General features: G+C 30.0%; 71 protein-coding genes, 1 rRNA gene and 1 riboswitch (1 of these 73 running past the window's edge). Of the genes, 8 read left to right on the plus strand and 64 right to left on the minus strand.

What is annotated here, in order from left to right; translation table 11 throughout:
• Together ACREVU_RS20440 and ACREVU_RS20445 are read right to left on the minus strand one after the other, a co-directional pair.
• A 16S ribosomal RNA gene (locus tag ACREVU_RS20440) occupies nt 1-336 on the minus strand; the annotation flags it as partial.
• Between the two features lie 527 nt (nt 337-863).
• Nucleotides 864-1,094: a glutaredoxin family protein gene (locus tag ACREVU_RS20445; RefSeq protein ID WP_431553445.1), complete on the minus strand. Its 231-nt coding sequence runs from the start codon at nt 1,092-1,094 to the stop codon at nt 864-866.
• Nucleotides 1,095-1,407: 313 nt separating this feature from the next.
• Between ACREVU_RS20445 and hydE the strand changes: the two genes are divergently transcribed.
• Complete coding sequence (gene hydE, locus ACREVU_RS20450; RefSeq protein ID WP_431553446.1) at nt 1,408-2,463, plus strand: [FeFe] hydrogenase H-cluster radical SAM maturase HydE; 1,056 nt, start codon at nt 1,408-1,410, stop codon at nt 2,461-2,463.
• A 54-nt stretch (nt 2,464-2,517) separates the two neighbouring features.
• Here hydE and ACREVU_RS20455 read toward each other — a convergent pair whose 3' ends face one another.
• Together ACREVU_RS20455 and ACREVU_RS20460 are read right to left on the minus strand one after the other, a co-directional pair.
• On the minus strand, nt 2,518-3,153 hold the full coding sequence (locus ACREVU_RS20455) for a flavodoxin family protein (protein ID WP_431553447.1): 636 nt from the start codon (nt 3,151-3,153) through the stop codon (nt 2,518-2,520).
• 67 nt (nt 3,154-3,220) lie between these two features.
• The gene (locus tag ACREVU_RS20460; RefSeq protein ID WP_431553448.1) at nt 3,221-3,505 is read right to left on the minus strand and encodes a putative quinol monooxygenase; all 285 of its coding nucleotides are present in this window, start codon (nt 3,503-3,505) and stop codon (nt 3,221-3,223) included.
• A 245-nt stretch (nt 3,506-3,750) separates the two neighbouring features.
• On the opposite strand from ACREVU_RS20460, the gene ACREVU_RS20465 reads away from it, so the two are divergent.
• Nucleotides 3,751-4,089 (plus strand): winged helix-turn-helix transcriptional regulator, encoded by a 339-nt coding sequence (locus ACREVU_RS20465; RefSeq protein WP_431553449.1) that lies wholly within the window; start codon nt 3,751-3,753, stop codon nt 4,087-4,089.
• Nucleotides 4,090-4,158: 69 nt separating this feature from the next.
• Here ACREVU_RS20465 and ACREVU_RS20470 read toward each other — a convergent pair whose 3' ends face one another.
• A complete protein-coding gene (locus ACREVU_RS20470) occupies nt 4,159-4,941 on the minus strand; it encodes a Cof-type HAD-IIB family hydrolase (RefSeq protein WP_431553450.1) in 783 nt (260 codons plus the stop codon).
• 184 nt (nt 4,942-5,125) lie between these two features.
• Nucleotides 5,126-7,006: a molecular chaperone HtpG gene (htpG, locus tag ACREVU_RS20475; RefSeq protein WP_431553451.1), complete on the minus strand. Its 1,881-nt coding sequence runs from the start codon at nt 7,004-7,006 to the stop codon at nt 5,126-5,128.
• A 245-nt stretch (nt 7,007-7,251) separates the two neighbouring features.
• On the opposite strand from htpG, the gene ACREVU_RS20480 reads away from it, so the two are divergent.
• Together ACREVU_RS20480 and ACREVU_RS20485 are read left to right on the plus strand one after the other, a co-directional pair.
• Entirely contained in the window at nt 7,252-7,782 is a 531-nt protein-coding gene (locus ACREVU_RS20480; protein ID WP_431553452.1) for an RNA polymerase sigma factor, read from the plus strand.
• A 42-nt stretch (nt 7,783-7,824) separates the two neighbouring features.
• Nucleotides 7,825-9,123 carry an anti-sigma factor gene (locus ACREVU_RS20485; protein ID WP_431553453.1) on the plus strand — a complete coding sequence of 433 codons (1,299 nt, stop codon included), beginning with the start codon at nt 7,825-7,827 and terminating at the stop codon, nt 9,121-9,123.
• Nucleotides 9,124-9,159: 36 nt separating this feature from the next.
• On the opposite strand, the gene hisE is transcribed toward ACREVU_RS20485, so the two are convergent.
• From hisE to ACREVU_RS20700, 43 genes are all read right to left on the minus strand, one after another.
• Nucleotides 9,160-9,495, minus strand: a complete 336-nt coding sequence (gene hisE / locus ACREVU_RS20490) for a phosphoribosyl-ATP diphosphatase (protein ID WP_431553454.1) — start codon at nt 9,493-9,495, stop codon at nt 9,160-9,162.
• 49 nt (nt 9,496-9,544) lie between these two features.
• Complete coding sequence (hisI, locus tag ACREVU_RS20495) at nt 9,545-9,904, minus strand: phosphoribosyl-AMP cyclohydrolase (protein WP_431553455.1); 360 nt, start codon at nt 9,902-9,904, stop codon at nt 9,545-9,547.
• Between the two features lie 28 nt (nt 9,905-9,932).
• Nucleotides 9,933-10,694, minus strand: coding sequence for an imidazole glycerol phosphate synthase subunit HisF (gene hisF, locus ACREVU_RS20500; RefSeq protein WP_431553456.1), 762 nt, complete (start codon nt 10,692-10,694; stop codon nt 9,933-9,935).
• The gene (hisA, locus tag ACREVU_RS20505; protein ID WP_431553457.1) at nt 10,684-11,415 is read right to left on the minus strand and encodes a 1-(5-phosphoribosyl)-5-[(5-phosphoribosylamino)methylideneamino]imidazole-4-carboxamide isomerase; all 732 of its coding nucleotides are present in this window, start codon (nt 11,413-11,415) and stop codon (nt 10,684-10,686) included. Before hisA ends, hisF begins: the two co-directional genes overlap by 11 nt.
• Nucleotides 11,415-12,017 (minus strand): imidazole glycerol phosphate synthase subunit HisH, encoded by a 603-nt coding sequence (hisH, locus tag ACREVU_RS20510; RefSeq protein ID WP_431553458.1) that lies wholly within the window; start codon nt 12,015-12,017, stop codon nt 11,415-11,417. Before hisH ends, hisA begins: the two co-directional genes overlap by 1 nt.
• 13 nt (nt 12,018-12,030) lie before the next feature.
• Nucleotides 12,031-12,615 (minus strand): imidazoleglycerol-phosphate dehydratase HisB, encoded by a 585-nt coding sequence (gene hisB / locus ACREVU_RS20515; RefSeq protein ID WP_503417264.1) that lies wholly within the window; start codon nt 12,613-12,615, stop codon nt 12,031-12,033.
• A 46-nt stretch (nt 12,616-12,661) separates the two neighbouring features.
• Nucleotides 12,662-13,723, minus strand: a complete 1,062-nt coding sequence (gene hisC / locus ACREVU_RS20520) for a histidinol-phosphate transaminase (protein WP_431553460.1) — start codon at nt 13,721-13,723, stop codon at nt 12,662-12,664.
• A complete protein-coding gene (hisD, locus tag ACREVU_RS20525; protein WP_431553461.1) occupies nt 13,723-15,015 on the minus strand; it encodes a histidinol dehydrogenase in 1,293 nt (430 codons plus the stop codon). Before hisD ends, hisC begins: the two co-directional genes overlap by 1 nt.
• Nucleotides 15,015-15,662 (minus strand): ATP phosphoribosyltransferase, encoded by a 648-nt coding sequence (gene hisG, locus ACREVU_RS20530; RefSeq protein ID WP_431553462.1) that lies wholly within the window; start codon nt 15,660-15,662, stop codon nt 15,015-15,017. The genes hisD and hisG overlap by 1 nt, the downstream gene beginning before the upstream one ends.
• Nucleotides 15,662-16,930 (minus strand): ATP phosphoribosyltransferase regulatory subunit, encoded by a 1,269-nt coding sequence (locus ACREVU_RS20535; RefSeq protein WP_431553463.1) that lies wholly within the window; start codon nt 16,928-16,930, stop codon nt 15,662-15,664. The genes hisG and ACREVU_RS20535 overlap by 1 nt, the downstream gene beginning before the upstream one ends.
• A 159-nt stretch (nt 16,931-17,089) precedes the next feature.
• Nucleotides 17,090-17,524: a DUF134 domain-containing protein gene (locus ACREVU_RS20540; protein WP_431553464.1), complete on the minus strand. Its 435-nt coding sequence runs from the start codon at nt 17,522-17,524 to the stop codon at nt 17,090-17,092.
• A 29-nt stretch (nt 17,525-17,553) separates the two neighbouring features.
• Nucleotides 17,554-18,393 carry an MBL fold metallo-hydrolase gene (locus tag ACREVU_RS20545; RefSeq protein ID WP_431553465.1) on the minus strand — a complete coding sequence of 280 codons (840 nt, stop codon included), beginning with the start codon at nt 18,391-18,393 and terminating at the stop codon, nt 17,554-17,556.
• Nucleotides 18,394-18,694: 301 nt separating this feature from the next.
• The gene (locus tag ACREVU_RS20550) at nt 18,695-19,030 is read right to left on the minus strand and encodes a NifB/NifX family molybdenum-iron cluster-binding protein (RefSeq protein ID WP_431553466.1); all 336 of its coding nucleotides are present in this window, start codon (nt 19,028-19,030) and stop codon (nt 18,695-18,697) included.
• Nucleotides 19,031-19,074: 44 nt separating this feature from the next.
• Nucleotides 19,075-19,926: an ATP-binding protein gene (locus tag ACREVU_RS20555; protein WP_431553467.1), complete on the minus strand. Its 852-nt coding sequence runs from the start codon at nt 19,924-19,926 to the stop codon at nt 19,075-19,077.
• Nucleotides 19,917-20,747 carry a P-loop NTPase gene (locus ACREVU_RS20560; RefSeq protein WP_431553514.1) on the minus strand — a complete coding sequence of 277 codons (831 nt, stop codon included), beginning with the start codon at nt 20,745-20,747 and terminating at the stop codon, nt 19,917-19,919. Before ACREVU_RS20560 ends, ACREVU_RS20555 begins: the two co-directional genes overlap by 10 nt.
• A gap of 7 nt (nt 20,748-20,754) precedes the next feature.
• Nucleotides 20,755-21,120: a NifB/NifX family molybdenum-iron cluster-binding protein gene (locus tag ACREVU_RS20565; protein ID WP_431553468.1), complete on the minus strand. Its 366-nt coding sequence runs from the start codon at nt 21,118-21,120 to the stop codon at nt 20,755-20,757.
• Between the two features lie 181 nt (nt 21,121-21,301).
• Nucleotides 21,302-22,189 carry a damage-control phosphatase ARMT1 family protein gene (locus ACREVU_RS20570; protein WP_431553469.1) on the minus strand — a complete coding sequence of 296 codons (888 nt, stop codon included), beginning with the start codon at nt 22,187-22,189 and terminating at the stop codon, nt 21,302-21,304.
• A gap of 2 nt (nt 22,190-22,191) precedes the next feature.
• Nucleotides 22,192-22,566 carry a DUF134 domain-containing protein gene (locus tag ACREVU_RS20575; RefSeq protein WP_431553470.1) on the minus strand — a complete coding sequence of 125 codons (375 nt, stop codon included), beginning with the start codon at nt 22,564-22,566 and terminating at the stop codon, nt 22,192-22,194.
• Nucleotides 22,567-22,703: 137 nt separating this feature from the next.
• Entirely contained in the window at nt 22,704-23,630 is a 927-nt protein-coding gene (locus tag ACREVU_RS20580; RefSeq protein WP_431553471.1) for a radical SAM protein, read from the minus strand.
• A gap of 144 nt (nt 23,631-23,774) precedes the next feature.
• Nucleotides 23,775-24,140, minus strand: coding sequence for a DUF5320 domain-containing protein (locus ACREVU_RS20585; protein WP_431553472.1), 366 nt, complete (start codon nt 24,138-24,140; stop codon nt 23,775-23,777).
• 20 nt (nt 24,141-24,160) lie between these two features.
• Entirely contained in the window at nt 24,161-24,628 is a 468-nt protein-coding gene (gene def, locus ACREVU_RS20590; protein ID WP_431553515.1) for a peptide deformylase, read from the minus strand.
• A gap of 138 nt (nt 24,629-24,766) precedes the next feature.
• Nucleotides 24,767-25,258 carry a flavin reductase family protein gene (locus ACREVU_RS20595; protein ID WP_431553473.1) on the minus strand — a complete coding sequence of 164 codons (492 nt, stop codon included), beginning with the start codon at nt 25,256-25,258 and terminating at the stop codon, nt 24,767-24,769.
• A gap of 66 nt (nt 25,259-25,324) precedes the next feature.
• Entirely contained in the window at nt 25,325-25,609 is a 285-nt protein-coding gene (locus ACREVU_RS20600) for a DUF5320 domain-containing protein (protein ID WP_431553474.1), read from the minus strand.
• A 212-nt stretch (nt 25,610-25,821) separates the two neighbouring features.
• Complete coding sequence (locus ACREVU_RS20605; protein WP_431553475.1) at nt 25,822-26,220, minus strand: CoA-binding protein; 399 nt, start codon at nt 26,218-26,220, stop codon at nt 25,822-25,824.
• A gap of 72 nt (nt 26,221-26,292) precedes the next feature.
• On the minus strand, nt 26,293-26,490 hold the full coding sequence (locus tag ACREVU_RS20610; protein WP_431553476.1) for a hypothetical protein: 198 nt from the start codon (nt 26,488-26,490) through the stop codon (nt 26,293-26,295).
• Between the two features lie 225 nt (nt 26,491-26,715).
• The gene (locus ACREVU_RS20615) at nt 26,716-27,072 is read right to left on the minus strand and encodes a hypothetical protein (RefSeq protein ID WP_431553477.1); all 357 of its coding nucleotides are present in this window, start codon (nt 27,070-27,072) and stop codon (nt 26,716-26,718) included.
• A 63-nt stretch (nt 27,073-27,135) separates the two neighbouring features.
• Nucleotides 27,136-28,482 carry an FAD-dependent oxidoreductase gene (locus ACREVU_RS20620; protein WP_431553478.1) on the minus strand — a complete coding sequence of 449 codons (1,347 nt, stop codon included), beginning with the start codon at nt 28,480-28,482 and terminating at the stop codon, nt 27,136-27,138.
• Nucleotides 28,483-28,837: 355 nt separating this feature from the next.
• A complete protein-coding gene (locus tag ACREVU_RS20625; protein ID WP_431553479.1) occupies nt 28,838-29,194 on the minus strand; it encodes a NifB/NifX family molybdenum-iron cluster-binding protein in 357 nt (118 codons plus the stop codon).
• Nucleotides 29,195-29,238: 44 nt separating this feature from the next.
• A complete protein-coding gene (locus tag ACREVU_RS20630; RefSeq protein WP_431553480.1) occupies nt 29,239-29,592 on the minus strand; it encodes a NifB/NifX family molybdenum-iron cluster-binding protein in 354 nt (117 codons plus the stop codon).
• Nucleotides 29,592-30,425 (minus strand): Mrp/NBP35 family ATP-binding protein, encoded by an 834-nt coding sequence (locus tag ACREVU_RS20635; RefSeq protein ID WP_431553481.1) that lies wholly within the window; start codon nt 30,423-30,425, stop codon nt 29,592-29,594. Before ACREVU_RS20635 ends, ACREVU_RS20630 begins: the two co-directional genes overlap by 1 nt.
• Nucleotides 30,426-30,534: 109 nt before the next feature.
• Nucleotides 30,535-31,008, minus strand: coding sequence for a Fur family transcriptional regulator (locus tag ACREVU_RS20640; RefSeq protein WP_431553482.1), 474 nt, complete (start codon nt 31,006-31,008; stop codon nt 30,535-30,537).
• Between the two features lie 35 nt (nt 31,009-31,043).
• Nucleotides 31,044-31,382, minus strand: a complete 339-nt coding sequence (locus tag ACREVU_RS20645; protein WP_431553483.1) for a NifB/NifX family molybdenum-iron cluster-binding protein — start codon at nt 31,380-31,382, stop codon at nt 31,044-31,046.
• Nucleotides 31,383-31,737: 355 nt separating this feature from the next.
• Nucleotides 31,738-32,052, minus strand: coding sequence for a thioredoxin (trxA, locus tag ACREVU_RS20650; protein WP_431553484.1), 315 nt, complete (start codon nt 32,050-32,052; stop codon nt 31,738-31,740).
• Between the two features lie 73 nt (nt 32,053-32,125).
• Nucleotides 32,126-32,314, minus strand: a complete 189-nt coding sequence (locus ACREVU_RS20655; RefSeq protein WP_431553485.1) for an ATP-binding protein — start codon at nt 32,312-32,314, stop codon at nt 32,126-32,128.
• Nucleotides 32,315-32,512: 198 nt separating this feature from the next.
• A complete protein-coding gene (locus ACREVU_RS20660; RefSeq protein WP_431553486.1) occupies nt 32,513-33,346 on the minus strand; it encodes a metal ABC transporter permease in 834 nt (277 codons plus the stop codon).
• Nucleotides 33,343-34,110, minus strand: coding sequence for a metal ABC transporter ATP-binding protein (locus ACREVU_RS20665; RefSeq protein WP_431553487.1), 768 nt, complete (start codon nt 34,108-34,110; stop codon nt 33,343-33,345). Before ACREVU_RS20665 ends, ACREVU_RS20660 begins: the two co-directional genes overlap by 4 nt.
• Before the next feature lies 1 nt (nt 34,111).
• The gene (locus tag ACREVU_RS20670) at nt 34,112-35,005 is read right to left on the minus strand and encodes a metal ABC transporter solute-binding protein, Zn/Mn family (protein ID WP_431553488.1); all 894 of its coding nucleotides are present in this window, start codon (nt 35,003-35,005) and stop codon (nt 34,112-34,114) included.
• A gap of 333 nt (nt 35,006-35,338) precedes the next feature.
• Nucleotides 35,339-35,605, minus strand: a complete 267-nt coding sequence (locus ACREVU_RS20675) for a DUF5320 domain-containing protein (RefSeq protein ID WP_431553489.1) — start codon at nt 35,603-35,605, stop codon at nt 35,339-35,341.
• Between the two features lie 148 nt (nt 35,606-35,753).
• Nucleotides 35,754-35,951 carry a DUF5320 domain-containing protein gene (locus ACREVU_RS20680; RefSeq protein ID WP_431553490.1) on the minus strand — a complete coding sequence of 66 codons (198 nt, stop codon included), beginning with the start codon at nt 35,949-35,951 and terminating at the stop codon, nt 35,754-35,756.
• Nucleotides 35,952-36,181: 230 nt separating this feature from the next.
• A complete protein-coding gene (gene scfB / locus ACREVU_RS20685; RefSeq protein ID WP_431553491.1) occupies nt 36,182-37,549 on the minus strand; it encodes a thioether cross-link-forming SCIFF peptide maturase in 1,368 nt (455 codons plus the stop codon).
• A gap of 128 nt (nt 37,550-37,677) precedes the next feature.
• The gene (locus ACREVU_RS20690; RefSeq protein WP_431553492.1) at nt 37,678-38,169 is read right to left on the minus strand and encodes a flavin reductase family protein; all 492 of its coding nucleotides are present in this window, start codon (nt 38,167-38,169) and stop codon (nt 37,678-37,680) included.
• A gap of 98 nt (nt 38,170-38,267) precedes the next feature.
• Nucleotides 38,268-38,714, minus strand: a complete 447-nt coding sequence (locus tag ACREVU_RS20695) for a CGGC domain-containing protein (protein ID WP_431553493.1) — start codon at nt 38,712-38,714, stop codon at nt 38,268-38,270.
• A 46-nt stretch (nt 38,715-38,760) separates the two neighbouring features.
• Entirely contained in the window at nt 38,761-39,126 is a 366-nt protein-coding gene (locus tag ACREVU_RS20700; RefSeq protein ID WP_431553494.1) for a NifB/NifX family molybdenum-iron cluster-binding protein, read from the minus strand.
• 255 nt (nt 39,127-39,381) lie between these two features.
• Between ACREVU_RS20700 and ACREVU_RS20705 the strand changes: the two genes are divergently transcribed.
• On the plus strand, nt 39,382-39,819 hold the full coding sequence (locus ACREVU_RS20705; RefSeq protein WP_431553495.1) for an MOSC domain-containing protein: 438 nt from the start codon (nt 39,382-39,384) through the stop codon (nt 39,817-39,819).
• A gap of 126 nt (nt 39,820-39,945) precedes the next feature.
• On the opposite strand, the gene ACREVU_RS20710 is transcribed toward ACREVU_RS20705, so the two are convergent.
• From ACREVU_RS20710 to cobU, 15 genes are all read right to left on the minus strand, one after another.
• Entirely contained in the window at nt 39,946-40,743 is a 798-nt protein-coding gene (locus ACREVU_RS20710) for an XdhC family protein (RefSeq protein WP_431553496.1), read from the minus strand.
• Nucleotides 40,744-40,758: 15 nt separating this feature from the next.
• Entirely contained in the window at nt 40,759-41,523 is a 765-nt protein-coding gene (locus ACREVU_RS20715) for an ABC transporter ATP-binding protein (protein ID WP_431553497.1), read from the minus strand.
• A gap of 12 nt (nt 41,524-41,535) precedes the next feature.
• Entirely contained in the window at nt 41,536-42,567 is a 1,032-nt protein-coding gene (locus tag ACREVU_RS20720; RefSeq protein WP_431553516.1) for a FecCD family ABC transporter permease, read from the minus strand.
• On the minus strand, nt 42,551-43,567 hold the full coding sequence (locus ACREVU_RS20725; protein ID WP_431553498.1) for an ABC transporter substrate-binding protein: 1,017 nt from the start codon (nt 43,565-43,567) through the stop codon (nt 42,551-42,553). The genes ACREVU_RS20720 and ACREVU_RS20725 overlap by 17 nt, the downstream gene beginning before the upstream one ends.
• Before the next feature lie 5 nt (nt 43,568-43,572).
• Nucleotides 43,573-44,115, minus strand: coding sequence for a nucleoside-triphosphatase (locus ACREVU_RS20730; protein ID WP_431553499.1), 543 nt, complete (start codon nt 44,113-44,115; stop codon nt 43,573-43,575).
• Between the two features lie 181 nt (nt 44,116-44,296).
• Nucleotides 44,297-44,704: a Fe-S cluster assembly scaffold protein NifU gene (nifU, locus tag ACREVU_RS20735; RefSeq protein ID WP_431553500.1), complete on the minus strand. Its 408-nt coding sequence runs from the start codon at nt 44,702-44,704 to the stop codon at nt 44,297-44,299.
• Between the two features lie 335 nt (nt 44,705-45,039).
• Nucleotides 45,040-45,432, minus strand: a complete 393-nt coding sequence (locus ACREVU_RS20740) for a bacteriohemerythrin (RefSeq protein WP_431553501.1) — start codon at nt 45,430-45,432, stop codon at nt 45,040-45,042.
• 116 nt (nt 45,433-45,548) lie between these two features.
• Nucleotides 45,549-46,529, minus strand: coding sequence for a Rieske 2Fe-2S domain-containing protein (locus ACREVU_RS20745; RefSeq protein ID WP_431553502.1), 981 nt, complete (start codon nt 46,527-46,529; stop codon nt 45,549-45,551).
• A gap of 38 nt (nt 46,530-46,567) precedes the next feature.
• Nucleotides 46,568-46,906 (minus strand): DUF1475 family protein, encoded by a 339-nt coding sequence (locus ACREVU_RS20750; RefSeq protein ID WP_431553503.1) that lies wholly within the window; start codon nt 46,904-46,906, stop codon nt 46,568-46,570.
• A gap of 93 nt (nt 46,907-46,999) precedes the next feature.
• Nucleotides 47,000-47,776: a DUF1295 domain-containing protein gene (locus tag ACREVU_RS20755; protein WP_431553504.1), complete on the minus strand. Its 777-nt coding sequence runs from the start codon at nt 47,774-47,776 to the stop codon at nt 47,000-47,002.
• A 90-nt stretch (nt 47,777-47,866) separates the two neighbouring features.
• Complete coding sequence (locus ACREVU_RS20760) at nt 47,867-49,648, minus strand: DAK2 domain-containing protein (RefSeq protein WP_431553505.1); 1,782 nt, start codon at nt 49,646-49,648, stop codon at nt 47,867-47,869.
• A 242-nt stretch (nt 49,649-49,890) separates the two neighbouring features.
• Nucleotides 49,891-50,655, minus strand: a complete 765-nt coding sequence (locus ACREVU_RS20765) for a heme ABC transporter ATP-binding protein (protein WP_431553506.1) — start codon at nt 50,653-50,655, stop codon at nt 49,891-49,893.
• On the minus strand, nt 50,656-51,708 hold the full coding sequence (locus tag ACREVU_RS20770; protein ID WP_431553507.1) for a FecCD family ABC transporter permease: 1,053 nt from the start codon (nt 51,706-51,708) through the stop codon (nt 50,656-50,658). It abuts the gene before it with no gap.
• A gap of 16 nt (nt 51,709-51,724) precedes the next feature.
• On the minus strand, nt 51,725-52,669 hold the full coding sequence (locus ACREVU_RS20775; RefSeq protein WP_431553508.1) for an ABC transporter substrate-binding protein: 945 nt from the start codon (nt 52,667-52,669) through the stop codon (nt 51,725-51,727).
• A gap of 79 nt (nt 52,670-52,748) precedes the next feature.
• Complete coding sequence (gene cobU / locus ACREVU_RS20780) at nt 52,749-53,309, minus strand: bifunctional adenosylcobinamide kinase/adenosylcobinamide-phosphate guanylyltransferase (protein WP_431553509.1); 561 nt, start codon at nt 53,307-53,309, stop codon at nt 52,749-52,751.
• A 162-nt stretch (nt 53,310-53,471) separates the two neighbouring features.
• Nucleotides 53,472-53,652: riboswitch (cobalamin riboswitch) on the minus strand.
• A 266-nt stretch (nt 53,653-53,918) separates the two neighbouring features.
• On the opposite strand from cobU, the gene ACREVU_RS20785 reads away from it, so the two are divergent.
• The 3 genes in view from ACREVU_RS20785 to ACREVU_RS20795 are tightly spaced (at most 13 nt apart) and all read left to right on the plus strand, a layout consistent with a single transcriptional unit that may run on beyond the window.
• Nucleotides 53,919-55,004: an ABC transporter ATP-binding protein gene (locus tag ACREVU_RS20785; protein WP_431553510.1), complete on the plus strand. Its 1,086-nt coding sequence runs from the start codon at nt 53,919-53,921 to the stop codon at nt 55,002-55,004.
• 13 nt (nt 55,005-55,017) lie between these two features.
• Nucleotides 55,018-55,887, plus strand: coding sequence for an ABC transporter permease (locus tag ACREVU_RS20790; RefSeq protein WP_431553511.1), 870 nt, complete (start codon nt 55,018-55,020; stop codon nt 55,885-55,887).
• 2 nt (nt 55,888-55,889) lie between these two features.
• Nucleotides 55,890-57,428, plus strand: partial view of an extracellular solute-binding protein gene (locus tag ACREVU_RS20795; protein WP_431553512.1) — the 5' portion only. It continues 297 nt past the right edge of the window; the window shows 1,539 of its 1,836 coding nt (coding positions 1-1,539); its start codon is at nt 55,890-55,892; its stop codon lies beyond the right edge, outside the window.

Genomic DNA, 57,428 nt, shown 5'->3' on the forward strand with positions numbered 1-57,428 from the left:
CGTGTCTCAGTTCCAATGTGGCCGATCACCCTCTCAGGTCGGCTACGCATCGTTGCCTTGGTGAGCCGTTACCTCACCAACTAGCTAATGCGCCGCGGGTCCATCTCAAAGTGGAATCTCCGAAGAAAATCCTTTGATATTCTGATCATGCGATCAAAACATATTATGCGGTATTAATCTCCCTTTCGGGAGGCTATTCCCCTCTTTGAGGCAGGTTACCCACGTGTTACTCACCCGTCCGCCGCTAATTGATCCCGAAGGATCGCATCGCTCGACTTGCATGTGTTAGGCACGCCGCCAGCGTTCGTCCTGAGCCAGGATCAAACTCTCAATTTAAAAGTTTACACTTTTTATTTGAAATGAATAATCTGAGACAACTATTAAGTTGTTACTCAAGCTCATTACATACTTTTTAGTCTTACAACTAAAATTTTACTTCTTTATCTAAAGTAATTAACTGGTCTAACGAAATATTATTTCGTTATTTTACCTATTTCTCTGTTTAATTTTCAAAGACCAATTTGAATTTATTAGTTCGCCATAAAATGACTACTTTTTTATTCTAACAGTAAACATTGTACATGTCAACGTTTTTATTGACTCTTATATAATTCTTTAGATAAATAATACCATTTAGAGACAAAGTTTCCATAGTTCTATTGTTAATTTATTGATTCACTTTTAAACAGATATTAACATATAACAATCTTACCATGTCTCAAGCCACAGGGGTGTGATGGAGACTTTTAATAGCTAAATATAAAATAGAAATATAGCTAATAGATATTTAAACTATCTATTAGCTATGTATCATACTATATTTAAAATATGATTTATTTTTGTAGCATTAATTCTTTGTAAATCTATAATTTTAATAGCGCTACTATTTTTTCTTTATCAAATCCAACCATTTCTTGCCCATTTATATCTATTACAGGCACTCCTCTATATCCTTTTTTTATAAGTGCTTTTTTTGCTTCTGGATCTTCTGAAATATTATGCTCTATGAATTCAACATTATTTTCTTTGAAAAACTCTTTAGCCATATGACAATATCCACAAGTGTTACTTGTATAAATCTCAACTTTATTCATAAATAATCTCTCCTTTATTTTTAGTCCTAAAATTTAAATCGTATGCAATTAAACTATATTTCAATCTTAGCATTTTTCTTTGCATAAGTCAATAATGATTGTCTGTTAATGTATCTTATTAATGTAATATATTAATGTTTCCATTAATATATTAATTATTTTATATTTACATATATTTTTTTAAACATTATGATAATATTAATACTATATCTTAGGGTAAAACAATTGTTAATTATTTTATACCCTAAAACAGTTTCTCTAAAATAAGAGATTATAACTCTTATTTTAGAGAACTACTAGGAGGTTCTAAACAATGAAATTATTAGAAATCATAGATAAAGCAAAAACAGAACATATACTAACCAAACAAGAAATTATATCTCTTTTGAATAGCAGTGATATAGACCAGCAATTATTTAGCGCGGCTGATGAAGTAAGAAACAAATATTTAGGTAACGAGGTTCATCTTAGAGGTCTTATTGAATTCACGAATATATGTAAAAGAAATTGTCTTTATTGCGGACTAAGGAAAGATAATAAAAATTTAGTTAAATATAGATTAACTGAGGAACAAATTTTAGACTTTGCCACTAAAGCCAAGTCCTTTGGCTATAAAACTATAGTCCTCCAGGGTGGCGAGGATGACTATTACACTAGTGATAAAATTGTGAGAATAATAAAAGGAATAAAAGCTTTAGATTTAGCTCTCACCTTAAGTATAGGCGAAAAAACTTACAATGAATATAAAACCTTTAAGAACGCCGGTGCTGATAGATATCTTTTAAGAATAGAAACAACAGACAAAAAACTATATGAAGATTTAGATCCGGGCATGAGTCACGAAAACAGACTAAATTGTTTGAAAGATTTAAAAGAATTAGGCTATGAAGTTGGTACCGGTGTTATGGTGGGCCTTCCAAACCAAACTATAGAATCTTATGCGGATGATATATTATTTTTCAAAGAAATTGATGCTGACATGTTAGGTATAGGTCCTTTTATTCCAAATGAAGATACCCCTCTTGCAAGTGCAAAGGGTAAAGAGTTAACTCTGGCCCTTAAAGTTATGGCTATAACCCGTTTACTCTTACCTGACATCAACATACCTGCAACAACGGCCATGGAGTCCTTAAATAAAAACGGAAGGCTCATGGCCCTACAAAGTGGGGCCAATGTAGTTATGCCTAATGTTACAGAAGGCGAATATAGGAAACAGTATGCACTATATCCAGGTAAAATATGTACTGGTGATACACCCGCTCATTGTCGTGGATGTATTACAGGTAAAATTACTGGTATTGGACGAAAAGTTTCAACTAATTATGGGTTTAGAGGAGATCGACCTATTAAACCAAATGAAAATGAATAATTTTATAATTGAAAAAAGAGCCCTAGGGCTCTTTTTTTAGTGGAAAGTTATATATTAACGAATAAAGTTCATCATTATTTTATCTTCTATTTCCGGTGCTTTAATATTTTCTTTGCCATTTTCAACTAATTTCATAAGCCATGCCATATTCTTTCCAAGCACTCTCATAATTTGAATACCCTCTTCATCTTGCAATGCTTCTCCTGGTGTTGTTCCATTAATAACATTCCAATAATTTGAAGTTGGCATTAACATTTCTGAATAATTAATAAAATGATTCAGCTGGTCGAATGTCGGAATACCACCTGCACGCCTTACAGCAACAACAGATGCACCAACCTTATGTCGTAGCAATGAACCGTTATTACCCGCAACATAAACAGCTCTATCTAAAAATGATTTCATTGTTCCTCCTATTGCTGAGTAATGAACAGGAGACCCTAAAATTATTCCATCTGCAGTTTTCATTTTTTGGATCCATTCATTAACTTCATCACCTGGAAGAACACATTTCTCATTTTTATTTTTCGCACATTGATTGCAGGCAATACAACCTCTAATTGACTTATTACCCACATGAATGATTTCCGTTTCGATTCCTTCTTTTTCAAGTTCATTTAAAACCAATTTTATTGCTTGATATGTATTTCCTTCTTTATTCGGACTTCCGTTAAATGCCACAACTTTCATAATTTTTACCTGCCTTCTAATTATATTTAAATAAACCACTTCTATGGACAAACTGACAAATATTGATTTATATCACTTTATACAAGTTAATCTCTGACTGACCATCTTTAAGTTCGCCAAATTTTGGAACAATGCTAGTGAAATGTTCTGAACTATTGTGAAGCTTAATGGCTTCTCCATTTTCCCATACTTCTATGAATGTTAGTATATTACAATTACTAGAATCTTCATATAAGTTGTAAGCTATACATCCACGTTCTTTTCTACTTTCATTTATAAGTTTTTCCGCTAAAACCTTAAATTCATCTGTTTTACCTTGTTTTATTAAATTTTTTGCAACTATAGTTATCATTTAAATTCACTCCTCATATTTTCTAAATTAAGCAACTTTCTATTTTAAAGTATACGCCTTTAAAAAATATAGAACAAGTACGCACCTTTTTGTAGGATACCTTACCAAAAGGTATGAATTGTTGTATATCCAGTGATTTCAGCCTGCTTTTTAAAAACTAAATTGATACTATAAGTTCAATAGTATATAATAATAGTTATTTACGATGTTTTTATTTAATAAATTTTTAATAGGTAGGTGTACAATTGATTACATATAATGGTAAAAAATACGTTTGTAATATTGATCTGGGAATGGAATTAATTCGCGGTAAATGGAAAGCTGTAATCTTATGCCATCTAAATGATGGTCCAAAGAGATTTTTGGAACTCCAAAGAATAACTTGTGGTGTTAGCCAAAAGGTTCTTAATGAGAAATTACATGAATTAGAACGGGATGGTTTAATATTAAAGATAGTTTATCCTGAAGTTCCACCAAAAGTAGAATTTCTACTAACAGAAATTGGCAAAGAACTTTTTCCAGCATTAGAAATGATACAAAATTGGTCAATTAAGAATTTTCCTAATACAAAAGAATTATTATAGTTAAATTTTATAAAAAAAGATATCCTCCCTATTACTAGGAAAGGCTATCTTTTATTATAAATCTAACTGTTACAAACAAGCTAATACGTTATATACTCCATCTTCATTATTGCTTTCTGCAATAAAGTTAGCATGCTTTTTCACATCTTCTGGAGCATTGCCCATTGCATAACTATAATGCGCCGCTTTAAACATGGTCAAATCATTATAATAATCTCCAAAGACCATGGTATTCTTTCGATTTATTTCAAATTTTTCTTGAAGTATATTTATAGCATTACCCTTGCTTATTCCTTTATTCATTATGTCTATCCACTTGTGTCCGGATACAACAAATTCTAGCTTATCACTTAAATTTTTCTTTAGATAATCCACTATAGATGAATTTATGCCCTCATCCATATAATACGTAATCTTATATATGGGATTTTTTATTTCACTAAAAGATTTTACCACTATTACAGGCACTTGAGAAAATGTGAATTGCTTTAACATATTATCTGATGGATTCATTGCATATGCATCATTTTCTGCTGCTAAAAATATTTCTTCTCCCATCATTGGGTTTAAATTTATTACGGACTCCATTTCTTTTTTATCAATATAATTTGAATATAGTGTCTTCCCCTTATTATTATACTTAACAAGTGCTCCATTATGAGCAATAAATATCATTTTTGTATTTACTTTTTCAAAATTTTTGCTAAGTTGAGAGTAAAACCTGCCACTGGCTGCTGCAAATTTTATATCCTTTTCATTAAGAGCATGTATTAAATCAAATACCTTTTCGTTTATATTTCCACTATCATTTAGTAATGTACCATCCATATCTGTTGCAATTAGTTTTATCATAGATCTTTTCTCCTTACTTAAATCTTATTAAAAGTATAGTGTCATTATATCATAATGATACTATTATTGTTTGTGAAAATAAGATTATAGTCTAAATTTATGAACGTCATCTTTATTTTTTCTGCAATGCTAAATGGAAAAGAACCGCTCATCTTAAGCAGTTCTTTTCCATTTAAAAATAGTACTATATCATTATTTTGCATACATTGTTTGTAAATTCTACTGGGTCGTTAATTGGTAACCCTTCGATAAGCAATGCTTGATTGTATAATATATTTGTATATAAATTAAATTTATCTTTATCATTTTCGAAAGACTCTTTAAGTGCTTTAAACATATCGTGATTTATATTTATTTCTAATACCTTATCTGCTTTCACATTCTCATTGTTAGGCATAGCACTTAATATTTTCTCCATTTCTATAGTAAGCTCACCTTCATTTGATAAACATACTGGATAGTTTTTAAGTCTCTTCGATGCCCTAACGTCTTTGACTTTACCTGACAAAAGTTTTTTCATACTTTCAAATAATTCTTTACTTTCTTTGTCATCAGCCTTAACATCGTCTTCTTTTTCTTCTACTTCTATACCTAAGTCACCACTTGATACAGATTTAAACTCTTTTTCTTTATATTTCATTATCATTTTGATAGCAAATTCATCTACATCATCGGTAAAGTATAGAATTTCAAATCCCTTATCTGATACCATTTCAATTTGTGGTAATTTTTCTATTCTTTCATTAGATTCTCCTGCAGCATAATAAATATACTTTTGATCTTCTGGCATTCTAGAAACATATTCATCTAAAGTAACCATTTTCTTTTCTTTTGAAGAATAAAACATTAATAGATCTTGTAAAACTTCTTTATTACTTCCAAAATCACTATAAATACCGTACTTTAATTGTCTTCCGAAAGATTTATAGAATTCATCATACTTTTCTCTTTCATTTTTAAGTAAATTCTCTAACTCACTCTTTATTTTATTTTTAATGTTTTTAGCTATAAGTTTAAGCTGTCTATCATGTTGCAGAACTTCTCTTGATATATTTAGTGACAAGTCCTCTGAATCTACTATTCCTTTTACAAAACTAAAATAGTCAGGTAATAAATCTGCACACTTATTCATAATTAATACACCACTTGAATATAGCTCTAAGCCTTTTTCATATTCCTTTGTATAAAAATCATAAGGTGTTTTTTCTGGAATATACAAAATTGCATTGTAACTTATAGCGCCATCAACACTTATATGGATATGCTTAGCTGGTTTATCAAAGCCATAGTGTTTTTCAGCATAGAAGTTGTCATAATCTTCATCTGTAAGTTCGCTTTTATTTTTTCTCCATATAGGAACCATGCTGTTTACAGTCTTTTCAACTGTAAAGTCCTCATGTTCTGTTTCACTACCTTCTTTAAGTCTTGATTCACTTACTTCCATTTTAATTGGATATCTAATAAAATCAGAATATTTCTTTATAATAGATTTTATTCCATTTTCCTCAAGATATTGATCAAAGTTTTCTTCTTCTGTATTTTCTTTTATTTTAAGTATAATTTCTGTACCAACAGAATCTTTTTCGCAAGGTTCTATTGTATAACCCTCTGCGCCATCAGATTCCCACTTATATGCTTTTTCGCTACCTAAAACTTTACTTATAACAGTAATATTATCAGCTACCATAAACGCAGAATAGAATCCAACTCCGAATTGACCAATTATATCATAGCCATCTTTTATTTCATTTTCTTTTTTAAATGCTAAAGACCCACTTTGAGCTATAACACCGAGGTTATCACTAAGCTCTTCTTCTGACATTCCAATACCTGTATCAGAAATTTTTAATATTCTGTTTTCCTTATCATTAACTATAGTAATATAGTAATTCTCCTTATCAAATGTTAAGGCCTCATCTGTTAATGTCTTATAATAGATTTTATCAATAGCATCACTAGCATTAGAGACAAGTTCTCTTAAAAAAATATCCCTATGTGTATATATTGAATTAACCATCATATCTAAAATTCTTTTAGACTCCGTTTTAAACTGTTTCTTTTCCAATTAAAATTTCCCCTTTCGTACAATTCCTATTGTTTTTATTTGTTAGCACTCTATGTGGCTGAGTGCTAAATATACTATTAAAATACACCTTTTTTTATATTTTGTCAACATGTCATTTAACATTTGTTTCTCTTTTTTACCTTTTCTATTGCATAATATTAATATATCTTCATTTATATAGATTAAATGGAACTATTTATAAACTAATACGTAATATAGTTGAAATGTAAAAAGAGGTGCTTGATATGAATGATGATATTGATATTGTAAGGTCTATTCTTATGGGAAATACTGAATTATTTGAAATTATAATTAATCGATATGAGATTGGTATACAAAGGTATATTTATAACATAGTTAGAAACTATGAAACATCAGAAGATCTATCTCAGGAGGTATTTATCTCAGCCTATAACAAACTGTACACTTTTAATAATGAATATAAATTTTCTACTTGGGTTTTTCAAATTGCTAAAAATAAAACTATTGATTATATAAGAAAGAATAAGAAGAAGGTTGAGCTTGAGTACTGTGAAGGAATTGTTTCATGTATAACTCAATCCCCTGAAAGCTCTTTAGAATTTAAGGAGACAAAAGGTAATATATTAAGATTTATTAAATGTTTAAATAAAATTGATTTGCAGATATTACTTTTGAGATATACAAAAAATAAAATTACCTTCCATGATATAGCTTTTATTTTAAATATGCCAGAATCCTCTGTTAAAAAAAGATATTACAAAATATATGATAAATACCAACTGTTTATAAGCTAGAAATTACATTTAAAAACTTTAAAATGTAGGGGTGAATAAAAAATGAAATGTATAAAATTTGTATCTTTAATACCTAAGTATTTTGATGATGATCTAGTAATCAATGTAAAGGTAGATATGGATAATCATATAGCTAATTGTAACAGTTGCCGTAAAAAATTAGAGGACAGAAAAAAATTAGAGGATACCTTTAAATATGTGCTATCTAATGAAGAAGTTAATCTTAAAAGTAGAAAAGATGAAATACTTAACAAGATTAATAAATCAAGATATACCGGTAAAATAGCAAATAAAACATTCTACCGTTTATATTTCAAAAGGGGCACATTTATTGGAGTGGCCGCAGCCTTGATTCTAATATTTATTACATTTAAATATGGTGAAAATATTTATAATACAGCAATACAATCTACTACTACTACTACTACTACTACTACTACTACTACTACTATGACAGAAAAAGATGCGGTAATAGAGCCTTCCTCAGAAAAATTGGTTCCAACAGTTAATTCTGTAATCTCTTCAACTGTAAAAATTAATTTCAATGATATATCCAAAGAACTCTTAAATCCAACAAGAGACGTAATAAGTGCTTCTGTTAATACAACATCTAGAAAAAAGCTAGTTGAAATGCTAAATAAAATGAAACAATTACCACAAGGGGTAGGTCCCTGGAGAACAATTTACTGTAATAATGGTAAGATGATGGTTTATAATTATGGTCATATGATAGCTTATAACTATACTGAAAAAGAGAAAGGAATTTATTCTATTCTAGATTTTAGTAATTTAAAGGTAGGCAGCTACCAAGGAAGTGAGGTAATAACTTTTAGCATTAGTCCTGATGGAAACTATGTGTTATTTGGCACCTTTGTGTCCGAAATAGATTTAAAGTCTGATAAGAGTTTATATATCTATGATGTAAATAATGGTACCGTTAAAGAGATTGTTACTAATTTTAAGATGCAAGAAAAAGCAATATGGTACAATAAGCTTAATGATTCATCCTCTAAATGGATAGTTTCTGCCAAAGATGATAAAAATGTAGTGATTTGGGATGTAGATAAGTCAAAAACTTTAGGATTACTTCCAATAGATGTAAAAGAAATTTCAGATACAAGTAAATTCTTAAATTCGGAAGATTTAAATTTTAAAGATGACAAAGGAAATATAACTAAACTAGTTACTAAAAATTATACAGAAACTTTTTGGTTTAAGGACAATAATACTTTGATTGCTGTGCAATCTATAGAAAATATTGATAATTTAAAATTAATGGATTTTCAAATAGTAGAAATAAATATTAATACTAAGACCGGGAAAGTAACTTTTAGGCCATAAAAAATAGGCATTCCTCATTTGGAATGCCTATTTTTGTTAATGTATACCTACTATATCTTCTCTCTTTTGTTTTTTATTACATATCTTTTTCCGTCTTGTTTCAAGTTCAGTAACAATATCTTCTACTTTTACACCTTGTGCTACCATAAGAACTAAAATGTGATATGCTAAATCTGATATTTCTGACACTATTTCTTTGTGGTCATTATTCTTACTACCAATTATAACTTCCGCACTTTCTTCCCCTACTTTTTTTAGAATTTTGTCCAAACCTTCTTCAAAAAGGTAACTTGTATAAGATCCTTCTATAGGACTCTCTTTTCTTGTTTGAATTATTTTATAAAGTTCCTGTATTACGTTATTTTCACTCATTTTATTACTTCCCTTCTATATTTATTTAATTTTTGTTAGTCTAAAATTTTTATTTATATGAAATTGGATTGGTTTCTTTCTTTACTTCCTCGTTCCAAACTTCCCTGTAAAAACAACTTTCATTCCCCGTATGACAAGCTACTCCATTTTGTTTTACCTTTAAAAGAATTGTATCGCCATCACAATCAATCTTTATGCTTTTTACATATTGGAAATGCCCTGAGGTTTCTCCTTTGTTCCAGAACTTATTTCTGGATCTACTCCAAAACCAAGTTGTTCCGGTTTCCATAGTCTTATTAAGGGATTCTTCGTTCATGTATGCCAGCATTAAAACTTTCCCACTACTATAATGCTGCACAATTGCAGGTAATAATCCATTATTAAATTGAATCTCCACTTTGTCTTCCACAAAAGTCACCACATTTCTTTATTTTTAATTATATTCTAATTTCTATACCACTATTTTTAAGATACTGTTTTACTTCTTTAATAGATAGTTCTTTGTAATGAAACAGGGAAGCTGCAAGAGCAGCATCGGCTCCACTTTTTTCAAAAACCTCATAAAAATCTTCTATTTTACCACATCCACCTGATGCTATAACAGGAATATTTACAGTGCTTGTAATTGCATTTATAAACTCTATATCATATCCCTCTTTTGTTCCATCTGCATCCATACTTGTTAATAGTATTTCTCCAGCACCTAGTTCTTCTACCTTTTTTGCCCATTTCACTGCATCAAGGCCCGTATTTATTCTTCCACCATTTATAACTACATGCCAACCTAAGCCGTCCTCATTCTTTTTCCCATCTATAGCAACCACTACGCATTGACTTCCAAATTTTGCTGCTGCCTCCGCAATAAGCTGAGGATTCCTAATTGCTGCAGAGTTTATAGATATTTTATCTGCTCCAGCTCTAAGTGTTTCTTTGAAATCTTCTATACTCTTAATTCCCCCACCTACTGTGAGAGGGATAAATATCTTTTCAGCAGTTCGCTTTATAACATCTAACATATTTTTTCGTCCCTCATGAGTGGCTGTTATATCTAGGAATACAATTTCATCTGCACCTTCACTATTATAAAACTCTGCAATTTCTACAGGGTCTCCTACATCTGTTAAATTAATAAAATTGATTCCCTTCATTACCCTTCCCATAGTTACATCTAAGCAAGGTATGATTCTCTTAGTCAGCATATGGCATCCCCCTTCCCTCAGAGATTGCTTCTGCTAGAGATATATTTCCACTATAAAGAGCTTTTCCTATTATTGCTCCATACATATTCATCTGCACTAGTTTTTTAATATCTTCAATGTCTTTCATACCACCTGAGGCAATAATATTACATGACACCGCGTCATTTATCTTTCCTGTTGCCTGGAAATTTGGCCCAGTCAATGTGCCATCCCTACTTATATCTGTAAAGATAATAGTTTTTACCCCTACATCCTCCATTTGTTTTGCAAAATCAATATATTCTATTTTACTGCTTTTTTTCCAACCTTCAACTGATACGAATCCATCCCTTGCATCAATACCAATTGCAATTTTATCTCCAAATTTTTTTACCGCTTCTTTTACTAAGGATGGATTGTTCAAAGCTGCAGTCCCCAATATTACTCTATTTAAACCCTTTTCAAGTAACATTTCAATAGTATCCAAACTTCTTATCCCACCACCTAACTGTATAGGGATCTTTACATGCTTTAAAACACTATTAATACTATTTATGTTTTTAATGGTTCCATTTAAAGCACCATCCAAATCTACCATATGCAGATACTCTGCCCCTTCAGCCACGAAGTTTAGGACTGTTTGCACTGGGTCTTCGCCCACTACCTGGGATGAAGAAAATTCGCCTTGATAAAGTCTAACACATTTTCCATTCTTTAAGTCTATAGCCGGAAAAATCTTCATTACATCATCCTCCCAAAGTTTTCAAGTAATTTCATTCCAGCCTCTCCACTTTTCTCTGGATGAAATTGCAATCCAAAGATATTTCCCTTACTTACAATTGCAGGTATCTTTTTTTCATAAATACCAAAGGCATTTACTATGTTCTCCTCACCAACCTCTGCATAATAAGAATGAACGAAATATACATAACTATGCTCTACTACACCTTCTAGAATTGATGTATTAGTTTCAAAATATAAATCATTCCAACCCATATGAGGAATTTTTATAGAACCCTCTAATTTTCTAATATTTCCTTTTAAAAGTCCTAACCCCTGGCATTTTTCAATTTCATCGCTTTCCTCAAAGAAAAGTTGCATACCAAGACAAATGCCAAGTATCGGTTTGCCTTTTATTGCTGCCGTTTTTATTACTACATCTAGTCCTCTATCCTTCAAATTCTTCATTGCGTCCGGGAAAGCACCTACCCCTGGAACAATGATGCTTCTACTTTTTGCTATTTCATCTTTATCTGAAGATATTATGGAAGGAATATTAAGTTTATTAAGCGCATTTTGAACACTTTTTAAATTTCCCACACCGTAATCCACTATGGCTATCATTACATTCCTCCTCTTATAAGCACCCTTTTGTAGATAATACACCTTTTATTCTTTCGTCATAGGTTAAGGCTTCACTCAGTGCCTTTCCAAAAGCTTTAAATAGTGCTTCCACCATATGATGATTATTTTTACCATAAAGTATTCTTGCATGGAGTGTAATTCCAGCATTTGCTGCAATAGCCCTAAAAAACTCTTCCACCATCTCAGTATCAAAGCTACCAAGTCGGTCTACTGTAAAGTTTCCTTCAAATACAAGGTAAGCTCTTCCACTTAAATCTAGAGACACTGTGGCCAATGTTTCATCCATAGGTACAAAACTAGTTCCATATCTTTTTATCCCCTCTTTGCCCTTCAGTGCCTCTTTAATAGCACTACCAAGTACTATGCCTACATCCTCAATTGTATGATGAGAATCTACAAACAAATCTCCTACTACATTTACATACAAATCCAAAAGTCCATGTTTTGCAAAAAGACATAACATATGATCAAAAAAACCTATTCCCGTGTCCCCTTCATACTTCCCAGATCCATCTAAATTTATACTTATCTCAATCTTTGTTTCTTTACTTTCTCTAACAATTTTGGATTGTCTCAAAATCACAGGTATCACTCCTTTTTTATAATAGCAAATGTGGTTAAGCTTATATAAAAGCATTATTTTCATGGGAAATATTGGTTGTTAAATAATCATTTTCTTCTCTGCTTCCTACGGTTATCCTTAAGCAATTTTGTAGTGCCGTAGACGTAAAACTCCTTACCTTTATACCAGTTTCTAAAAGTCTTTCTTTCGTCTTTTGTGCATTTTCGAACTTAATTAATATAAAATTTGCTTCTGATTTATAAAGCTTTATCCCATGAATATCACTTAGTTTTTTCCACAAGTATTTTCTTTCTGTAAGTATCCGCTCTATATGTTTTTGTATAATATCCGGATTTTTAAAAATAACACAAGCTATGCTCTGAGTAATTGCATTAACATTAAAAGGTGGTTTAACTTTTTTAAGTTCTGCCATTAGAACAAGATTAGTAATCAAAAATCCTAATCTTATTGCAGCAAGTCCAATCTTAGAACAAGTTCTAAGTACAATTAAATTTTCGTATGATTCAACTTTGTCAACTATTGATTGTCCATAAAACTCAATATAAGCTTCATCAATGACTACAATACAGCTACAACCTTCTATTATTTTAATAATATCAGCTCTTTGAATAATACCACCTGTGGGATTATTAGGATTGGATAAAAATACAATTTTAACTTTTTCTTTATTAGCCATTGAAATAAAACCATCTACATTAAATTTAAATTCACTGTCTAGAGGTAATTCAATTGGTATTCCTCCCGCAACTTTAGTATATAACTCATACATTGCGAAATCAGGACTTGTTAATATTACCTTATCACCAGTATCTAAAAAAGTATTAGTAATAATTTGTATACACTCATCTGAACCATTTCCAGCCATTACATTTTCACTTTTTACTTTTGCATATTTTGCATAAAGGGCACATACTTCTGATGCACCTGGATCTGGGTATCTATTAAAGATAGAATCCTCTATTGCCCAAGCTATTTTTGCCCTAACCTCACAAGAAAGATTACTGAAATTTTCATTAGCATCTAGCCTAACTTTATAGTCAGTTTTACCAAGTTCATATGCTGTAAAATCACTTAAATCGCTTCTAAAAAAATCCTGTATCATTATTCTAACCTCACTTTTATAGAATTTCCATGAGCGGTTAAGCCTTCAACCTCAGTAAGTACTATAACCTTATCTGCCGCTTCACTTAATGCTTCTTTGGTATAATATATATAACTTGATTTTTTTATAAAATCATCTACAGATAATGGAGAAAAAAATCTTGCAGTACCACTAGTTGGAAGTACATGATTAGGCCCTGCAATATAATCGCCTAATGGTTCTGGTGAATACTTACCTAAAAATATAGAGCCTGCATTTTTTATATCCTCTAAAAAATCAAATGGGTTATTAAGCATAACTTCTAAATGTTCTGGTGCAATTTCATTTGCCAGATCAATAGCCTCTTTTATATTTTGAGCAATTAATATAACACCATATTTTTCCAAAGATTCACTTATAATATCTTTACGACTCATAGCTTTTATTTGGATCTCTAGTTCATATTGAACCTTTTCTGCAAGTTCCTTTGAAGTAGTTATAAGCATTGCAGAGGCAAGTACATCATGCTCTGCTTGAGACATTAAATCAGCAGCAATAAACTTGCCATTAGCACTTTCATCTGCAATAATTAATATTTCACTGGGACCTGCAATCATATCTATATCTACAAAGCCAAATACACTTTTTTTCGCCATGGCCACGTAAATATTTCCTGGGCCTACTATTTTATCCACCTTAGAAATAGTCTCTGTTCCAAAAGCGAGTCCGGCTATTGCCTGTGCACCACCCACCTTATAAATCTTGTCTACTCCTGCTATATCTGCTGCTACTAAAATATGTGGATTTATACTTCCATCTTTTGTAGGTGGGGTTACCATAACTAAATTTTTAACACCTGCCACCTTTGCTGGGATTGCGTTCATAATAACTGTAGAAGGATAAGCTGCTGTACCACCAGGCACATATATTCCTACACTTTCAAGTCCTCTTACAGTTTGACCTAAAATAACTCCCTTGTCTTTTTTCATGGTCCAAGGATTTCTTACTTGTTTTTCATGAAATTCCACTACATTCTGCTTTGCCATTGTTATTGCGTCTAAAAAATCTTGGTTTACCATTTTATATGCATTTTTAATTTCATCTTCTGAAACTATAAGATTTTCCGAGGTGATAAATTTACTATCAAATTTTTGTGTGTATTCAATTATGGCGTCATCGCCTCTAGATCTTACATCTTCTAAAATTTTACTAACTACAATATTTGCATCCTTTTGGACGTCTTCAGCTCGTTCCTCTAAAAATCTTATGTATTCTTTTCCCTCTTTACTATTTGCCTCTGTGATTTTTATCATTATACCGTCACCTCATTCCTGTCTACATATTGTTGAACCTTGATTATCAAATTGCTGATTCGCTCCTTTTTCATCTTCATGCTGGCTCTGTTTACAATCATTCTTGCACTAATATCACAAATTTTTTCTATAATAATCAATCCATTTTCCTTTAAAGTGTCTCCTGTTTCAACCAAATCTACAATTGCATCAGCTAATTCGAGTATTGGAGCAAGTTCTACCGACCCGTCAAGCTTAATTATTTCAACATCTTCGTTATTTTTTTTGAAATACTCTTTTGCCACTGTAGGGTATTTGGTAGCTATCTTTTTACGGTTATATCCATCATAATTTCTAAAACTCGGTAATGATGCCACAGCAAACATGCATTTTCCAACCTTTAAGTCCACTACTTCATAAAAATCTTTATTCTGCTCCATCAGTGTATCCTTACCTACAATTCCAATGTCTGCTGCACCATGTTCTACATAGGTTAAAACATCTGTGGATTTTACCAGGACAAATTCTATATTGTTTTTCTCATCTTTAAGAATTAATTTTCTTCCTTTGTTTTTAAGCTCCTTGCAGTCTATTCCTATATCTTCAAACATATTAATAGCGTGTTTTTCAAGTCTTCCTTTTGTTAATGCTATTCGTATTACCTTCATTATTTTTCCTCCAAACTCTCAATAAACTCCTGAATGTCTACTTGATAAATTTCACCACTTTTAATATCTGTTATTTCAGCTTTTTCATCTTCAAGTATGCAAATCATCTTATCTGTGTTCTTTTGCTCTCCATATCTTATAGCTTTTTCTTTTTCTTCAAATAAGCTTAATTCACAAACAAAGCCTTTTACTCTAATTTTTTCTGCAATTTTTATTGAATCTCCTATCAGTGAATCCTCATATTGAATAAGAAATTTTGGCCTATCTTTTTCATTATTACCTTGTTTTTCAAGAACAGATAGGATATTATCCACATTGATTGCAAACCCAACTGCAGGTTTAGTTTCACCAAACTTTGAAATCAAATTGTCATATCTACCACCACTAATAATTGTAGTTCCTACCTTACTACTGTATCCTTTAAAAATAATGCCTGTGTAATAATCAATATGCTGTACCATTCCTAAATCAATAGAAATATAATCACCTAGTCCTATGCTTTCTATTTTTTTATATATTGTTTCTATAGTATCTATTGCGGATTGTGCTCTTTTATTTTGTGTTAACCTTCTTGCCTTGTCTAGTATTTCAATATTTCCAAATAATTCAGGTAGTTTTTTTAAGGCCTCTAATTTTTTTGTCCCAAGTATTTCTTTTCTCTTTTCTATGAACTGTCTGAGTGCTCCAAAATTTTTGTTTTCAACAAGCCCTCTTAATTTTTCCATCTCATCTTCCGAAAGGTCTATACCTTCAACAAGACCCTTGAAAAACTCTGCTTGTCCTATTTCAAGTTCGAATTTCTCTACACCTATAGATAGAAGTGCTTTTATTGCTGTTATTATTACTTCTGCATCTGCTTTTGCTCCTCCATTTCCTATTATTTCAATTCCAGATTGAGTGGTTTCACTTACCTTTCCATCCCAATTTTCATTCATTCTAAATATGTTTCCGCTGTAGCATACTCGTAGTGGGTATAATGAATCTTTAAGTTTTGTTGCTACGATTCTGGCTATTGGCATTGTCATGTCTGGTCTTAATACCAATATTCTTCCTGTATTATCAAAAATCTTATACATTCTCTCTTGTTCAATGGATAAATTATCCCCTTGAAAAACATCATAAAATTCTAATGTGGGAGATATCACTTCTAAAAAACCAGAATTTATATATAATTTCCTTAGGGTATTTATAATCTTAATTTTATTACTACAATCTTCAAAAAGTATATCTCTTGAACCTTCAGGTATATTTCTTTTCCAATTATTCAAAATTTCACTCCTTTGCTTTAACACTTCATTACGTTAACTCGCTAAACTAATAAAATAATACCATTTTTCATTGTACAAGTCAACACTTGTTAATTTTTTATATAATACAAAAAAAGTTCTGAGAATTTATACTCAGAACTTTTGATTATTAGGTACAATTTAATCATTACACCATTTTTTACAAGCACTTATTTTTCTGCTACAAAGCACATTGTTCGAACCACAATCAGGGCAAATATGCTTATCTTGTTCATACTTTATTTCATATGTGCTTTTACAATTAGAACATGTAAATTTACAAAATGTAGTTCTATAATTACCTCCACTTATCCTTATAGCTTTTCCGTCTGTGAGAGCAATGGCTACCTTTTTTCTTGCACTATCTATAATGTTTTGAAAAGTTTGCCTTGAAACTTGCATCTTTTCTCCGCACTCTTCTTGATTAAGTTCTTCAATATCCTTAAGTCTCATTGCTTCAAGTTCTTCTACTTTTAAAACTATTTCTTCAATCTCACATTTAGGCTTTCCCCAAGGAACAAAATAAGTGTCTTCTGGAAAAAACTCTACTCTTCTAAATTTTATTGGTCTTGGCATCTTAATTCCCCCTGCATTTACTTATCAACCTAAATATTCTCTATTATATTACCTGTATTATTGTATAAAAATTTTTCGGCAAATTGTCGTTTTATTTCCTCAGAAGCACTTTTTCCTGTACAATGAGACACTCCTATAATTTGTATATCTTTTTCTTTAAAAAACTCAATTGTTTTATTTAACCTTTGCTCATCTGCTTCTATTAAATGAGTTCCCCCAACAATACCATATATGGGTAAACCAGTTCGCAGCATAATCGTCTCTAAAATATTAACTATCCCTACATGAGAACACCCTACAATGATAAATAAGCCCTTTTCACCCTTTACTACTAGTACTATTTCATCAGAGAAATTATCTAAAACATAATTTCCATCTTTTTTTATTTGAAATCTTTTATTGGGTAACTCAAAATCATTATTTCCTTTAAAATTGGTAAATATCATTATATTTTCAGTAATATAGAATATGTCTTGTTTAATATATTTTATATCAATATTATTCTTGTGGATATACTCTTTGTCAAAAGAATTACCAAGATACTTATCAGATTCCCCTTGTATTATTCCATATTTTTTATTAAAAAAACCGTTTCCTACAATTAATTTATATGAATTTGATGTTTTTTCAACAAGTTTTTTAAATCCTCCACTATGATCATAATGTCCATGGCTTATCATAACATAATCCAAACTGTTCAAGTCAATATTTAAAGTTTCAGCATTTTTAACAAAATCTCCACTCTTACCAGTATCAAATAATATCTTTATACCATCAATTTCAATATAAAGAGACAATCCATGCTCATTATATAATTTTTTATCTACACTAGGATTATCTTCTATAAGTGTTGTTATTTTAAAATCCATTATTTTCACCTACTCTCGTTTATTGTATACTATCTTTAACCATTATAAACACAAAATTTTCAATATATCTATTTTAATAATGCCTGAAGTTATCTATATTTCGCATTAGATTGCTTTCCTTCTTTAATTTACTGTATTATTTTTTTAAAATTAATAGTAAATAAGAGGTAGAACACTACCCCTTATTTACTAAATTTATCTGCATTTAAAAATAATTTTCCTTTCAAAAACCTTGTATTCTATATTTAAGAAACTCTACTTTTTACAAACTTTTTATCATACATTTATTAAATTAGCATTCTTATATATGTTCATGACAAACGGTACCTGTTGATTTTAATTCACCACTTATATATTTTTGTACTGCTTCATCACTAAGTCCTTGTGCACCAACTACTACCTCAATACCATTTTCATTAAATAAATTCTGTGCTGTTTCTCCCATGCCACCAGCAATAATAGTATTTACATTTAATTCTTTCAAAAATACTGGAAGTGCACCTGGTTTATGTCCTGGATTTGCAGAAAAGCTATTACTTATTATTTTGCCTTCCTCCACTTCATATATTGTAAACCCATCACAATATCCAAAATGTCCACTTACTTTATTTTCCTCACTTGCAACTGCTACTCTCATTAATAATTCCTCCCTTTATTTAAAATAGTCTTCTATGTACTATTTTAAAGTTTAAATAATTCTTTTATATTACTCCACATTTCCTCAATAGCTATTTCAGCTATACTCTCTTTGTAATAAGTAATTGGTTTTAGCTCATTTATAGATTTCATAACAACATCATCGTAAGGTATTTTACCCACTATTTTCAAACCTTTTTCATGAACGAAGTTCTCTATTTCTTTAGCTACTTCAATATTTATATCATATTTGTTTATACAAACCATAGTAGCTACTCCGAAAAATTCACATAATTCGACTACTCTTTTTAAATCTCCAAGACCTGATTTTGTAGGTTCTGTAACAGCGAGTACCGCATCGCTACCTGTTATTGTTGCTATAACAGGGCATCCAATACCTGGTGAACCATCTACTATAATTAATTTGCCCTCATCATTAAATTTTTTTCCGTTTTTTCTAAGACGGGTCACGAGCATTCCTGAACCATCACTACCTATATCCATCTCAGCCCTTGAAATTATACCTGAATCTAACTTAGTAATAAATGTCTCTGCTGTTTTTTCTGCTTTTAATCTTATAGCATTTTCTGGGCATATTAATGTGCAAGCGCCACATCCCTCACAAGAAAATAGTTCTATCTTACAATCTTTAATAGCTTCAAATTTGCATACGGTCTCACATTTACCACATTTAGTGCAAAGAGTTTCATCTATAACAGCTTTTTTACCACCTATAAATTCACTTTTATCAATATCATGGCCTTTATAAAACATATAAAGATTAGGTGCATCTACATCACAATCTATTCTTGTTACATCTTTAGCAAGTTCAGCAAGTGCTGTTGCAATTGTAGTTTTGCCAGTTCCACCTTTACCACTTAAAATAACTAGTTCCAAGATAACACCTCCTTTACTTGCTTTGCAATAACATCAAATAGTGTTTTATGATATAAATTATCATATAATATTTCTCCCTTAGAATAAAGCACTGCTGTACTTCTACTGTAAGGTATAGTACCTATGAGATTTATTTTTTCTTCTCTACAATATCTTTTTATTATATTATCTTTTTCGTCATCTTTATTTATAACTATACCAAAAGGTATGTTATACATTTTCACAAGTTCTACAGCCATTTTCAAGTCATGAAGTCCAAATTCAGAAGGCTCTGTAACAAGTATTGCTCCATTAGCATATTTTAATGCGTTTACTACATTACATGAGGTTCCAGGAGGGCAATCAATTAAATTAACCCCACTTGCAATATTTTTAAGTAGTTGTCTAATAATAGGGACTGCCATAGGTTCATTTATATTCAAAACTCCCCTACTACATTCTATGTTTCTCATTTTTCCACTTTCAATTTTACCTGTTTGTCTTTTTTTATATGTTATGGCATTATGTTTGCATGCAATTTCACAAGCTCCACATCCATGGCACAACTTCTCAAACAATAAAATTTCATCATTTACTTTTGCAAGAGCATTAAATTGACATGCATTTACGCAAGCTCCACAAGAAACACAATTGGCTTTATTTATAACCGGATACTCCACCATAACTTTTTCTATTTTGTCTACTTCAGGTTTTAAAAATAAGAAGCCATTTGGTTCTTCAACATCACAATCTATATAATTCGCCTCTAATGCAAGAGCAAGATTGGTAGAAACCGTAGTTTTACCTGTTCCTCCTTTTCCACTAAGAACTGCTATGTTCATATTCATTCTACTTACCCCCACCATGATATGCAGGACCAGACATTTTTATTTCTTCTAGCTCGCCTTTATTATATTTTTCAAGCGCTGCGCTTATACTTATACTCTCACATTTGTATGCTTTAATTCCGGCTTTTTCCATAAGTCCAAATGAATTAGGACCAAGATTACCTGTAATAACAACATCTATTTTTTCATCAATTATTTGATTGGATGCAAGAATTCCTGCTCCGGCACTAGCATCTTGACCCTTATTTTCTATAACTTTAAATTCTTCACTTTCAGTATCATGAATCTGAAAATATTCACATCTACCAAACCTAGTATTTAATAAATCTTCTTTAGTTTTTCCTGTTGATGAAATTACTATTTTCATTATTTTACCTCCAATGTTTTATTGTCTAACCTTTGTTTGTAAATTGGCATTTGCCACTTTCACTTTTTATTCTACTCTTATTATTAGTTATTGTCAAATGCCAATAATTTAATTAAAAAAAATAATAGTGTTACACAAAATATATTATGCTTCACTATAGGTTCTAAAATTGTTAACAACGTTATCGCATTATATCAATAACGTTTTTTTCATTAACAAAGATTCCTTTGAATTTTTCTATATTAAATCTCTTAGTAAATAAATCGCACTTGCATAAGAATATATAAAAAATATTCTTACCACATCCAAAAAGACTCTCAAAATTTCCTTGTCCCTTTGCAATTATTAAATCTGCATTTTCAATTGCCTGTTTTGAATTTATATTTATTTCATCTAATTGTGTACCAGGTATATCTGTTCCATTTTCTATAACATTAACTAAATTACAAAGACCAACTTTCTCTGCATCTATTATAGTTGCATCATTATATACAGGTTTTCCTCTTACAATAACATCTATAATTACATCTGGAAACATTTCTTTTATTATTTTAATAAATACTTTATCAAAAACAATTTCTCCTGCATTATCTACAATATATACTATTTGTTTAGCATTTTTTAATTGTTTTAAAAAGCTTTTATATTCAATAACATCTATTACTTGTTCTGAAGCATTTTTAATTAAATATTTTAATTGTCCAATGTCAACTTTGTCCATAGCCCCAAAATCTATAAAATTACCTACCATAGCATATTTTAGCGCTGTAAATAATTTATCATCTGAATTATAAATATAAGATAAAATCTCTTTTTCCATAGAAATTAAAAGTTCATTATATTCTTTTTTTATTTTATAATAAACATCGCCTAAATTTAAATCATTATTTAAAAATCTCATTATTTGTGCACTTAAATAAGGTGATGTATCATTTTTTTCGGACATTGAAATAATTTTAAACACTTGTTTCATGAATATCAGTTTCTTATCTTTATTAGTTTCATACTGATCAAATAGTGAATCTGCTTTTTTGATAGTACAGTAAATACATTCTAAGCTAACATCCATATTTAACCTCTCAAATTCATATTTCTACCATGTCTATGTCTATGACAAATACAATCATCACATTTTTCTTCATCTCCAAAATCACTGCAGAGCTTGTAATCCCCACCTTCTATTAGCAATACCTTACCATTTACTAAACTATCCGCAATTTTTCTGCGAGCATCATCATATATTCTTTGCACTGTTGAACGTGCAACTTCCATAACCTCTGCAGTTTCCATTTGATTTAATCCGTTCAAATCCATAAGTCTTATAGTTTCGTATTCCTCTACTGTCATTATTAATTGTTCACATGCATTTTCTAATACACCTATAGGCCCAAACTTATTAACTTGTGGTAAAGTACAAACTCTTCTCCCTTTTCTTGGTCTTGCCATTACTTACTTAACCTCACTCTCTTATTCTTATTATTAAAACATTTCATAATTGACTATAAACACCTGAATATTAAGAATATCAAAACCCTTCCAAAATCTATGGATAAACTATTCATATATATTCACTTCCGGTACATCTATTTTAATCTATATGTAAAAATTCCTTTATAGTTAATATGATTTATATTACTATCTTCATTTAGCCTTTCAATAACATCGCTAACATCAATACATTTTCTAGAATTCAAAAAACTTGTGATTTCAAACTGATTCATAGGGTGTCTTCTAATAATATTTAAAATAGCTTCATAATCATCTTGAATTTCGCTTTTAAATCCAACAGAAACTAAATTATCTATGGATATACCCCCTAGTATTTCAATAGCCTTATTCATGCTTTCACTGTTAATTGCTTTAACATATTCCTCAGCTGGAGGCCTTACAGGGGTATTTATATATAATCTATTATATTTTATTTTTTCAATCAATGATTTAAATTTTAAAAGTGAATTTTTATCATCATTAATTCCTTCTATCAACATTATTTCAAGCCATAATTCTCCTTTATATGTATTTGAAAAATCAACAAGCCCATTATAACACGTCATAAAATTTAATTCACCATGCGGTCTATTAATCCTTTTAAAAGTTTCTTCATCATAAGCATCTAAAGATGGCAGTATAATATCCGCTTGACTTAATTCTTTCTGAACCATTTTATCATAAAGCAATGCTCCATTGGTAATAACTACTACAGGTTTAGATGTAAGTTCTTTAATTTTACATATCAATTCACCAAGTTTTGAATAAAGAGTAGGTTCTCCCTCTCCCACTATTGTAACAACATCAAAATCAGATCCATTACCTAAATAGATTTTAAGTTCAGCAATAATATCAGAAACATCAAAAAATTCCATACGCTTGTTTGATAATTTATTTGTTCTCCCAAGTTGGCAATATATGCATGAATAATTACATGTTTTTTTAGGAATAGGACTTACTCCTAGAGATTCTCCTAGTCTTCTTGATGGTACAATACCATATACAAATTTTAATTTATTCATAATATATCCTCCACTAATTAAATTTAAATACTTTTTTTGATTATTTTATATTAATTGCAAGCTTTTTTCATACTTATTAGTCTACACTGTTTTTAATATGGTTATACCTTTACATATAACAAATAAGAGGTGATTAACCACCTCTTATTTATCATTGTGCTGTGTATTCATTTGATTGTTCATTAAACTAAGTTTATTTTCAATAATAGTTTTTTCCTCTGAAAGTAATTTTTTAGGATTTTCAGAATTCACTAAATTTTTAAAATTATCCAATAAAAAACTTTTTTTAGAACCTAATCCTAAACTAAGACCCAAACCTCCAATTACACCTACAACTTTAGTTATATTTCGTAGTCCACTTCCTGCTACTCTTCCGGTTCCTCTTCCATTTCTTAAGCCAAGACCTAATCTTCCCATCTCACCTACAACTTTAGTTACATTACAAAAACCCATTCCTCTTCCTGTTCTAGCTCCCATTCCATTTGGACCTGTACCATCTCTTCTTGACATAAATACATCTCCTTTTCATTTTAAATATTAGTATTTTTAATAGTTCCATAAACTACCTTATCAATAAATAAAACACCATCTAGATGATCAATTTCATGACAAAAGGCCCTTGCAAGTAATCCTATAGCTTCAATTTCTACATCTTTACCAATTTCATTGATAGCTTTAAGCTTTACTTTATATGGCCGATTAACCTCGCCTGTTATTCCCGGAATGCTTAAACACCCTTCTGTATCTTGTTGATTTCCATCTCTTTCTACTATTTCAGGGTTTATTAATTTCATAAGTCCATCCCCTATATCAACAACAATTACTCTTTTAAGTATTCCTACTTGTGGTGCAGCAAGTCCAACACCATTTTTTTTATACATAGTTTCTGCCATATCATCTAACAGCTGTAATGTTCTTTTATCAACCTTATCAACGTACTTTGATCTCTTTCTCAATACATCATCTTTTTTGTAATTAGTAATATATCTTAAAGCAATAGCGCATTCCCCCATCTTTTTATTTTCACTTCTATTATATATTTATGTAATAAATAAGGGAGTGTCAAAACACCCCTCATCCTATATATATTATTATACTCCATTTTGGGTATATGTCAATAACTTTTAATATTGATCTTATATAAGTTCAATCCTAGAATAATCAATAATACCTTTTTCATCAACGATTTCTTTATTAGCATGTACATATTCAATCTTACCTACAAACATTTCATGAGAACCAGTAATTATAGAGTCTACCACTGTACATTCTATGTTTATAGGACAATCTGCTAATAATGGCGCATTTACTTTTGTTCCTTCTTCAACTTTAATGTTAAGTTTTGAAAATTTATCTTCATCCCTACCACTGTGACTACCCAAATAGTCAAACATTTCCTTTTGGTCTTTTGTAGAAATATTTACTACAAAGCAACCTGTTTCTTTTACAATTTTATGTGAATAGCGTGAAGGAACAATGCCTACCATAAGCATTGGTGGATCATAACTACAATTACAACAATATGCTACAACTAATGCATTGTTTTTACCATCTTTTCCTCGACAAGATACTATTATTTTTGGCATTGGTTGAAGACTTGAACTCATATTCCCTTTAACTTTACTCATAACAAACCCTCCATCTATAATTATTTGAAAAAGTAAATAAAGGGTGATAAATCACCCTTTATTTATTTATTTATCATCTTGAGAAGTATTCAATTGATTATTTATTATATTGAGTCTATTTTCAAGATTAATTTTTTCTTGTGCAAGTAAATCTTTAGAGTTTACAACATTAATTGGATTATTAAAACTATTCATGCCATAACCCATTCCACAACCGCCTCTGCGGCCTAAACCTAATCCCATTCCTAAGCCTCTAGCAACTCCGGTAGCATTAGTTACGTTACAAAATCCCATTCCTCTTCCTGTGTTTGATCCCATTCCCATTGGACCTGTACCATCTCTTCTAGCCATGAAAACATCTCCTTTATTTTTTTGTTTTGGGCATTTGCCCCTTACAACTATTATTATACTCTGTTTTGGGTATATGTCAATAACTTTATTAAAATAAAACCTAATATACCACAAAAAGCAGAAGGTTGTATTAAACCTTCTGCTTAGATATACTAGAATATTTTATAAATAGTGAATTGTTTCCTAAACCCTTTTTAGTATTTATAACAATTTTAAATCTTATTTAATTCTACATATAAACATTCATGAAAAACCATATTAAGTTCATTTTGTTTACCCTTATTTAAAACTTGTGGATCATAAGAACCTGGTTGAAACCATACATTTTCTATTTTACATTCTACAACATCATCTAAAGCTTTTAGTGCTAGTGTAGGATTCACTATAATATTTACCGCATCTACTTTCTCTGGCAGTTCCTTTAATGAATGATAAATTTTAATTCCATTTATTTCGTCGTATTTAGGGTTTATACCGTATACTGTATATCCTTTTTCTTTAAGTTGCATTAATATTTTATATCCAAATTTACTTTCATTTGGTGATGCTCCAATTAATGCCCATTTCTTCATTTTTACCATTTCATCTCTTAGTATTTTTATATCTTTCATATATAATTCCTCCTGTATTTTAATTAGTGGAAACCCATTCAATAAATGCTACTTAAATAGTTAGCAGAAGCTTTACTGCATAGTACTATTTAGTTTTCCTATTATTTCATTAAGATTAAGGTTGTACTTGTCTACTATGTATTCGATAGACTCAAATAAATTAACACATAGTAAGCATTCTCCTAAAGCAGTATCATATTCATGAAATACAGCCTCAGTTTCAGGATATTTTTCAACTATATCTAATAATATGGTTTTTGGTGTAATCATTTAATTCTACCTCCTAATAATATCCAATGTATTTGTTTTTACAACGATTGGTTTTATATATAGACTATAAATTATATTTTAATCGATTTTCAACCCATTTTCAACTCAATTAAATAAGAGGTGATAATTCACCCCTTATTTACTAAATATTTTGTTAGTTAATTTTACATACCATGCAGCTGATTGTACTTGAATCACAAATGCCAATAATATAATTATCACAGCTTACGTTCCTTGTTCCTTAAATGCAGTCATGGCTATAGCTAAACACAATGAGAGGTTTCTCATAACCGTTCCATATACAAGTAAAATATCATCTTCTTTATTAAACATCATTCTTGCAACTACTGTGCTAAAAATAAAATTAAATAAATATAGAAGTATTAATGGAAATAAAATTCTGATAATAAGCATTGGATTATTAAATAAAATTTTTACATTCAATGTAACCATCATAGGGTAAACCATGAGGAAGGTAAGAGGCATTATCCATTGTTTAAAAAAGGCAACATTGAATATGCTACCTACTGTTATCCCAAGTATCATAAATATTGGTATGCTTATTATTAATTTCTTTTGCATTAGTGCTAGTAATTTCCAAACTTTTGTGATTAATTATCATCCAAATTTCTACAATATATAAATCTATTTCATTTTTATTAATGCTTCTAGTGCTGCTGCATTTATTGGATATGCAACTGGTGAAGCTGTAAGTAGTGGATGAGTTGCCACTTGGAAAGTATTAAGTTCATTTGCTGTTAAGCCTTTCTGTATTGATAGACTTAATATATTAATCATTTCACCAACACTCTCTCCTCCAGATATTTGTGCTCCTATAAGTACTCCAGAAGTTGCTACAAATAATAGAGTTAATGCCATTTTACTTGTTCCTGGAAGTGAGCCAGGATGCTTGTCCATAGTTGTAGATTTTCCTACAATTACTTTAAACCCCTCTTCTTTTGCTTGTCTTTCTGTAAGTCCAGCAGCTGCAAAAGATTTATTAAATACCTTTGTTGAAAAAGCACTAATTGTTCCTTTATTTTCTCGTATATATCTTAATCCATATAAATTAGAAGCTGCCACTTTTGCTTCCATAACAGCAACAGATGCAAGCAATATTGGAATATCTTTATTTGTAAAAAAGCATCTTTTTTGAGCACAATCTCCCTCTGCAAAAATATCTTTTTCACTTGTTCTCATATATTCGTCTACAATTATTGCACCTTTTTCATTTACTTTTAATCCTGCATCTTTAGCAAGGCTTGAATTATGAACTACACCCATACCTAAAATAACTGCATCCGCTTTTATTTTTTCTCCATTTTCAAGTTCAACTTGTTCAACTTTTTCATTACCTAATATATTTTTAACTCTAATGCCTGCTTTAATATTTATGCCATTTTCCTTCATTTCTTGTTCAGCAATGTCACAAACATCATTATCAAAAGCTTGCCATAAACATTTTTCAGCTACTTCTATGATAGTCACATTTTTCCCATCTTTTTTTAATTGTTCTGCAAACTCTACACCGATAAATCCTCCGCCTATAACTACTATATCCTTCATATTAGCCAATTTAATTAACATATCATTTAAATACTCTTCATCCTTTATGATGGGAAATACGTTATTTAAATCATAGCCTTTAATAAATTTAGGTATAACTGGAAGTGAACCTGTTGCTATTACAAGTTTGTCATAATTAATTTCATCATTGTTTGCTAAAGTTGCAATTTTATTTTCCTTATCAATTTTTACAACTTCATCTATTAAAAGTTCTACCCCCGCATCTATAAGCATTGTATCTGGTATTCTATTTTTACTTGCATCTTTTAATGTTCCAAAAATGTATGGTATTCCACAAGGAACCATAACTGTTTTATTTTTTCTTACAATCAACACTTTTTTATCATCGTACACCTTTTTTGCTGTTGTAGCAGTAAGTATTCCCGCTGCACTTCCCCCAACTATTAATATATCAGTTTTAATCATTATTATTCCTCCAATGTTTTTGCTATATTTTTTACTATGTAAATAACCACTAACTTAAACCATCCATTACGATAACTTGTACCTATTTTATACAATTATATATGCTATTTAAAATAGAATCACTCTTTAAATATTTAACATTTCTTTCATGTACCTATACCGCCTTTAGGTATATTATAGCATATGCCAATATTATGTCAATAGAACATTGACATTTCTTTGTACTTTCAATATATATCCATAAGAATTATTAAATAAAATTTCCTTATACTTAAATTTAATAATTTATGAACATAAAAAAACTGTGGAATGAGTTTTCCTCATCCACAGTTCTAATAGTATCTATAAATAATATTTAATCGTTACAATGTCCTTCATGTTCATGTTCTTTGCAGACACTACCTGTTGATTTTAATTCACCATTTATATATTTTTGTACTATATCATCACTTAGTCCTTGTGCCCCAACTACTACTTCAATACCCTTTTCATTAAATAAATTTTGTGCCGTTTCTCCCATACCACCTGCTATAATAAGATTTACATTTAATTCCTTCAAAAACACTGGAAGATATCCAGGTTTATGTCCAGGATTCGGGGTAAAATTCTTATTTGCTGTTTTACCTTCTTCTACCTCATAAATTGTAAAACCCTCACAATGTCCAAAATGTCCACTTACTTGTTTTCCATCACTTGCCACTGCTATTTTCATTTATAATTCCTCCTTATATTTTAATTCAATAAATTTACATACCTTTATTTACGTGCAGGACCTGACATTTTTAACAGTTCTAGTTCACCCTTATCATATTTTACAAGAACTGAGCTTATAGCTATATTTCCACACTTATATGCTTTAATTCCAGATTTTTCAATAATTTCAAAAGCATTAGGTCCAAGATCTCCTGTTATTATAACATCTACATTTTCATCTACTAACTGATTAGATGCAGCAATCCCAGCTCCACCACTAGAAGTTTTGCCCTTGTTTTCTATAATTTTAATATCTCCACTAGTCGTATCATGGATTTGAAAATATTCGCATCTTCCAAAAAATGACTCTAATAAATCTTTGGTAGTTTTTCCTGTTGACGATATTGCTATTTTCATTATTTTCCCTCCAAATCATTTATTATATTTGTTACTATAGGCTTAAAAATTAATTCAAGACTTTCATTTTCACTTTCAAATCCATGCTCTGCTAGGTTACTTATGCTACTTAACATAGGAATATCTGCTAAAAGTTTTAAGTCCATTTCCTTTAAAAATTTATCTGTACCTTCGCCATTAAAAAGTTTTATTTTCTTGCCACAATCAGGACAAGTTATATAACTCATATTTTCAATAACACCTAAAACATTAATATTCATTTTTTTTGCCATATTTACCGCTTTTGATACTATCATAGAAACAAGGTCTTGTGGTATAGATACCATAACTATACCATTAATTGGAATAGTCTGCATTACTGTTAATGCTATATCACTTGTACCTGGAGGCATATCAATTACTAAGTAATCAAGATCTTCCCAAATAACGTCTGTCCAAAACTGCTTAACCACATTCGATAACATAGGACCTCTCCAAATTACAGGATCATCTTCTTTTTCTGTTAAAAAATTTAAAGACATAACTTTTATACCATCGCTAGTTTCAACAGGTAATATGCCCTGTTCATTGTTGGTTGCTCTTTTGCCTTTAAGTCCAAGAAGTCTAGGAACACTTGGTCCAGTTATATCAGCATCTAATACTCCCACACTATATCCAAGACTCTTTAACTGCTTTGCAATAAGAACAGCTACGGAAGACTTACCAACTCCTCCTTTACCGCTCATAACTCCAATTATTTTCTTTACATTATTTAAAGGATTATTTTCAATCATACAATTGGCCTTATCCTTTGAACATCCATCACTTGATGGACATGTATTACACTCTGCCATGAAATCATCTCCTATATATATATATATTAACATTTTTCCTTTTAATATTACTCTAATTACTTATTATTGTCAAATGCCAATAACCCATATTTTCCCATTATAATCCACTTTAATCTTCTACATTCTCTTTCTCTTGACATTGTAATTTTTCTTTACATTCACTACATATTCCTACAAAAATAATATTAGAATCGTATATTTCTAAGTTTTTTTCTTTTTCCATTTTTTTATTCAATTTAAGATAGTCAAGGTTTAAGCTTTGACTGTCTAAATCAATAATACTACCACATTTACAACATTTAAAATGAATATGCAAAGGCTTTCCACTAAATATTTTCATTTCGTAATAACTTATACCATTAATATTTATTTCTTTAACAATTCCTAACTCATTAAATACTTTCAAGGCTCTATAAACGGTAGCAAGTCCTATATTTTTGTCTTTTATTCTTTCATATATCTCTTTTGCATTTAAATGAGTTTTGTAATCTAAAATAGTTCTAAGTATCAATTGCTTTTGTGAAGTAAATTCATAGCCATGGTTTTTTAATATCTTTTTAAAAGACATGAAATCATTATTCATAAAATCATCCTTTTTCATTATTCATTATATTAACCCTACTGTATATGTTCATGACAAACAGTCCCCGTTGATTTTAATTCACCATTGATATATTTTTCTACTGCATCATCACTAAGTCCCTCTGCACCAACTACTACTTCAATCCCATTTTCGTTAAATAAATTTTGTGCTATTTCTCCCATGCCACCTGCAATAATAGTATTTACATTTAACTCCTTTAAAAATACTGGAAGATACCCAGGCTTATGTCCCGGATTTGCAGTAAAATTCTTATTTATTAATTTACCTTTTTCTACTTCATATATTGTAAACCCATCGCAATAACCAAAATGTCCACTTACTTTTTTTTCTTCGCTTGCAACTGCTATTCTCATAAATAAATCCTCCTATATTTTAATTTAATGACTTTATTAAATCTCAATCTATAATATTATTGTTTATCCTTGTATGATTATGCATCACTTAAAAGAAATGCACTGAATCCTACCATAAAATACTATCTTATATTTATAATTATTATACTACTCCTATTATTAGTTATTGTCAAATGCCAATAAACTTTATATAAAAACTCAACACTTATTTTTATTGGCATAATCAAACACATGAAATTTTTTAAAAATATCAAGTAAACACAGAGCGAAACATTTCACTCTGTGTTTACTTGATATTTTAAGAAAACTGATAAATAATAATATTGGAAAATAATAATATTGGAAAATAATAATATTAAATATGCCTATTAAATATTTTTTCAAAATCAGCTTTAGGTCTAAATCCAACTATATTTTCTACCGCTTTATCACCATTAAATACCATAATGGTTGGTATACTTGAAATTCCAAATTGATTTGAAATCATAGGATTTTTATCTACATTTACTTTAACAAATTTTATCTTTCCAGCATATTGTTTATCTAATTCTTCCATAACAGGTCCAACCATTCTACATGGTCCACACCACGGTGCCCAAAAATCTACTACTACTAGGCCATCATTTTCAGTTACTTCTTCACTAAAAATATTATCATTTATTTCTTTCATTTAAAAAACCTCCATTTTTAATATTTATTTATTTATTGTTTGTAAAATATTTTCATCTCTCATGAATTTATCTTTAAGCTTCTGCAAGCTGTATTGCTCCCATAGGACAATACTTTACACATTTACCACACTTAGTACACTTATCTTCTAGCACAGTAGGTGCATCAAAGCCTACTTGCTGTAGAGCATTTACTGGACATACTCTCACTGATGGACACGGATGATTTTCTGGACATCTACTGTTAATTATTTTAATTTTCATAACCTTCACCTCTCTTTTATACCCATACCGGGTATGTAAGACTATAATAACATATGTAAAACTTATCTGTCAATAACTATTTTTTTATATTTGTGTATTAAAAACCTTAAGCTAAAAATTCGAAAAAAATAAAAATTAACTATGGCAAATACTATAAATACCACAGTTAACTTTTAATTCATAATACTAAATATTGCTTTAGTTAAATTTTTTATGTTTTGTTCTTTTGCTAAGCAACTTAGTCGCCATAAAGAATATTATGTACGTACCCACCGCTACAATTATTATAGAGGCTCCAGAAGCAATATGAATCTTATATGATATAAAGAGTCCTATTAATGAAAATGATACTCCAAATAGAATGGAAAGTCCCATGATTTTCTTTAAATCATATGTAAATATTTTAGAGATAGCCGGTGGAACAGTTAAAAGTGCAATTATAAGTATTATGCCTACTACCCTTATAAGTACAACTACACTAAATGCTATAAGTAAAAAGACTATATACTCCATTAGTTTAACGTTAATTCCAACTACTTTAGAAAATTCCTCATCAAATAGATAAGCTTTTATATTATTAAAAAATGCTATTACTATAAAAATAACAGCAGAATCCAAACCAGCCATTATATATAAATCTATTTTAGAAACAGTAAGTATATCTCCAAATAAATATGATGATATATCTGGAGGATATCCTGGGGTAAGAGAGATGAATATAATTCCAAGTGCCATACCTAGTGACCAAAACATTCCTATAATAGTGTCAGTATTTACCTTTGACCTTCTTTTTATCTCAACTATTCCAAACGATGATACTACTGAAAATATTAAAGCACCAATTATGGGTTCTATTTTTAGAAAATACCCCATACCCACACCACCAAATGCTGCGTGTGCTATACCGCCACTCATCATTACAAGTTTTTTTTCAACTATTATTGTTCCGATAATGCCACATATTATGCTTGCTAGTACTGCACAAATTATAGCATGTTGCAAAAACGTATATTTAAAAATAGCCTCTATCATTTATTTACCTCCTGATGGTTTCTAAACACTCTATGAGGCACATCACCATGAGATATAGCATCTACTGGGCATCCGTAAACTTTATCCATTATATCTTTATCAAGCTCAGGTTCTCCATGATAAAATAGCTTCTGATTTAAACAAGCTATTTTATCTATATAAGAAAATACAAAGCCTGTATCATGAGTAACCACTAATATAGTCATCTTTTTATTAAGATCTTTAAGTAATGAATAAATGCTAGTTTTTGATTGTACATCAAGACTAGCAGTTGGTTCATCTAAAAGTAAAAGTTTAGGTTCAGTACAAAGTGCCCTTGCTATTAATACTCTTTGCATCTGACCACCAGAAAGTTGTCCTATCTGCCTATTCCTCAGTTCATATATTTCTAACATATTCATTACATTATTAGCAAATTCCATATCTTCTTTTGAATATTTATGAAAAAAATTCATACCAAATCTCAATCTTCCCATAAGTACAACATCAATTACATCAATAGGAAAATTTTTTTCAAACTTTGTAAATTGAGGTACGTATCCTATGGAATTTCTTTTATTATTTGGATCCTTACCGTATACTTTTATTTCACCTAAGGTAGGTTTAATTAATCCTAGTATTGCTTTTAATAGTGTTGATTTTCCTCCTCCATTTGGACCTAGTATTGCAATAAATTCTTTATCCTTTATAGTAAGATTTACATCTTCTAAAGCATTTAAATTTTCATAATATATGCTTAAATTTTTTATCTCAACTGCATTCATTTTAATTACTCTCCATCGCTTGTTTAAAAGTTCTTGCCATTTTTCCTAAGTTATTTATATAATCTGCTGAAAGTGGTTCTACCATTTCAGCCTTTCCATCAATTTCTGAAGCAAAAGTTTTAGATTGTTTACTATCTATTTCTGCTTGATAGAATATAGCTTTTATTCCTTCTTTTTTTGCAAAATCTATTGTCTTTTGAAGATCATCTATAGTTGCTTCTTTTCCTTCTTGTTCAAGTGATACCATTTCTAGTCCATATTCATCTGCAAAATATCCAAAAGCTGGATGGTAGCATATAAATGATTTTTTCTTAAGTGACAGCAAAGATGCTTTTGTATCACTATCCAGTTTATCAAGTTTATTTATATAGTTCTTACCATTTGTTTCATAAAAGCCTTTATTAGTAGGATCTTTTAATGAAAGCTCTTTTACTATTTCCTCTACCATAACTTTTGCTCTTTTAGGTGAAAGCCAAATATGAGGATCTCTCTCTCCAGAGGCGAATTTTCTATCGGGATAAACCTTTGAAACTGCATCAGCCATATTAACTATTTTTATATCATTATTAAAATCCTTTATTTTAGGCAGTATACTTGCACTTTCAGTAGGTACACCTATAGTAAAATATACAGAGGCACTACTAAGACTTTCCATAATATCTGGATTAGGTGCAAAATTTTCCGGACTTTTTCCTGGTGGTATCATAGTAACAATATTAACCTTATCTCCGCCAACAGCCTTTACAAAAGTTTCTTGTGGAACTATAGAAACGGCTACACTAAGTTTTTCTTTTATATTATTATCACTAGTCTCTTTGTCAGCACTACATGCAGAAAAAAATATAGCAGAAAAAATAATAGAAAATAACAATAGTTTCTTACTTGTTTTTAACATTTAACAACCTCCTATGCTATGTAAATACAATTCGTTCGCATTTACATTCATTTATAGTATACTCTTTTATTAAATTTTTTCAATATTAAAAATGTTACTTTTATAATATTTTAAAAGCAACCTTCTTTATAATAAACAAAATACCATTTAAATGATCAATTTAGTTGTAAAATACGTGTGAATAACTTTATTAATTGGAATAAAAGATGGTTCTTGCGTGGCAACCTCGTTTTAACAATAATCCCCTTTTATATATCAAATAAGGGGTGGTAACCCACTCCTTATATAAAGTGATTTACCACCCTTTATTTAATTGTTTTTTTATTTGGTTATTTATTTATTATCTTCAGAAGTATTTAATTGGTTATTTATCATATTAAGTCTATTTTCAAGAGCAGCTTTTTCTTCTGAAAGTAAATCTTTTTGATTTACAGGATTTATTGCATTATTAAAACTATTCATTCCTAAACCCGTTCCAAAACCACCTCTACGACCTAACCCACTAATTGCGCCTATAGCATTAGTCACATTACAAAATCCCATTCCTCTTCCTGTTCTTGCTCCCATTCCCATTGGACCTGTACCGTCTCTTCTTGACATAAAAACATCTCCTTCATTATTTTAAACATTTATCACTTACACCTACTGTTATATTTTCAGGGTATATGTCAATAACTTTAGATGTAAATTTTATTAATACATTATTTTTTTTATTAACTGAATATTTGAATTCAGACTTGCTTAGATCTTATTTATCATTCTTAGAATTATCTAATTTATTATTTATGGAATTAAGTCTATTTTCAAGATTAATTTTTTCTTCTGCAATCAAATCCTTTTGATTTTCAGGTGAAACTGAATTATTAGAAATATTTCTACCTAAACCCATTCCTCTTCCTGTTAGTGGCCCCTTTCCCATTGGACCTGTACCATCTCTTCTAGCCATGAAAACATCTCCTTTTTTTTGTTTTGGACATATGCCCCTTACAACTACTATTATACACTGTTTTGGGCATATGTCAATAACCTATGTTATAAGTTTTAAAAAAACTTCATATTTATCTGTACAAAATAATAGACTATACTATTATTTATATAAAATAATAATATAGTCTATTAAATGATAAATTTTAGTTTTTAATTTATTATTATTGTCTTGCTGTTAATCCTAATTACTTATTTTTCTAGAAGTTTATCATTCCTATAATGCTGTAATGCAATTGCATATTCGAATCTTTTCTTTTGCATACTGCAACCAATTTCATAAGGCTTTTTAATATCTCCAGTAAAATTATAATTATTAGCTTGGCAACCTCCACTACAATAGAACCTTGCCCAACATTTTTTACAATCTGGTTTATTATATATATTAGATTTTCTAAACTCTGTTGACATTTCTTTCTTTTTAATGCCATCATAAACATTTCCCATATAGAACACTTTATTTCCTACAAATTGATGACAAGGATATATGTCTCCTTCTGGAGTTACTGCAATATATTCAAAACCAGCTCCACAACCAGATATCCTTTTATAAATACATGCTCCTCCATTAATATCAATATTAAAATGATAAAAAATAACATCATCATGCTTTAATAGTTCATTATAAATTTTGTCATACTCTTCATATATTTGTTCTAAGTACTCTTTTTTTATAGATAGTGTATTATCTGGTGGCAAAACCACTGGTTCAATTGAAATTTCTTTGAATCCAAGATCTATAAAATGTTTGATATCTTTATGAAAATCTAAATTTTGAGATGTAAATGTACCTCTTATATAATATTGTTTTTTAGATTTAACTCTTCTTTCAACCATGCTCTTTATTTTAGGAAGAATATCATCATAGGTACCTCCACCATTAATTCTTACTCTTATACTATCTTGTATTTCTTTCCTACCATCAATGCTCAAAACAACATTCACCATATTTTCTTCCAAATAATCCATAATATCTTCAGTTAATAATGTAGCATTAGTAGTGATTGTGAATCTGAAATTTTTATTATATTGTTTTTCTATACTTCTTGCATAAGTAACTGTTTTTTTAACAACATCCATATTTAAAAGAGGTTCCCCACCGAAAAAATCCACTTCTATGTTTACTCTTGTACCTGAATGTTCAATTAAAAAATCAATACTTCTTTTAGCAATATCAAAACTCATTAATATTTTTTGCTGATCATAGCCTTCTCCATCAGCAAAACAATATTTACATCTTAAATTGCAATCATGTGCAATATTAAGACATACAGCTTTTATATAATCAGGTTCACTCTCAAAATTTTTAGCAATAGGTTCATACTTGTCTTCAGAATATAATTGCTCCTTTTGTATAAGTTCTTCTATCTCGTCATAGCATTCATTTAAAACAGTTTCATCATATTTTCCGTTAAACTTTTTTAGAACATTGCTTCTACTTTCAATACCATTTTCATCAGCTATATCATAAACAATCTCATCTACTACATGAATAGTTCCGGAACTTACGTCTAAAATAAAATAATCCTCATTAACTTTAAATTTATGTATATCATTCATTAAATTATTGTCCTCTCTTCATTTGCTGTCTTATTTTTTAAAGAATACATTCTTAAAAATCTACAATAAATAAGGGATGATACCCAACCCCTTACTTTCTTCCCAGTCTTCAAATTATTCAATTGATTTTAGATAAGATCAACTTTAGAATAATCAATATGTCCTTTATCATCAACTATTTTTCTATCAGAATGAACATATTCAATTTTGCCTACAAACATCTCATGTGAACCAGTAACTATAGAATCCACTATTTTGCATTCTATATTTATAGGACAATCAGATAATAATGGAGCATTTACATGTATTCCTTCTTCAACATTAATGTTAAGTTTGGCAAATTTATCCTCATCTCTACCACTATGACTACCTAAATAATCGAACATTTCCTTTTGCTCTTTTGTAGCAAGATTAACTACAAAACAACCTGTTTCCTTAATAATTTTATATGAATACCTAGTAGGTACAATTCCTACCATAATCATTGGTGGATCATAACTACAATTACAACAATATGCTACCACTAACGCATTGTTTTTACCATCAGTTCCTCTGCAAGAAACTATTACCTTAGCCATTGGTTGAAGACAAGATTTCATATCTCCTTGAACTTTACTCATAATAAAACCTCCATTATTTTTATAATTTTATTGTAATTTAACTTAATATAACAAGAAATAATTATATTATTGATTCAACCCTTGTTATTAATAAAAAATTAGTTGTAATTTTTCATTATCGTTTCAGTGTCTTTAAATAATTCTGGCGCAATATCCTTCATACCCATTTCTTTCCAAAATGACATTTTTTCATGATCTGAAAAATATTTCATAGGAATTGGATGTGTCCCAACTACTACAGGTATTTTGTAATGAGTTTCAATAAATTCTTTGAATTTCTGAATGCTTGGACATGGTGGATACCCAACTACAAGACCTGTAGCTAAATGAATTACTTCAGCCCCATTTTTAATCATTTCTTCTGGAACATACTCTATATTTCCACCTGGACATCCACCACAATATGAATAACCCACTAATTCCACTTCTTCATCTACAGGGTATATAGAAAAGCCGCCCAATCGCTCTTTCAAAGCTCTAAAGCATTTTCCTCCTCCACAATTCTGATAACGTCCACAAATAATAATTCCTACTTTCTTCACCATAATTCCTCCCTGTAAGTTTAAAATATATAACACTGTCAGCTACAAGTTATTGGTTAATACCATGATATGCAGGTCCAGACATTTTTATCTCTTGAAGTTCACCCTTATTATATTTCTCAAGTACTGAACTTATAGCTATATTACCACACTTATAAGCTTTAATTCCTGCTTTTTCTATAAGTCCAAAAGAGTTAGGCCCCAAATTTCCAGTGATAATAACATCAACTTTTTCTGCAATTAATTGATTAGAAGCAACAATACCTGCACCGCCGCTACAATTTTGACCTTCATTTTCTAAAATTTCAACTTCTTTACTTTCATTATCATAAATTTGAAAATACTTACACCTTCCAAATCTCATCTCAAGTAAATTTTCACTGGTTTTTCCTGTTGCTGAAATTCCTATTTTCATTATTACTCCCCCTCTTATTAGTTATTGAGATTCACTAATTTTATAGTACTCTTTTTTTATGTTAGCGTCAAATGCCAATAACAAATAAATAAAAGATAACAGGATTTACAACTTCTATATCTAGCAATATATACATATTTTTTTGTTTCATTGAAATGATAATAAAAATAGAATACAATTAATAGAAGCAGCCACAATAGTCATCTTAAACAATATTGATTTGAACGTAATATTACTAAGGAAGGAGTAACTAAAATGAATAAAGGCACTATATATTCCATATCAATTAGTCCAGAAAGAGGTCAACTTAAAGAAGAAGTTTTAGAAGCTAATATCATAGAAAACTATGGCATAGAAAATGATGGACATGCAGGTAATTGGGGACGACAAATTACTTGCCTTAATTGGTTTAGTGTTCAAAATGCTAATAAAAATTATCACTTAAATGCTGGTCCCGGTGATTTTGCAGAGAATATTCTAATTGATGGGCTAGATTTATCTAATTTGGTAATTGAAAACAAAATTAGATTAGGCGAAAATGTAGTTTTAGAAATAACACAGATTGGTAAAGAAGACCATCCTAGCATAGTTAGCAGAACGTTTGGAATAAGTCTCTTGCCAAGCGAAGGCCTATTTTGCAAGGTAATTATGGGAGGCAAGGTAAGAAAGGGAGATTCTGTAGAAATAATATAATTCTAAATATCATATTTTATTTTAACTCAAGATAAATAGTGTGGTTTAAAATTGTTTTTCATGTAATCTTAAACCACACTTCTATTATTTGTGTTAAATAATTTTAGTTTGAAACCTGGCTATTTTTTAATCCATTAAATTCATATGTTTTAAAATACCATTATTTTTAACCAAGACTATCTCTGACAATATGCTTAATGCTACCTCTTCTGGTGTTTCCCCACCAATTCCAATTCCTATTGGTGCATATACTTTTTTTAAGTTTTCTATGTCAATATTTTGACTTAGTAAATTATCTCTAATAGTAGAAACCTTCTTTTTACTTCCTAGCATTCCTACGTATGCTGTATTTTTCATTATAACTTCCTTCAATATATTTTCATCAGATTTATGTGAGCTGCTGGCGATAACCACATAAGAATTCTCATCTAAATCATATTCTTTTATAGTCTCTGAAATTTGTCCATATATTAATTTTGTTGCCTTTGGATATTTCTCTTTTTTTAACAACTCTTCTCTATCATCAAACATATATACAGAAAATCCTAACACAATTGCAAATTTATAAAGACAATATGCCACATGCCCCGCGCCTGCTATTAAAAGCTTTTTTTGTGGAATATAAGTTTTAATAAATATTTTAACCTTGCCAGTACATATCTTTTCTCCATTTTTTTCAACACAAGCCTCTAAAGAAATTGTCTCGCTAGTTTCTTTTTTAATACATTTTTTTGCTGCAGCAATAGTTGTAAATTCTACATTTCCACCTCCAACTGTACCAAATATCTCTCCGTTGTCCTTTATAACCATTGACGTTCCTACCCCACGTGGCGAGGAACCTTGTTGTTCAATAATAAATGCGCAACAAACTTTTTTATTTTCCATAAGTTCATTTTTTATAATAGTCAGCAATTCTAGTTCCATATTTTTCTCCTTATTTTATAAACTAACAAAGTTTATACCATTTTCCGACTCTAAAGCTTCAAATTTCATATCATAGACCTCTAATAAATTCTGCTGATTTAATATATCCTTGGTATTACCGTGATTCATTATTCTACCATTTTTAAGTAATACCGTTTTATTACAATATCTCATTGCAAGATTAGGGTCATGAATGGAAAGTACAATTCCTATACCCAAATTCCTAGATATATCTTTTATTTTGTTTAATACATCATGCTGATTTCGTATATCTAAGCTAGAGACAGGTTCATCCATTAAAATAAATTTTGTATTTTGTACCAAAGCTCTAGCTATTAAAACCAATTGCCTTTCTCCTCCACTAATTTCGCAATAGCTCTTCTGCATTAAATTTTTTATTCCAAGATTTTCAAGTGCCTTTTCTGCTAATTCATAATCTTTATGTGATGGCATATCAAATAAATTCAAGTAAGGATTTCTACCCATTACCACCAATTCAATCACTTTAATTTCATAAGTCGCTTGTTCACTTTGTGGCACATAAGCTATTAATTTAGATAACTCATTGCTTTTAATTTTTACACAGTTATTACCTTCAATAGTAATTAGTCCACGTTTAAAATTTAGTAGTCCTAAAATTAATTTTATTAAGGTGGTTTTTCCAGAACCATTTCTACCAAGTATTGCATATATATTTCCACTTTTGAATTCTAAATTGATCTTCTCTAATAAATACTTATCATTATAACCAAAATAGAGATCTTTTACTTTTATATTCATGGAGTCTCCTAACTATATCGTTTTCTTAAATATCAATAAGTACCCTAAAATAGGTGCACCAATGGCAGCAGTAAGTATACCAACAGGTATTTCAGTAGTACTTATGCATCGTGCAACATCATCAATTAAAATTAAGGTGGTTGCACCAATTAAACTAGTAATTAAGTAAATATATTTATTCTTATATCCAAGAATTATTCTTGTTATATGCGGTACTATAAGTGCAATCCAACTTATTGTTCCGCATATGCTAACGCAAAAGCAAACTACAAAAGAAACTAAACACAAAATACAATTTCTGAATTTTGTTACCTCCATACCCATGGTTTTTGCCATATCATCATTAAGTAAAAGCATTTTTAATTTAAATCTTAGACTATTAACAATAAAAATACTAGGAATAACTACAATTCCACAACCAATCACGTTTATCCAGTTTGCTTTATATAGACCACCCATTGACCAAAATACAATAGATGGTAATTGCTCGTAAGGATCTGCTATATATTTTATCATTGAAAGTAGTGCAGAAAAGAAAGCAGAAACAATCATCCCCGCTAATACCAAATATAAAATATTATTATCTTTTGATGCCTTCTTTAAAGCATAAACAATACCAATTGCAAGTATTCCAAATATAAATGCAAATATCTGAACTATACCTGGAAAATTCAAAGGCAAAACTATTCCTAGTGCCGCACCAAAACTTGCACCCGCTGTAACACCTAATATATCAGGAGATGCAATTGGGTTTTTGAATACCTGTTGAAAGATAAGACCTGAAACTGATAATCCAGCACCCACAAAAGATGCAAGTAAAATTCTTGGCAGTCTAACATTATATAAAATTAATATGCTTGAATCTGCAATTGATTCACCCCTAATAAATTTTCCTAAACTCATAAAGACATTTTTATATTCAGTAATACTTATTTCATATCTTCCCAAAAATATTGATAAAACAAAAACCAAAAGAAAGATTATTAAAAATAAAAGACATTTGTGATACATTATTTTATGAAAAAAATTATTTTTTGGTATCACTTTCTTCAAGCAAAGTTCCTCCTAACTCGTCAAAAGACTTACCATAAAATTCACTATAGAATTCATTTGTAACTTGGTGAATATCCAAATCTTTAAATTCTTCAGGATATAGCATTTTACTCATCCACAATATAGATAATATACTACTAGGTTGTGGCATATCCCAAGGTCCAATGTTTGATGGTATTTGGTAAATTTCTTTATTTTTAATAGCCTTTACCGTTTGAAGGTTGGCATTTTTCATGATTTTGGTTGGACTTCCATCTTGGCAATACATAACTGACATGATTACTTCAGGATTCCATGCTATTACTTGTTCAACAGAAACATCATTCCATCCACCTTTTAGCTTAGCAGCCACATCAATTCCGCCAGCAGTTTGTATGATTTCATGTTGCAAATAATCTCCTGAACATGTTGAGAGAATACCATTAGCACCTGCTAAATATACTGTTTTTTTATTTTTAACTGAGTCAAGTTTTTTAGTAACATTTATAATTTTCTCTTTATAGTATGTTACTATTTTTTTAGATTTTTCACTTTCTCCTATAGCATCTCCCACTTTAATAATATCAGACTGGAGTAAAGCTATGGTTTCAGGATTAATGCTAACAACTTTAATATTCTGAGCAGCTAATTTTTTTACTGTGTCATCAGATTCTTTAGTCGGATATAAAATTACTACATCAGGTTTTAAAGCAACTATTTGTTCAATATTTAAGCCGTTTTTCTTAGAACCAACCTGTGCTAATTTACTTGCCAAATTACTATCAAGCTTCATGAAAAGAGGATCTTTATTTACTCCATCGTTTACTCCTACTAATTTGTCCTTAGCACCTAATGCAAGTACAATATCCGTAGCTGGTTTATATGTTGTAATAACTCTAATGCTTGAATTTGTTTTCGTCTTCTCTTTATTTACAGTAGCCTCTTTGGAGCACCCTGTAAATAAAATCATCAAAAATACAAATATAACTAAACTCTTTTTTGCAATTTTCATAAAAATCACTCCTCATAATATTTATTGATTTCGTTTACAATTTCTTCTCTATTTTCTAGGGTAACCCTAATTACTTTTACGTCCTCCCTAATAGAAATAGACTTTAAAAAATCATTTTCTTTTTCTTTTAAAACACCTAACACCATATGTGTACTATCAAGCGTCTTATGTACCTGTTTTATAAATTGTAATGCATCTTTTTCGAAAAATCCAAGTTCATCCATCAGTATAAAAGAATTGGGTACTTTTAATGATTCACTTAATATTTCTACACCTTTTTTTTCAAATACTTCTGGAATTCCCAAGCAACATTTTTTTCCTTCACCCTTAGCATTAATACCCACAATATTTTCTGAAATATTAGAAATCATAGTATTCATCTGACTCTCAATATAATATCCACTCAAAACTCCATTTTCATAAAATGATTTTGTTTTGAAACCTGCTATTATATTGCTTTTAGGAATATATTTCACTAAAAACCTAGATATAGCAGTAGATTTTCCAACCTGAATGGCTCCCGTTAAGAAGATATTTTTATAGCCCACGTTCTCCCCCTCTTTCTTTATGTTTTTCTATTATAAATAAAAATACCCTATAGTATAGACTCTGATATGCTCCCCATTAAAGTAGACAGATTAAATAATAAAAATCTGTTACTAGAAGAAAAGACATATCACTTTAACTATAAGGTAATTTATTCTATTGTGTAAATTGTTTTGTATCATACTAACGGCTTGTACCTGCAAAATCATCAGTCCAAGGTTCCAATCCTTGCTTAACCCTATAATCATTGATTGCAGCATGAATTACTTCTTCTGCTAGAACTGAACAATGCATTTTAATTTTTGGAAGTCCATCTAATGAATCTGCAACGGTTTTGTTTGTAATTTTCCAAGCTTCTTCAAGAGTCTTTTTCTTAACAAGCTCTGTTGCCATGCTACTTGATGCTACAGCAGATCCACATCCAAATATCAAAAATTTTGCATCTAATATTATATTGTTTTCTACCTTAATAAATATTTTCATTATATCCCCACACTGTGCATTACCAACTTCACCTATTCCATCAGCATCTTTAATTTCTCCAACATTTCTTGGATTCATAAAATGTTCCATTACCTTATCACTATACATATAATACCCCCCTCGTAAAAATATAATTTAATACATGCGTATTTTTTGTACATATATGGGCATTTAACAATCTTATATATAATACTACCCTATTTAGTTATTGTCAAATGCTAATCATTTTTTTACGTCCTCCTTAGATTATATAAATTAAATATAAAAAAATCTTTCTTACTTGTTAAGAAAAAAAATATTAACGAAAAAAAAACGGTCTAAAGGTGTTTTTTACCTATCCAAAAATAATGCAAACACTTGTGATTTATTCACAATATCCAATTGCTTTAGCTGGACCATATTGATTCTCTTTTTTATAGATAATATTTAATTATCCAATAATTTTATTTTGCAGCTATAAGTACATCTTTCTCTAATATATGATTAATCAGCCAGTCATTTAAAAAAGTTAGTATTTTCATAATAGCTTCGTCTGGATTTTCATCAACTTTGCTTAAATTAACTTCATATAATTTTTCTATAAAATTTGCATGATCAATTTTTTGAGTAAATAATCTTTTGTAATTTATACTCTCCATATATTTTTCTTCATCTTTAAAATGATAAACTGTATAATCTCTTAGTTCTTCAATTACTTCCACTATATTATCGTATTTATCCACCTCATATGGATTTTTTAGCAATTGATAAGCTTTTTCTGCTATTTCGAAAAGTTTTTTATGTTCTTCATCAATAAATGTAATTCCTGTTTTGTATTTTTCTTTCATCTCAAACATTTATAAAATTCCCCCCTATAGTTGTTTAAATTTAACATAACAATTATATCATACTTTTTTTAAATTTATTTTACAATATAAATTACCATGTTATTCTATATTTTTGTTTTTTAATTTTACTTATTTTCTACTTCTCCTTTTAAAAATGCCCTCTTCTTACGATATTCCATAATAGGAGCATCTCCTTGAATAAGATTTTCATTCATTTTAAACTCAGTTTTTTTAGGGATTTGTGTTAAAACAACCCTTCTATCTTGATGAAGAATATATTTATTACTAATATTACTCATTTTGTTAACTAATTGTTTCAATACTGGAATATTCATGAATTTCTGATAGAACCTGAGATAAATTTGTGTGTGTTCATCATCAATAGGTACAAAAATTGCTACTATTCTAAGATCAGCACTAATAACATTTTGCCATAGATTTGGCATTTGAAACTGAAGACTAAACAATTTTTCAAAATTTTTAATCTCATTTGCTTTTAATGGCTGTACTTTACCATCATCCACTATGTTATTCACATAAAAGGTCATTAAATTTTCTTTCCATTTAACTACAGGACCATTTACTAGTGTTTTATTCCCCCTACCTATAGAGGAGGTATGCACAAAGGGTAAGTGGACCACATCTAATTGATTTTCAATAGCTCTAGTGTAATGAACTGGCCACATCTCAGAAAATCCTCCATAGGAGAAACCTTCCCTTAACTCTTTGAAAAAAGGGATTTCTGGTAACTCATCGGTGAATTCTCCAAACCATAACCAAATCAAACCATATTTTTCTTTTACTTGATAAGCATTAACCTTAAACCTTTCTGGTATAGGAGTATTCTTACCATTGGCTGGTATTAAAGTCACTTTTCCAGAAGCATCATATTGAAATCCATGAAAAGGGCAAGTGATTTTGTCATGAATGACTTTACCTGCACTTAAAGATGCCCCTCTATGACAGCATTTATCAAAAATACAATTTACTTTACCATTTTCACTTCTCCAAAAAAACAATTTTTCACCAAGTCTTGTAACACCTATTGGCTTTTTACTTTTTACATCTTTTGAATCTAATATACCATACCATTGATTCCTAATCATATTGTGGCTTCCTTTCATTTTCAAAAATTTTATTTCGTTTAACTTAAATAGTTAATTCTATTTTTATGCCAAAACCTTTCCCAGTTTCCATTACTACTATTAAAGGCTAAGAAAATATATAAACAAATCATCATACTTCCTAAAGTCAAAACTAATAAAACCCAAACTATAGATTTAATAATATTCTTCTCTCTATGAACTATCCAAGAGCACACTATAATAAATTCAATATAGATATCTACAAGAGATATTTGTCCCCAGGGCATTCCTAATAATATTTTACCTTCACCAGTAAAACTACCAATAATAAAACCATATATAAGCATTCCAAGCATTAATAAAAAACCAATAAACGATAATATTTTTCCGATTTTCATAAATTCATCCTGATTTTTTAAATGTATATATATATGTTAGCATATATATACATTTAAAAACCAGTATTCCCCCCTCTTCTATATATTTTTAATTTATTTAGAAATTTTTTTAGGAAGCATAGGTATAAATATACTTGTATACTTTGAATAGGCCTGAAATTCCTTGTTATCTTGATAATGTTTTTCAAGCATTGGCACACCAGAAACGTAGAGCAATAACAAAGTTATAACTATAGGGCTAATTATGCCAACTATTCCACTTTGTGATGATAAACTAATTATAAATATACCCCACCACATTGTAGCTTCTCCAAAATAATTCGGATGCCTGGTATATTTCCAAAGTCCCGCTTTCATAATATGACCCTTATTTTTCTTATTTGCAATGAAGTCTTTTAGCTGCTTATCTCCTATAGCTTCAAAAATAAATCCAACTATCCAAATTGCTATCCCCATAATTTCAAGCAAGCCTAAGCTTCCTTTACTCGTAGAATTATTCATTATAATAGGATATGCTATTACAAGCATAAGAGCTCCCTGAAGCATAAACACTCTTAAAAATGCTGTTGGTACTACCCATTTGCCCCATGATTTTCTCATGGAAACATATCTAAAATCTTCTGGTTTTCCTAAGTTTCTTTTTAATATATGATAAAATAGTCTCAGACCCCAGACAGAAACTAAGCCTGTAATTATAATAGACCTAGGATTGTGATTTCCAGAAGCAAGTAATGTATATGTTGCTATTATCACAAACCCCAGACCCCATCCCATATCAACTATGGAATTGTTTTTAACAATCTGAGCAATAATAAAAAAAATAGTCATGTAAATAAAAACTACTCCTATACTTTGAAAATATAAATTCATAATAAACCCCCTTGTGTTTTGCATTTTAACATTGCTCAGCGCTGCATGTGCTGTAGTCCTTACAGTACTGAGAACCTATGGTTTTATATACTATAGAGTTATAAATGATACAGCAATTGCACCAATACCTGCATTTAATCCAACAACCGGTGAAATTTCTGTAATATATTCTGGTGGTTGTCCTAAACTTTCTGTTAATTTCAGACTTAATTCACTAGCCTTTACACTCGCATTAGCGTGAACTACACTATAAGATATTATTTTATTTTTTTCATTTGCACTTTTTACTATATCTAATATTTTTTTTATATTTGCTTTTGAACTAAAGGTTTTACCAAAAGCAATTCCTTTTCCATTCTCATCTATTGAAACTATTGATTTTAAATTCAAAACCTTTCCTATAAATCCTTTCATTGCTGAAACTCTTCCGCCCCTTACCATATATTTAAAATTGTTAACACTAACATATATTTTAGCTTTTTTAATAGTATTTTTTATTAGCTTCACAACTTCTTCATGATTTTTTCCATCTTCTAATAACTTTGCTGCTTCTAAAACTAATAGACCTTGCGCACCAGAATTTAATTTAGAATTGATTACAGTTATTTTCTTTCCTTCTTGTATAAATTTTTGTGCAGCCTTTTGGACTACATTAAACGTTCCGCTCATTTCTTTGGAAACTATAATTGTTATTATTGATTCATAATGGCTAGTTAAAAAAGAAAATACATTCTCTACACTTTTTGTTGTTGGTTGTGAACTTGTTGGATACTCTTTTAGATTATCAATCATTGAATAAAACTTATTTGGTTTTATAGTTAGTTTGTCCAAATATGGACTATCTTCAATAATTAAATTTAGTGGTATAACATGTATTTGATATTTTTCAATAAGTTCTGTTGGCAAATCAGCTATGGAATCTGTTAATATGGCTGTTTTATTTATCCTATTATGCACCACTTCATACTGCTTTTTCATATCATCAACTTTTTGCTGAACTATTTTACCTTTACTTCTTAAAATATAAAATAATTCATCTGGCTTGTTAGTATGAATGTGTATTCTTATTTTTTTTGAATTTCCTGCAACAATTAATGAATCTCCTAAGTGTTTTATTTCATTTTTTAATTCATCTGTATTAATATTTTCATTTGAAATTAGCGCTTCGGTACAATATCTATAGGTTATTTCTTCCGTAAAATTGTAACTTTCCTCTTCAAATATTATTTCTTCTATAGGTTGCTTTGATTTAATAATATTTTTATCTTTAAGAAAATTCACAATTCCTTGAAGGAAACTTACAAAACCACTGGCGCCGGAATCTACCACAGAATGCTTTTTTAATATTTCAAGCAGATTTGGTGTGTTTGCCAGAGACTTTTTAGCATCCTCTAAAGTACTAGTTATTATTTCCTCAAAATTTTTAGTTACATCCTTTAGTCTATATACTGCCTCTGACCACTCTCTTATAACAGTTATCATAGTTCCTTCAACAGGGTTTAAAATAGCTCTATATGCATAAGGAACTGCTCTCTTTAACACTTCAGCAAAAGTTACTATAGTTAGTACTTCAGTTGCATTTATTTCTTCATTAATCCCATTTATAAATTGAGCAAAAATTATTCCTGAATTTCCCCTGGCTCCAATTAATGCTGCATCTGCCATAGAATTAATAGTAGCTTTAATAGATTTTTCAACTTTTGTTTCTTCAATTATAGAATTCATGGTAGATATAAGATTGCTCCCCGTATCCCCATCTGGAATAGGAAAAACGTTCATTTTATTAAGTACATTTTTTTGTTTTCTTACATGCATAACACCAGATAAAAATGCATTGTATAATACTTCTCCATTTACAGTATTTACTTCCATATATAAACACTCCTTAAAATATTATTATCAAAGAATACTATTTATTAACAAATAATATTTATCTTTACTACTAAATAGAATCATAACATATTTTTATATTTAAATATACACATTTAGAAAATAATTTTACGATTATTATCAATAACTGTTACTATTAACACGAATTGAAATAAAAATAAGTATAGCTAAAGATTAAAATCTTCAGCTATACTTATACTAAAAAGTGTAAACACCAAAATATACTAAAAAGGCATAATAAAAGTCTTTCCAGTTTTAGGATTTTTAGTTATATACACATCTAACCCATAAACCTTTTTAATTATATCCTCTGTTAATACTTCCTCTGGAGGTCCAGCTTTATAAACACTTCTATCATGCATTAGTATCATATGATCCCCATAGGCAGCTGCTATGTTTAAATCATGTAGCACTGCAATAATTGTGATGTTTTTATTTTGATTTAATTGTTTCAATTGATTCATTATTTCAATTTGATGATGAATATCTAGGTGAGATATAGGTTCATCTAGAAGAATTATTTCTGTTTCTTGAGCAATTGCTCTTGCCACTACTACTCGTTGTCTTTCACCACCACTAAGTGTATTTATGCTTTTATTTCTAAGATCCCAAGTGTTTGTGCATTTCATAGCTGTCATAGCTATTTCTACGTCTTTTTCACTTTCTGAGCAGAATCTAGGAATGTGAGGAGTTCTTCCCATAAGTACTATATCTTGCACTGAAAAATCAAATTCAATATCTGTACTTTGTGGTACCACAGACATTTCTTTTGCAAGCATGTTTGCTTTTATTTGGTATAAATCCACTCCATTAATTGAAATCTCACCTTTTTCCATATGTAGCGATTTTGACAGTATCCTTAAAAGAGTAGTTTTACCTGATCCATTAGGTCCTAAAATGGTGTAAAATTTCCCTTTTTCTATATTTATGTTAACATTCTTTAATACTTCCTTTTCAAAGGAAAAACACAGGTTATTTATTTCTATCAATTAAATCGCCTTCTTCTTTGTTCTATATAATAGGTATATAAAAAATGGAACTCCAAAAATTGAGGTAATAATTCCAACTGGTATTTCTGATGGAGGCACTATCACTCTTGCAAGTGTATCACAAATAATTAGAAATATAGCTCCTCCAAGTGCTGAAAAAGGTATAACCACCCTATTATCAGAACCAAAAATCATTCTAATAGCATGAGGCACTATAAGACCTACAAATCCAATTATCCCACTTACAGATACAACTGCTGCCACCATTAATGTACTTATTATAAATATATGCTTTTTAAATCCATTTACATCTATACCGAGACTTCTTGCGCTATCTTCTCCAAGCAGCATAATATTCAGATCTCTTGAAAATGTGAATATAAATAAAATCGAGGGAACTACTATTATAAAAAGTAAAATAACCTCATTCCATCCTGCTGTAGAAAAACTACCCATAGTCCACATAACTATTTTTTCAATATTATCGCTATTAAAGGTCATCATTAATGAAATTATAGAAGATAACAAATAATTTATTGCAATACCTGCTAGAAGTAGTGTGGCCACTGGAACTTTTGTACCAACTCTCGCAATATTATAGACTAAAAAAGTAGTTATTATAGCCCCTATAAAGGCAGTACATGCTACCAAACTCATTCCAAAAAAATGAGTCTCACTAAGAAAAACCATGCCTATAGTGGCTCCAAGTGCTGCTCCTGACGAAACCCCCAGAACAAAGGGGTCTGCCATTGGATTCTTAAAAATTCCTTGAAAAGAAGTTCCCACAACTGAAAGTGCCGCTCCTACTAAACAAGCTAAAAGTATTCTAGGAAGTCTTAAATTTAATAATATGATTATAGATGTTTCCTTAATTCCTTCCGTAGATACAAAGTTATTTAATATTGGGATTTTACTTATTACAATTAAAGCTGTCTGCTTAAAAGAAATATCTGCCACACCAAAATTCGCAGAGGCAATTATCGCAATTACAAGTAAAACTAATCCTACTGCAAAAACTCTTTTATAATAACTCTTATTTTCTATAAATGTCATGGTAGTGCAACCCCTTTTATTTGAAAAGTTCAGGATGAATTAATTTAGCCATTGCTTCAAGCCCTTCTACGGATCTTGGTCCCTGTCTATCTACAATATTACTATCAATTTCCAATAATTTACCATTTTTGACTGATTTCAAATCTTTGTATCCATTAGTTGCTTGTATCCCTTTTTTAGAATCAAAGAACTTAGAACATATTAGTACATCAGGATCCTTTTCTATAAGCTTTTCTACACTGTATTTCCAACCAATTGCGTCATCTGCAACATTTGTCCCGCCAGCCATCTCTATCATATTACCTATAAATGTATCTTTTCCTGCAGTGAAATCACCGCTTTTACCAAAACCTGCTACATAATATACTGTTGATTTTTTAGCATCCTTTACCTTACTTGTTATATCTGTAACTTTCTTTTTCATATCTGATATTATGGACTGTGCTTTTTCACTAGCATTTACAACCTGGCCGAGCTTTGACATTGTGTCATATACACCAGCAAAATTCTCTTCACCGTAAAGGACAATAACCTTTATATTAAGAGCTTCTAATTTTTTAAGAACAGCCTTATCAAAATGAGTTGATGCAATAACTACATCAGGCTTTAATTCAACAATTTTTTCTATATTAGGTTGTAATACACTACCAACGGATGCTACCTTAAGTGCCTCTTTTGGATAGTCATCATAATCGCTTCTACCTACTAATTTTTCACCTTTACCAAGGGCATATACTCCCTCTGTTATATTGGGTGCAATTGTAATAATCCTTTTAGGTTCACTTTCAATTGTAACGGTTCTATTATATGAATCCACAACTTTTAGTGGATAGACCACAGCCGTTGTTTCCTTTTTAGTAGTACTCACAGCCTTTTCCGTAACTTTATTACCACAGGAACTAAACACAACACAAATTAAAACAGCTAAAACTATACTTATTATACTTTTCTTCTTAAACATAATTTCCCTCCTAGTATTTCTTATTGGCATTACACAACTATGAATTGTTTAGCCTCCATAAATTGTAATTTTCTAATTATTATTTTATTTTAATAGGAATACCACAAACCACTAAGTGAACCTCTTGGGCTCTAGATGCGATATATTGATTTACTCTTCCTGCAATATCGCGAAAAATCCGGGCCATCTTATATTCTGGAACAATTCCCGATCCAATTTCGTTAGTTACAATAATAATTGTTTTTGAACTTTTTTCAGCTTCGCAAATAAAATCAGATACCTCTTTTAAAATTTCACTTTCCATTGTATCTATTTCCTCATTATTTAAATCATCAAAATTGTCTCCGGAACTTTCAAACATAAGATTTGTAACCATTATTGTTATACAATCCAATAAAATCGTATCAAATTTTATCTCTTTATTATAAAACACTTGTTTTAAATTCTTATAGCCTTCAAAAGTATGCCAAGTCGAAGGCCTTCTTTCTTTATGCTTTTTAACTCTATCCTTCATTTCATCATCAAATGGAATTGAAGTAGCAATATAAAGTACTCCGCCATCAACTTCTTTAGCTAACTTCTCAGCGTAGGTACTTTTACCACTCCTTGCACCACCTGTTATAAGTACAATATTTTTCATAATACACTCCTTACTAATTTAGTGATAAAACTCTACGTAAAAAAAGTCCAACAAAAAAATAAACCACATCTCATGGATGTGGTAATGCTATTAATTTTTTCACCTATTGGATTACCCAATGTCATTGCTAAATTAAGCATTTTTCATCCTCCCTCCGAAGACTAAAATCTTGAACACTTAGGCAGGTTTACTGGCTTTAGCATCATCTTACTCTCCAACCTTCTCAGTTTCCCAATGGTTTTCTGGATTTCATCCTCTAATACAGTAGCGGCGGGCTGCAGTGGTTTTTAACCACTTTCCCTTTTAACCCTTGTCACAGGGCACCTATTGCTAATATTTAATTTTATAATTTACAACAGTTATTGTAACATCAAAAAAACATTAAAGCAATAAAAAAAGCAGAAAGAAGATAACCCAGATCTATTTTGCCACCATGGTCCTAAATGTAAAATGTTGTACAAAACATACATAAAAATTATTGATATTTAAAAACTATTGTGCTATTATTTTAAAGTTATAATTATTCAAAATAATGTATAATTATTAATCACAACAATTCTAATATAGTTTTATACTATAAATATATAATGAAAAAGGAGCTGTTACGGTGTGACAAAAAATGTTTTTGTTCAATTGTTAAATGTTTGTAAAAGTTTTGATCAAGATGAGGCAATCATTAAAAACTTAGACCTTGGTATTAGACAAGGGGAGTTTTTAACCTTACTTGGACCAAGTGGTTGTGGAAAAACAACTACCTTAAGAATGATAGCAGGTTTTGAATTACCCACAAGTGGCGAAATAGTAATCGATGGAGAAAACATTACAGACAAGCCACCTTACCTTCGTTGCGTTAACACGGTATTTCAAAACTATGCCTTATTTCCTCATATGAATATCTATGATAATATAGCCTTTGGTCTTAAAATGAAAAAGATGCCAAAGAGTAAAATCAAAGATAAGATAAATGAGATGTTGAAAATGGTTCAACTTGAGGGTTATGAAAATAGGAAGCCATCGCAACTAAGTGGCGGCCAAATGCAACGTGTTGCTATTGCAAGAGCTATAGTAAATAATCCGAAGGTTCTTCTTTTAGATGAACCACTAGGTGCTCTTGATTTGAAACTTCGTAAGCAAATGCAATTAGAACTAAAACATCTCCAAAAAATTCTTGGTATAACCTTTGTATTTGTAACCCATGATCAAGAAGAAGCACTAACTATGTCTGATAGAATCGTGGTCATGAACAATGGAATTATTGAGCAAATTGGAACACCGGAAGAACTTTATGAACACCCTAAAACTAAATTTGTAGCTGATTTTTTAGGAGAAACAAACATCTTAGAGGGAGAAATCTTTAAGCTAAAAGAAGATGAAGTTCTACTTAAACTTGAACATGAAGAAGATATAATAAGAATACCTAACCTAAATTATAAGCTTGGAGATAAGTTTATAGTTTCTGTTAGACCTGAAAGAATTAGAATAAAAACTACCCTTGATGAGGGAGATGTTTGGCTCTCATGCAAATTCAAGGAGCAGATTTATGTAGGTTCAAATATCAAAGTTGTTATGATAGCTAAAAATGGTAAGGAAATTATAGTTAATGAGCCTATAGGCCAAAATTTTAAATTCTCGGATGAGATCAAAGAGTACTTCATAACATGGGACCCAAATCACACTATTGTAATTAAAGCATAAATGGAGGTCATAAATGAAAACTAATAAATATAGAAATGCAATTATAAAATACTTTCCCACAATTTTACCTGCTATGCTATGGATGATTGGATTTTTCGTTATACCTCTTTTATTTATTGTAATAGTAAGTTTTTCTACTAGAGGAGAAGTTGGGAATATAGTATATAAGTTTACCTTATCCAACTATACAAAAATATTAAATCCTCTTTACATTAATATTTTTGGGGAATCTATATTAATAGCTATTAACACCACGGTATTATGTTTGCTTCTAGGCTATCCCTTTGCATTTATAATAGCAAATGTTAATAAAAAATTTAAGCCCCTATTACTTTTACTTATAATCCTTCCATTTTGGACCAACTCTTTAGTTAGAACCTATGCAATGATTATATTACTAAGAACAGAAGGCATAATAAATACTGTACTCCTAAACTTGCATATAATAAATATACCGCTTAATTTAATGTATAACAACACTGCGGTTATGATTGGTATGCTATATATGATGTTTCCATTTATGGTACTTCCTCTTTATACTTCCATAGAGAAACTTGACAAAAGAATACTAGATGCTGCTTCAGATCTAGGTGCAACACCAATTTATAAGTTTATAAAGATTACTCTTCCTCTTACAATGAGTGGAATTGTATCTGGCTCAATTTTAGTTTTCATTCCTACTCTTGGCCTTTTCTTCATAACCGATCTTATGGGTGGAAGTAAAGTAATCCTTATGAGTAATCTTATTAAAAATCAGTTCCTTACTGCAAGAGATTGGCCCTTTGGTAGTGCTATATCTGTTATCTTAATAATTTTCATGATTTCAATTATTATATATAACTCGAGAGTATCAGGAACTAAAGGAACTAAGGAGGTTTTATAAGGATGAAAAATAAAAAAATAGCTTCTATAAAATTTGTATATTTACTTTTAATATTCATGTTTTTATATATACCCATTATGGTACTTATCACATTTTCCTTTAATCAATCAAAATTAAATGTTGTTTGGACAGGTTTCACCTTTAAATGGTATCAAAGCCTTCTCCATAATGCAGGGATCTTAGAGGCTGTTAAAAACTCCTTTATTATAGCTATAATAAGTACAATACTTTCTGTAATTATAGGTACCTTGGCTGCTATTGGAATGTATAGATATAAGTTTAGAGGAAAGAGAATAGTTGACGCAATACTCTATGTTCCCTTAGTTATACCTGAAATAGTTATGGGTATATCGCTCCTTGTCTTCTTTTCCATTGTTAAAATCCCACTAGGAAAAGTATCATTAATTATCGCTCATGTAACTTTTAGCATAGCATATGTAGTTGCAGTAGTTAAAACAAGACTTGACGGTTTCGATAAATCAGTTGAAGAGGTAGCAATGGACCTTGGCGCAACTCCCTTAAAAACTTTTTTTTATGTGACCCATCCAATTATTATGCCAGGGGTAATTGCAGGTGGGCTACTAGCCTTTACCTTATCACTTGATGATGTAATAATCAGTTTTTTTGTAGCTGGACCTGGAAGTGTGACATTGCCACTTAAAGTTTTCTCCATGGTGAAATTTGGGGTTACTCCGGAAATTAATGCTCTATCCACATTAATAATATTATTAACTGTTATAGTACTCGGGTTTGCACTTTTAATTAGAAATGTAAATATAAATATGAAAAAAATCACCGTTATACTAACCTCAATTTTCCTTGTTTTTTCAAGTATTGGTGGTGGAATATTTGCTTATTCTAAAAACAATACTCAGCCTAAGGAGGTTCTAAATGTTTTTAACTGGTCTGAATATTTACCACAATCTGTTATTGACAAATTTGAACAAACTTATAATATTAAAGTAAATTATAGCACTTTTTCTTCCAATGAAGAAATGCTAGCCAAACTCATGGCGGGTGGTGGAAATTATGATTTAACAGTTGCCAGTGATTTCATGGTTGAAATATTAAGTAAACAAGGACTTCTTACGCAAATAAATAAAGATAGTCTTACAAATCTAAACAATATCGGACCACAGTTTTTAAACCTACCTTTTGATAAAGGTAATAAATATAGTGTCCCCTACATGTGGCTTGCAGGAATAATCTCTTACGATAGCTCAAAGATTCCTGAAGGGACAATAAAGGGATATAAGGATCTTTGGAAGCCAGAACTTAAAAACTCTTTAACCGTACTCGATGATGAAAGAGTTATAATTGGGATAACCCTAAAGAAGTTAGGATATTCTCTAAATGAAACTAGTCCGCAGGCTCTTCAAAAGGCAAAAATTGAGTTGAAAAAGCTTCAACCTAATATTAAGTCTTATGACAGTGATAGTCCAAAAACAAGTCTTATTAATGGAGAGTCAAAAGCAATATTTGCCTGGGGAGCAGAAGGAAACTTGGCTAGTCGTGAAAATCCAAACATAAAGTATGTAATA

This window comes from Clostridium sp. (assembly GCF_050717535.1).
Taxonomy (GTDB): Bacteria; Bacillota; Clostridia; order Clostridiales; family Clostridiaceae; genus Clostridium_AD.

What these genes read in the sequence shown, in the direction of transcription:
- ACREVU_RS20445 (WP_431553445.1), bottom strand. Translation starts at nt 1,094, where the DNA reads ATGAATAAAGTTGAGATTTATACAAGTAACACTTGTGGATATTGTCAT.
- hydE (WP_431553446.1), top strand. Translation starts at nt 1,408, where the DNA reads ATGAAATTATTAGAAATCATAGATAAAGCAAAAACAGAACATATACTA.
- ACREVU_RS20455 (WP_431553447.1), bottom strand. Translation starts at nt 3,153, where the DNA reads ATGAAAGTTGTGGCATTTAACGGAAGTCCGAATAAAGAAGGAAATACA.
- ACREVU_RS20460 (WP_431553448.1), bottom strand. Translation starts at nt 3,505, where the DNA reads ATGATAACTATAGTTGCAAAAAATTTAATAAAACAAGGTAAAACAGAT.
- ACREVU_RS20470 (WP_431553450.1), bottom strand. Translation starts at nt 4,941, where the DNA reads ATGATAAAACTAATTGCAACAGATATGGATGGTACATTACTAAATGAT.
- ACREVU_RS20480 (WP_431553452.1), top strand. Translation starts at nt 7,252, where the DNA reads ATGAATGATGATATTGATATTGTAAGGTCTATTCTTATGGGAAATACT.
- ACREVU_RS20485 (WP_431553453.1), top strand. Translation starts at nt 7,825, where the DNA reads ATGAAATGTATAAAATTTGTATCTTTAATACCTAAGTATTTTGATGAT.
- hisE (WP_431553454.1), bottom strand. Translation starts at nt 9,495, where the DNA reads ATGAGTGAAAATAACGTAATACAGGAACTTTATAAAATAATTCAAACA.
- hisF (WP_431553456.1), bottom strand. Translation starts at nt 10,694, where the DNA reads ATGCTGACTAAGAGAATCATACCTTGCTTAGATGTAACTATGGGAAGG.
- hisA (WP_431553457.1), bottom strand. Translation starts at nt 11,415, where the DNA reads ATGAAGATTTTTCCGGCTATAGACTTAAAGAATGGAAAATGTGTTAGA.
- hisH (WP_431553458.1), bottom strand. Translation starts at nt 12,017, where the DNA reads ATGATAGCCATAGTGGATTACGGTGTGGGAAATTTAAAAAGTGTTCAA.
- hisC (WP_431553460.1), bottom strand. Translation starts at nt 13,723, where the DNA reads ATGATACAGGATTTTTTTAGAAGCGATTTAAGTGATTTTACAGCATAT.
- hisD (WP_431553461.1), bottom strand. Translation starts at nt 15,015, where the DNA reads ATGATAAAAATCACAGAGGCAAATAGTAAAGAGGGAAAAGAATACATA.
- hisG (WP_431553462.1), bottom strand. Translation starts at nt 15,662, where the DNA reads ATGAAGGTAATACGAATAGCATTAACAAAAGGAAGACTTGAAAAACAC.
- ACREVU_RS20540 (WP_431553464.1), bottom strand. Translation starts at nt 17,524, where the DNA reads ATGCCAAGACCAATAAAATTTAGAAGAGTAGAGTTTTTTCCAGAAGAC.
- ACREVU_RS20545 (WP_431553465.1), bottom strand. Translation starts at nt 18,393, where the DNA reads ATGGATTTTAAAATAACAACACTTATAGAAGATAATCCTAGTGTAGAT.
- ACREVU_RS20550 (WP_431553466.1), bottom strand. Translation starts at nt 19,030, where the DNA reads ATGAGAGTAGCAGTTGCAAGTGAGGAAAATAAAGTAAGTGGACATTTT.
- ACREVU_RS20560 (WP_431553514.1), bottom strand. Translation starts at nt 20,747, where the DNA reads ATGAACATAGCAGTTCTTAGTGGAAAAGGAGGAACAGGTAAAACTACG.
- ACREVU_RS20565 (WP_431553468.1), bottom strand. Translation starts at nt 21,120, where the DNA reads ATGAAAATAGTAATTTCATCAACAGGAAAAACTAAAGAAGATTTATTA.
- ACREVU_RS20570 (WP_431553469.1), bottom strand. Translation starts at nt 22,189, where the DNA reads ATGGATGTTAGCTTAGAATGTATTTACTGTACTATCAAAAAAGCAGAT.
- ACREVU_RS20575 (WP_431553470.1), bottom strand. Translation starts at nt 22,566, where the DNA reads ATGGCAAGACCAAGAAAAGGGAGAAGAGTTTGTACTTTACCACAAGTT.
- ACREVU_RS20580 (WP_431553471.1), bottom strand. Translation starts at nt 23,630, where the DNA reads ATGAATAAATTAAAATTTGTATATGGTATTGTACCATCAAGAAGACTA.
- ACREVU_RS20585 (WP_431553472.1), bottom strand. Translation starts at nt 24,140, where the DNA reads ATGTCAAGAAGAGATGGTACAGGTCCAAATGGAATGGGAGCTAGAACA.
- ACREVU_RS20595 (WP_431553473.1), bottom strand. Translation starts at nt 25,258, where the DNA reads ATGAGTAAAGTTAAAGGGAATATGAGTTCAAGTCTTCAACCAATGCCA.
- ACREVU_RS20600 (WP_431553474.1), bottom strand. Translation starts at nt 25,609, where the DNA reads ATGGCTAGAAGAGATGGTACAGGTCCAATGGGAATGGGATCAAACACA.
- ACREVU_RS20605 (WP_431553475.1), bottom strand. Translation starts at nt 26,220, where the DNA reads ATGAAAGATATAAAAATACTAAGAGATGAAATGGTAAAAATGAAGAAA.
- ACREVU_RS20610 (WP_431553476.1), bottom strand. Translation starts at nt 26,490, where the DNA reads ATGATTACACCAAAAACCATATTATTAGATATAGTTGAAAAATATCCT.
- ACREVU_RS20615 (WP_431553477.1), bottom strand. Translation starts at nt 27,072, where the DNA reads ATGCAAAAGAAATTAATAATAAGCATACCAATATTTATGATACTTGGG.
- ACREVU_RS20620 (WP_431553478.1), bottom strand. Translation starts at nt 28,482, where the DNA reads ATGATTAAAACTGATATATTAATAGTTGGGGGAAGTGCAGCGGGAATA.
- ACREVU_RS20625 (WP_431553479.1), bottom strand. Translation starts at nt 29,194, where the DNA reads ATGAAAATAGCAGTGGCAAGTGATGGAAAACAAGTAAGTGGACATTTT.
- ACREVU_RS20630 (WP_431553480.1), bottom strand. Translation starts at nt 29,592, where the DNA reads ATGAAAATAGCAATATCGTCAACAGGAAAAACTACCAAAGATTTATTA.
- ACREVU_RS20635 (WP_431553481.1), bottom strand. Translation starts at nt 30,425, where the DNA reads ATGGCAGAGTGTAATACATGTCCATCAAGTGATGGATGTTCAAAGGAT.
- ACREVU_RS20640 (WP_431553482.1), bottom strand. Translation starts at nt 31,008, where the DNA reads ATGAATAATGATTTCATGTCTTTTAAAAAGATATTAAAAAACCATGGC.
- ACREVU_RS20645 (WP_431553483.1), bottom strand. Translation starts at nt 31,382, where the DNA reads ATGAGAATAGCAGTTGCAAGCGAAGAAAAAAAAGTAAGTGGACATTTT.
- trxA (WP_431553484.1), bottom strand. Translation starts at nt 32,052, where the DNA reads ATGAAAGAAATAAATGATAATATTTTTAGTGAAGAAGTAACTGAAAAT.
- ACREVU_RS20655 (WP_431553485.1), bottom strand. Translation starts at nt 32,314, where the DNA reads ATGAAAATTAAAATAATTAACAGTAGATGTCCAGAAAATCATCCGTGT.
- ACREVU_RS20660 (WP_431553486.1), bottom strand. Translation starts at nt 33,346, where the DNA reads ATGATAGAGGCTATTTTTAAATATACGTTTTTGCAACATGCTATAATT.
- ACREVU_RS20665 (WP_431553487.1), bottom strand. Translation starts at nt 34,110, where the DNA reads ATGAATGCAGTTGAGATAAAAAATTTAAGCATATATTATGAAAATTTA.
- ACREVU_RS20670 (WP_431553488.1), bottom strand. Translation starts at nt 35,005, where the DNA reads ATGTTAAAAACAAGTAAGAAACTATTGTTATTTTCTATTATTTTTTCT.
- ACREVU_RS20675 (WP_431553489.1), bottom strand. Translation starts at nt 35,605, where the DNA reads ATGTCAAGAAGAGACGGTACAGGTCCAATGGGAATGGGAGCAAGAACA.
- ACREVU_RS20680 (WP_431553490.1), bottom strand. Translation starts at nt 35,951, where the DNA reads ATGGCTAGAAGAGATGGTACAGGTCCAATGGGAAAGGGGCCACTAACA.
- scfB (WP_431553491.1), bottom strand. Translation starts at nt 37,549, where the DNA reads ATGAATGATATACATAAATTTAAAGTTAATGAGGATTATTTTATTTTA.
- ACREVU_RS20690 (WP_431553492.1), bottom strand. Translation starts at nt 38,169, where the DNA reads ATGAGTAAAGTTCAAGGAGATATGAAATCTTGTCTTCAACCAATGGCT.
- ACREVU_RS20695 (WP_431553493.1), bottom strand. Translation starts at nt 38,714, where the DNA reads ATGGTGAAGAAAGTAGGAATTATTATTTGTGGACGTTATCAGAATTGT.
- ACREVU_RS20700 (WP_431553494.1), bottom strand. Translation starts at nt 39,126, where the DNA reads ATGAAAATAGGAATTTCAGCAACAGGAAAAACCAGTGAAAATTTACTT.
- ACREVU_RS20705 (WP_431553495.1), top strand. Translation starts at nt 39,382, where the DNA reads ATGAATAAAGGCACTATATATTCCATATCAATTAGTCCAGAAAGAGGT.
- ACREVU_RS20710 (WP_431553496.1), bottom strand. Translation starts at nt 40,743, where the DNA reads ATGGAACTAGAATTGCTGACTATTATAAAAAATGAACTTATGGAAAAT.
- ACREVU_RS20715 (WP_431553497.1), bottom strand. Translation starts at nt 41,523, where the DNA reads ATGAATATAAAAGTAAAAGATCTCTATTTTGGTTATAATGATAAGTAT.
- ACREVU_RS20725 (WP_431553498.1), bottom strand. Translation starts at nt 43,567, where the DNA reads ATGAAAATTGCAAAAAAGAGTTTAGTTATATTTGTATTTTTGATGATT.
- nifU (WP_431553500.1), bottom strand. Translation starts at nt 44,704, where the DNA reads ATGTATAGTGATAAGGTAATGGAACATTTTATGAATCCAAGAAATGTT.
- ACREVU_RS20740 (WP_431553501.1), bottom strand. Translation starts at nt 45,432, where the DNA reads ATGTTTGAGATGAAAGAAAAATACAAAACAGGAATTACATTTATTGAT.
- ACREVU_RS20745 (WP_431553502.1), bottom strand. Translation starts at nt 46,529, where the DNA reads ATGATTAGGAATCAATGGTATGGTATATTAGATTCAAAAGATGTAAAA.
- ACREVU_RS20750 (WP_431553503.1), bottom strand. Translation starts at nt 46,906, where the DNA reads ATGAAAATCGGAAAAATATTATCGTTTATTGGTTTTTTATTAATGCTT.
- ACREVU_RS20755 (WP_431553504.1), bottom strand. Translation starts at nt 47,776, where the DNA reads ATGAATTTATATTTTCAAAGTATAGGAGTAGTTTTTATTTACATGACT.
- ACREVU_RS20760 (WP_431553505.1), bottom strand. Translation starts at nt 49,648, where the DNA reads ATGGAAGTAAATACTGTAAATGGAGAAGTATTATACAATGCATTTTTA.
- ACREVU_RS20770 (WP_431553507.1), bottom strand. Translation starts at nt 51,708, where the DNA reads ATGACATTTATAGAAAATAAGAGTTATTATAAAAGAGTTTTTGCAGTA.
- ACREVU_RS20775 (WP_431553508.1), bottom strand. Translation starts at nt 52,669, where the DNA reads ATGTTTAAGAAGAAAAGTATAATAAGTATAGTTTTAGCTGTTTTAATT.
- cobU (WP_431553509.1), bottom strand. Translation starts at nt 53,309, where the DNA reads ATGAAAAATATTGTACTTATAACAGGTGGTGCAAGGAGTGGTAAAAGT.
- ACREVU_RS20790 (WP_431553511.1), top strand. Translation starts at nt 55,018, where the DNA reads ATGAAAACTAATAAATATAGAAATGCAATTATAAAATACTTTCCCACA.